The organism is Mucilaginibacter terrae, from assembly GCF_042679325.1.
Lineage (GTDB): Bacteria > Bacteroidota > Bacteroidia > Sphingobacteriales > Sphingobacteriaceae > Mucilaginibacter > Mucilaginibacter terrae.
In genome coordinates, this window is record NZ_JBHTMJ010000014.1 from 1 (window position 1) to 57,671 (window position 57,671).

A 57,671-nucleotide genomic window follows, 5' to 3' on the forward strand; every position below is an offset into this window, starting at 1 on the left:
CGCTGCCGTTCCCTTCTTCGTTTCAGCTTTTTTAGCCTCGTCCGTTTCGGGAGTGCAAAGGTAAACAACTTTTTATATTCTCCAAAACATATTTTTATTTTGTTTTGGGCGGGGACAAAGGATTTTATACCCTTATTCCATAGTTGCTTATTTGCCGCTTTTCAATGTTTTTCCATTCATTGCGATTGGGAGTGCAAAGGTAGAAATCCTTTCGGTATTTCCTAAACTATTTTTAGTTTTTTAACCCAAGCCGCTTTTTAATCCACTCACACCTCTTGCGGGTTGCAAATGTACCCTTTTCTTATACTCAATCTAATATTGTTTTGTTTATTCGTATTACTTTTGCTTAAATGCCTGTTGATCAGACAAAATTAAATAATACCGAATATGGATAGTACTGTTTGTTTTTGTTATAATTTTACAATGAGTGCAAACATCCTTTTAAAAAAAGGGTGTCAAAAGGGCTAAAAAAACTACTCAAATTATCGTTTTTTTGATATGGGCTAACTCTCATTATTACAGAGCATGCATTATTATGATTTCTGATACATCGAAGATAAGAAACTAAAACAGGCATCCTTTTAGGTATCATAAACATTGAGCAACTATGGATTATTTTGATATGGTGGAAAACAGAAAACCCTGTAAATTAGCTATTTACAGGGTTTTGATATGAGTTGACACTAGTTTTAGTGTGGTATCAGCTGGGATCGAACCAGCGACACAAGGATTTTCAGTCCTTGTTCTATTGGTCTTTAATGGTTTAAAAGTGGCTTTAATGTACTTAAAACGCATATTTTCATTCATTAGATTTGGTTACAAACCAACAAAAACCGATGTTTGTTGTACCATTGTTGTACCAATTTAGGGCTGCAAAACATTCATCTTATGTCGGTTGTAAAAGTCATTCTAAGGAAAAAGCCAAAAGCTGACGGCACATGTCCGCTTGCGCTTCGCATTACCAAAGATCGTAAATCTTCTTATGTGTATTTGGGCTATCATTTACTTGAAAGCGATTGGGATGCTGTCAAGCAACGCGTGCGTAAAAACCATGTCAATTCCGTTCGTTTAAATAACATGATTGCAAAGAAGCTGGCCGAAGCTTCCGACACCGCAATTGAGATGGACACCAACCATGCCGGAGCATCGTCAAAAGCTGTTGTAAAGAAGATTAAACCCAATAGCGGGGCAAGTTTCATTAAACAAAGCGAGGCTTATTTAGCCATCTTAAAAGAGGCTGGTAAGTATAATCAGTACAATGCCGACAAGCCACGCATTAATCACTTTAAAGACTTCCTAAAATGTTCCGATATTGTGTTTCCTGATATTACCGTTGATCTACTGGAACGCTTTAAGCATTATTTGCGCGTTACAATCAAGGTCGGTAAATCAGATAAGAAAATCAGTGAACGCACGGTAATTAACCATATGGTGGTAATACGTTCGGTTTTCAGCCAGGCAATTAAACAAGGTGCGGTTGATAAGAAATATTACCCGTTTGGGAAAGAAGGAATGACTATCAAGTTTCCTGAAACAATGAAAGTCGGCCTGTCTTACGAAGATGTGGCAAAAATTGAAACTGTACAACTGGATAATCCCAATTATAACCATGCACGTAATTTGTGGCTTGTGTCTTATTACTTTGGCGGAATGAGGGTATCTGATGTACTGCGGCTAAAATGGTCTGATTTTAAAGATGACCAACTGCATTATACGATGGGTAAGAACAAGAAGCCGGGGAAATTAAAGACCTCAGATAAAGTAGTGCTTATTCTTGACCAATACAAAGAGGCCAAACGGCACAAGGATGATTTCATCTTCCCTGAACTTAAAAAGATTGAGGATTTAAACGACCAGTTTTTAATCGAGCGCAAGATTGGCGAAAATGCCAGCCGGATCGACAAATTTCTGAATAAGCATGTCGCGCCGCTGGCGAAGGTTGAACACAAAGTAACCATGCACATTGCACGTCATACAATTGGTAACTTGGCTGGTGATAAAATCCCTATTACGATGCTGCAAAAGATTTTCAGGCATTCAAGGGTAACAACTACGATTGCTTACATGAACAGCTTTATTAATAAGGATGCCGATGATGCTTTAGCTGCTATTATCGGCTCTTAGGGTCGTATTTTTCTTTTCATGGTTAAGCAACTTGTGGCTGCCAAAACACCTTGACGTTCTTTATATCAACCTTTTTCCGAGCTTGTGCCAAATCGTAACTCTCTTGCACATGTAACCAAAATTCTGCGGTATTGTTAAACGCAGCACCAAGGCGTAATGCCATTTCAGGGGTTACACTTTGTCTGCCGTTAATAATAGCCGATAATGTTTTACGCGTTGTGCCTAATCCTGCCGCTACTTGCAGCACGGTTAGTTTTTGTCCTGTTTCTTCGTGAATACCGTCTAAGGTTTCGCGGATTAATTCGCCCGGATGGGCTGGGTCAAACATTGCCATTTTAATTCCTCCCTAATGATAATCTATATAATCAACTTCGTGCGCATCTTCGATAATAAACTGGAAGATGATACGGAAGTTCTTATCCACTTTCACCGACCAAAAACTTTTAAGATCGCCGCTTAACTGGTGCAAACCATATCCCGGCACATTCATGTCAGTAATGACCTTGGCTGCCTCAAGACGGGTCAGGATTAGCCTGATCTTGCTTATGTGCTGCGGTTGCAGCTTGGAAGCATCCCCTTTCTCGTAGTACAGCCTAAGCCCTTTATGGCGTATGCTTACAATCATGATACAAATGTAACGCGAAACGTGTCAGGTGTCAAGTTTTTTTTCACTAACACCCGTTTTCATGATTAACAAATGACCATCAAACGTCTTTCCTTAGCACAGCTCTTGTCTTGAAAAATATTGCCCATTTGATTAAATAAGTTCCATCAGACATCTCCCCTAAGCACTGCTTAACTGTGTCGATATATTTCTAATAATGGGCAATCAATTTGAGGCTTTCAGAACGCCAAACTCATAAGCCCTACTAACCGCCTCTGCAATGTTGCTGGCACCCAAACGGATTATAATCGCTTTACGGTCATGCTCAACCATGTCTTTTGTAAGGGATAGACTACTGGCGATTTGCTCATTTTTATACCCTTGCACGACCTGTTTTAAAATTTGTAATTGCCTGATGGTAAGTTCAGGAACTGGCATATCAAAATTCTTGCGCTTTATCTGTGGGTCGTATGTTTCAATAGAAACTGTTTTGCTGGCTGGATTAACCGATTTAATGGTATGTGTAATTATACTGTTGGTAACACGGTTGGTAATATCCCGTACCATGCCCACGACGATTTTTGGCAAACCGTTATCGGTGAAACTATCAAAGCGCGAAACCTGTTCAACCATTGTATAGCCATTACTGCGGTTCTTCACACGATAATTGCAGGTAAACCGTAAATCTCTATATTCTGACGGATGTAACGTATTCATAAAGGCAACGTTCGCTGGCAGGATCACTTCATCATACGTTCTGTAATCATCAGGGTGCCAAAGTTTACTGGTCATCTGTATGCCGCCGCGCATGATCTCATCAATGGGCTGACTGGCACATGCCGCAACGCCTTCATCAACTTGCAAATATTGTTGAAGGGAATAATCAAGAACATAAAGGCCTTGTTTCGATTCTTGTTGAAATTCTTCTTTAAAGCCGTCTTGTAATTGTTGGGATTTATAAACTTCGCCCTGTATATCCTCATTGGGCTGTAAAACAGATAAAAGATTGCCGTAAGAAGTTATTGTTTGCATACCCAAATATATTAAGAAAAAAAGGCCATTGATGCCGCTGGCGGCATATGCACGGAAAAGTACATGCCTATTTTTGACTGAAATATAAGGATAGAAAAACGGAAACAGGGAAATTATTTGTGGTTTGCTGGTTCTAAAAGTTCAGGCACTTCCACTTTTAAATATTCGGCAATGACGTAAAGTTCAGGAATAGAGGGTTGGCTGTAGTTGGTACACCATTTTGAAACGGTTTGCACACTGACATTCATGTACTCTGCAAGGGTTTTGTTCTTAACCTGCTTAAGTGCCAAGTGTGCCTTAATACGGTTATAAACCCTCTTTTGCTTTTCCATCGCATAAAAATAGAAAAGGAAAATTAGTGCCTTACTGGCATTAGTATCTCTATAATTTAATAAATAATCTATAAAAGATATTAATTTCTTTGATAGGTGATTTTTATCCCATATTTTTAACATTAAATTATTTTAATAAATATCCTTACGTTTTAATTTTTACACCAATGCTACAATTTTACTCCAATGCCAAAGCCTCTTCATTGACATTGCTGCTTGTTTGCTTGTTAAACATTTCTTTCTGCGTGGCGCAAAACCCTGTTGGTAAAACCATCGATCAACTTTATAGCCAGGCTAAACTGATTGATGCAACAGAATACGATGAATTTTATCAAGGCTATGCCATTATCAGAAAGGGTGAGGAATTTTCCTTGATATTTCAAGATGGGAGAACCGTTATCCCGTTTGGCAAATACAAGTTCAATAATTTACAAGGGTTCAAGATTGACGTTGAACGCTGCGGCTTTCGTAACGGGATGTGCGTTGTCCGCGATCCAGTTACTGAAAAATACGGTTATATCAACCGTAACCTTGAATTGGTAGTGCCATGCACGTTGATTGATGTAAAACCTTTTATGGCTGATGGCTATGCATGGGCAAAACGATTGGATGCCAAAGGAAAAGAACAGGAAATCTTTATTGATAAAAAGGGTATTAAATATATTGCTAAAGGCCAACCGTCATATAGCAAGTTCCAGTTAGACTGTTATCCTGTATTAACGGCAGATGGATACAATACTTTTTACGCTAAGAATGGCACCCTGCTTTTTAAGACAAAACGGCAATTCGACTATGCTAAAGGATTTTCGGATGGCCTGATTAAGGTCGATACCAACGACCGCATGAGCGGAAGTAAATCAGGCTTCATGGATAAAAAAGGCCGCTTGGTTATACCATATCAATTTAAGGGCAGAGTTTATGAATTTCACGAAGGGTTAGCATTGGTTGAGCCGCCAGTTTCCGATGCGTTCAAATACGCTTACATCAATAAAAAGGGCCAGATTGTTATTCGGTTAAATTCCAGTAGTGAATTTGAAGACTTAAATATTGACAAGGGTAATTTTGAACAAGGCTATACGATTGGAAGCAGCAGAAAAGGCAATGTGATGATTGACACGTTAGGCAACATGACCCTGATTGCCGATAAAATAAGGTATAACCAGTTCAATCAAGCATTTTTCAGTCGCTTTAATGCAGTAGAAATTCAAAAAGATAATATCAAATATAAAAATGGCCAGTTCAAATTTTATGCAACCATGTCGTTTAAAATGCCCGACACTTTAATCACAGGTGGCCTTAACGGCGGCAGAAAAATTATCCGTATGGAAACCTATACTTTCACCGGACAAGGTATTGCTTCGTCCAATGGGCAAATATCCATCCTGCCAATCTATAAGGAGATTAATTTTCCAGAGATTAACTCAACGCTGGCAAAAGCAAGCTATGTAATGAACCTTAGCAAAAATGTAAAAGTAGAGGCCAACGGCTACGCCGATTTTCATTCTGAAAATTATTACAATCAGTTCTTTCAATTCATTATTCCAAACAAAAACTAAGTATATATTTTATGAAATCATTTCTATTTATGGGCGCAATCTGCGCCGTAGTGCTATTTGGTTGCTCTAACGACGGCAGCAAGTTTGTCGGTAAATGGCAATCTACCGATGACAGGGTATTTCCTACCAATGAATTTTTATTGATTGATAAAAAGGATGATCAATATATCCTGAGAAAATCAAAAGATTTAACAGATACGGTAAAGCTCATTTACAACAAAGAAGGTAAATATTTATCAGGGAGTGTAAATGGGGCAGACATCGATATTAAATACCTTAAAGAAACCGACCATATCACCCTTGGTGCCTTAGGCGACACGCGCTTTGTTGAGTTCAAAAAAGAAGATTAACTGCTTTTAGTATTAACAACATTTATATTTTTCACTCACTTAACTAAATAATTCATGAAACGATTAATGATTTATGGTCTTTGCGCCATCGTGTCTTGTGCTGCATTTACGGGATGCAAGGAATGTAAAAAATGCCATACAGAAATGCTGGGTATGAAAAGCGCACCGCAGGAATATTGCGGTGATGATTTGAAAAAAGCCGAGCAAGTACCTGGTATGGTTTGCGATAAAGATTAATCCAGACAAACCAAGCTCTTTGCGCTAAGCAGGGAGCTTTTTTAAAAAACAACATATGAAAATTTATACTTATTTGATTGGATTAGCTTTTACAGGTTTGTTAATATCCTGCGGTAAAAGCGGCTCAACAAGCAATCCTGAACCAACAAAACCGGAACCCCAAATTACCACTTCCGGCAATACCACCACTTATCCAAGCGGCTACGTGGTAAAAACATTAGGTTTTAGCCGGATTGTGCTTGGGGTCGATGCAAACGACAAATTAACCGTGGCCGAACTTTACGGCGGCGGTAACAAGGTCGTGCTAAAGGCTGGCACGGGAAATATTGTTGAAATGATTGGCAATGGTGGGTTTAGTACGCTCCCAGCACAATTCGGACCTGACGGTTACGGCAAAGTGGTTGAAGAAACTATCGACAACGGAAAAATGCCAAGTGATACGACTGGCAACCAAGCCATAACTATTCGTATCAAAGGTTTCGATAAAACAAAAACGGGGTATAACCAACTCAATCTTGTAATGCACAAGATGGTGAGAATTCAAGCAACTGGCTTTGATACCAATATCGCTTTTTTCAAATATAATTCAGGAAAAACCTACTCGGGCGCAAGTTTTAAAAGTCTGTTCACCGGAAACATACAAGTGACCGATGTGCAGATAGCGGCACCAGTATCGGCCAAACCGTATGTTACCGAAGACCATGTTGTGTACCTCAATAACGGTGCATATAATGCGACCACGAACCAAGCCATAACGCTCGACCTAAAAAGCGATACGTATGTGACCAATACAAGCTATCAAAATCTTGGAACAATAGGCAGTAATTTCAAATATGAGTGGGTGAACGCAAACAATGGGGCGGTTACGCGCTATGACGAATACAGCTTTAACCTGATTTTCTCAAATATTAAAGCCGATGATGAAGTGGTGCTTGCAAGTGACAGCACTAAATACGCTTTCCTGCGGATCACTGGCTTTGACCCTGCCAAAGTTGGCTACAATCAATTACGGCTGTTTATTGGCAGCAAGGGAAAAACCTATGATGGTAGCATTCCATTTTTTGCCACGACAAAACAGGCAACGATGCCAACACTTGCAGCGGCTAAAAATATGCTGATTGCTGGCAAGCTTTATACCAATTATGCAGCACCAGTGGTGTATCATTATTAAACCGGGTAGCCAGTAACGAAAAAACATAACTGGTTGGGGCAAGGAAACTTACTCGCCGTCAAAGGTCGGAACACCTATCGTATTATACAAGCCTTGTCGCAACCAGTTTATTAAATGAATAACACAACAGCAGGAAAGCCTATATTTCCATCAAGTGCCAAACTAACAAATGAGAGAGGCACCTGCTGTTCAAAATAAAAACCGGCAGGAATAAACTTACTCGATGTCACAGGTAAACCCTAACAAACGATATAAGGCTTGTCGGTTTAATTGCTGAAAAAAGTTAGCAGCAAAGAAGCCTAACGGTACATCAAGATTACCTTATCAGCAGATTGAGGCCTTTGCTGTTTTAAAATACAAACCGACCGGAACAAGCTTACTCGACGTCAAAGGCGTACCCTATCGAATGATACAAGACTGGTCGGTTTTAACAATAATGAAAGCTAACAGCAGGAAAGCCTATTTTTTCATCCAGATATACTCTGTAGTCAGATAGAGGCACCTGCTGTTTTAAAACATATCGGCAAGAACAAACTTACGCTATGTCACAGGCAAACCCTAACGAATGATATAAGGCTTGCCGATAAAATATTTAAGCATAGCAGCGAAGTAGCCTATTTTTTGATCTTGGCAAAACCAATCATGAGATTGAGGTATTCGCTGCTCAATAAAATCCCGTTCTGCGATTTAGCATCGCCAGTTAATATTACCTAAACCAATGACTGAACAGAAAGAAAAACAATTCACCTATTTTATCGGCATTGACGTATCGCGCAATGAACTGGATTTTGCCTTGCAGCATGGCAACAAGCTATTATATCACAAAGAGATTGGCAACAATGTCGCTGAAATAACTGCGTTTCTTGTCGAATTTAAAAAGACGGCACGTTATGCTATCGCGAAAGCGGTGTTTGGCATGGAAAATACTGGCATTTATTCAAACCATTTATTAACTGTGCTACGGCGGCATAAAGCTAATATAGTCCATGAAAACCCGCTGCATATTAAAAACTCGTTAGGCAATATTCGTGGCAAATACGACAAAATCGACGCGATAAGAATTGCACAATATTTGTTCAAAAGCAGGGATAATTTGCGCCTGTGGTTGCCAAAGCGTCCAATCATCCAGCAACTGGCGCATCTCTCAACATTAAGGGCGCGTTTACTTACGCTGAAAGGTGCATTGGCAACACCGTTAAAAGAGGACACAACATTTGTTGACAAAAAGATATTGTCACAAAGCAAAAAGTTATGTGAGCTAAGTATAAGCGCCATGACCAGTGATCTTGTGGCAATGGACAACTATATTGCAGAATTAATTAAATCCGATACCCGGATCAACCATTTGCACAATACAATTACTTCTATTCCAAGTGTCGGTACGGTTACGGCTGTTCAAATATTAATTACAACAAACGAGTTTATCGATATAACCAACCCTAAAAAATATGCTTGCTATGCAGGGGTTGCGCCGTTCAAAAAGGAATCCGGCTTGATAACGGCCAATGCTCGTGTGTCGCATATCGCCAATAAGAAGGTTAAAGCGTTATTGCACACTTGCGCCCTTGGTTCTGTTCGTTACGTCCCTGAAATGAAAGCCTACTATGAGCGTAAAGTAGCCGAAGGCAAACCAAAAATGGCCGTGTTAAATGCCGTGAGGAACAAACTGGTGCTAAAGATATTCGCCTGTGTCAAACAAGATGTGTTTTACGATCCTGATTATAAACGGGAGCCATTAGAAGACATAGATATATTAGAAAGTACGACAACTGCAAATTAAGAAGTTTCGTATATTTAAAGACTAAGCAGGTCTAACCCTGCTTAAATTGTGATAAGGTTTAGGTTGCAAGCCCTTTTCTGCGAGAGAAAAGGGCTTTGCTTTTTTTAATCCCACTCCATGCCATTATCACGGTTTAAGTCATGGCCGCGGTCTTGCTGCTGATTACGCTCTTGCTGCAATGCTTTGCGTAATTGGTCTTCTTTAGATATAGTTATATTTTCCTTGCTTTGTGCAAATTGCTGTTTCAATTCTTCACGGCTGATTTCCGGTTGGGTGATTTCTTTTTTGGCTTGCAATATTTCCTTAAACGCGGCATCGCGTTCGGCCTGTGTCATACGCTTGGGCTGGGTTTGCGGTTCCTGCTTTGGCGTGGCTTTGGTCTGATCGCTGGCATTCATTTTGAAGTGTGCTTTTTGTTTGCCCCGTTCGTCGCGTTCTCGCTGGCGGGTTTCGGACTGATTGCGCATGTAAACAATGGCCTGCTTCTCGGTCATCAATGTTTCATTACGCAAACGTTCCCTGACATCTGTTAACCTTACGCCTTTAAGCTGGCGTACCAGGTCGAATGAGCGACCATTTTCGTCCACGACAATAAACGGATTGCGGCCTGAACCTGCGGCAATCATGTAATTATTGTTCTTACAGGCGGTCAGGAACTGCGCCCCTGTGCCTGTCTGGTTCCATAGCTGCAAGAGTGAGGCTTTAAGCTCCGGCCTGTGCGCATTGCGGCGTGGTGTTGGCTTATGCCCAAACTCCATTTCCATTGAACGGCGCGCGCGGTCTTGCGCCAAGCGGCTGAAACTGTCTGATATGACGATGCCTTTTTCATGATCGTAACGTTCCCATACCACATGCGCATGTGTGCGGCCTTTTTTCTCATGCAAGACGATCACGCGCCGTTGGTCTTCAAAGCCTAACTCTTTGCCCAAAATATCGGCGGCTTTAAACCAGTCGGTGTTTTTATCTTCATCATAGGCGGGGTTAATCTGTGCATGGTACAGGCTGTTCTTGGCTTTGGTTAAATCAGCCATTAAATCCATGCTGATAATGGTTTGGCGCAAATAATCCGCGCTGGCGTTTTCACGGCCAGCCGCTTCCAATATCTGAATGCGCTCATTGTCGCTTTTGGTCGTGAGGTAACGTGCCAACTGTAACCCGTTCCCCCGTGTGCCGCCCCTAATAACCATAGCCTAATAAATCCAAAAGTTGCTGCATGGCGTTGTCCACTTTTTCCGATGCGTTAATGATGTAATAATCGGGCACGGTCGGCTCGTTCATCAGTTTTCGGCGGTTCACTTCACGAGCCACCTGATTAAGATTGCTGCCGATCTTGCCGATATGACCCTTCAACTCAATGAGTAGTTCGCGGCTGATAGTGGTATTGCTACGCATGGCGGCTTTGCCGGTTTTCAGCAAACCGAACTCGCGCAAAAAGTCGCTCGTGTTCATGCCGCGATTACTCGCATTGGTTTTGATCGCTGCCTTTTCGTCCTGCGTAACACGAATTTCAATCGTGTGGTCACGCAAGGCTTCGGGCTTTTTTGTAAGCCGTGCCATATATGTCCGTCAGATGTTTTTTGTTTCGGGGGTCAAGCGGGGGATGCCATCCCCCCTTGCAAGACGGTTTGGTGAGGACAATAAGCGAAGCTAAATTGTCCGGACAAACCACGTCTTGCAACTGACGGACAATATACACAATGGCAAGATAAAAGTCAAGGTAATCAAGCGGTTATACAACTACAGGCAATGCTGTACAGCTACGTTTAACACCGTGCAAAAACATGGCAAAAAATAACAGGCCATGAAAAGAAAAAATTGGAATTATCAACGCTGGTTTCTAATTTAACGTTTCATGATTTCAAACAACCTGACCCGATGAACGATGACCCTAAACAAGGCCAAGAGCCATATTCAAATAAGGCCTATCCAACCCTGTATGATTTTTCACAACTGGAAACCAAAGAACCCGATTTTTGGGAAAAGTTAGGCATCAGCAAAGATGAGCTGAAATTGCTATTACGGTTTAGAACCGATTACGAAAAGCGCAGCAAGATTGCCGTATTCATGGTCGGCGTATGGCTTACGCCCATCACCCTGATTGGTGCCTTGCTCGGCTTTGTACGCGGCTATAATCGCATCTTGCGGCCATTTGATATTTTTCCGGATTTTTACCCGATGCGCCCGATTATCCGCTTTGCGATGATTGTCGGTGCGATTGGCATTTGGCTTCTCTTGTTAATAGGGTGCTTATTGCTTTGGCCGTTTATTGATAAGGAATATTTTGGGATTGTATTTGTCATTGGCTATCTGTTTGCCAATACCGTGTTTTCCTTTGTGGTTTATGCGCTGTTTCGCAGGTGGCGTATCGGTGTCAATAATGGTTTGGTGGAAGGGGAAAAATTTGGCACGGCACGGTTTGCCAACCCATGGGAAATCGCCCCATTTGGCGAATTACAAGACGGTCTGTATATCGGGGGCGGGTGCCATTACAATAAACAGGGGCATTTGCTTACGGTGGCCGGGTCGCGATCCGGCAAGTTTACCAATCTAATTGCTCCTAACCTGTTAGGCTGGGGCAAGATCGACGGGTCATATTTTATAATCGACCCGAAAGGCGAAATCGCTGCTGTGACCTATGATTACAACCGCGACAGCAAACGTCAAATCGTGATGCTCAACCCGTGGGGATTGCTGGAAAATGACGTGCTACCACCTTCCTATGCTTATAATCCAATGGATATTCTCGATGTGAACAGTGTGCATATGGTGGATGATTGCCAAATGCTGGCAGAGATGTTGGTGCCAATTGAAAAAGATAGCCGCAATCGCTTTTTCAGTGATTCCGCCCGGACGGTGGTTGCGGGATTTTTACTATACATTGCTGTTTCAGAACCAAAGGAAACACGCACTTTAACTACGCTTTGGAAGTGGGTGCGGTATTCGCAATTGCTATGGGATAGGCTGCTTTCTGAAATGGCATTAGCGGATGATTTGCCCTTTGCTGATAACTTACTTTACGCCTCGCAAGAAATAGAAAAACTAAGCAAGTCGGGACAAAACACCTGGGGAAGTATCTTATCGTCTGTTTTACAAGCCACTGATTTCTTGAAAAGCGGCTCATTGCAAAAGTCACTTCAAAGTGACTTTGACCCGTCCTTATTGGCCGAAGGTAATATTACTTTGTATGTGATCATTCCTGCGGACAAGTTGCAATCGCATAGCCGCTGGTTGCGACTGGTAACCACCAGTATGATGCGCGCCGTTATTCGCAAGCCGCAAAAACGTGTTGTATTCCTGCTCGATGAGTTTGCCGCGCTCGGTTATCTGCCAGAGATAGAAATTGCGCTGGGTGCTTACGCGGGTTTTAATGTGACTGTCTGGCCAATACTGCAATCATTGGTACAGCTTAAAAACCTTTATGGCGAAAATTGGGAAGTGTTTATTGGTAATACTGTCGTGCGGCAATATTTTGGCATACAGAACAATCATGATGCGGAATATATCAGTAAGGCAATGGGTAAAAAATCGCACGTTATTGAAACCGTCAGATGGTTCGGCAATGAAGATGCCGTTGCCAATGAACGTAACCTCATAACGCCGGATGAATTGCGGATTGAATCAGGTAAAAAGATATTTACCTTTATTGATGATCTACCTCCGGTGATGTTTGAGAAGCTGCCTTATTTTAAAGTTCAAGAATTGAATGATAGGGCGAGGGAAAATCCTTATATCAGATAAACGCACAGCATTTTATAAAATTTATAAAAATCAAATGAAGAAATTTTATTGGAAGTCTTTCTTGTCAAAAACAGCATACCGTTCGCACCATTTTTTTAAGGGTTGGGTTGGGCAGCCGGAGAGCCGTTTAAAAGATGCGCTTCTCATTGCAGGAACCATCAAGTTAGCTGACGATCTAAGGCATTGGTCAATTAAGGACCCTTGGAAACCTATACTTGCGGGTAGCGGTTTACTATTTTATTTTTCCATTGGAACATTAATACAAAGGGGAATTATAAATGTAGGGATTAGAGGCCCATATATATTTCCAAATAAGTACATTAAGAAAAGAAGAGAGGGAAATCCCTGGCTTATTACGCTTTCCGACATTGACCCTAATAACTTTGAATTTGCTAACAATGACACTGCATACGTTTCTGCCCAGCTAAATTATGAAGCATATAAAAATGGGGCATGGTCAACCTCTATAGAGGACAAGTATCAGAGAAATAAAGAACACATTGCACAAAATAGTAAGTGTTTCATGTTTATTAAATCAAGAATAATAAAACATAAATATATAGGATTTACTCATCTTTTACCGATCAACGTAGATACATGGAATCTGTATTTAGAAGGCAAAATTGGGGATAATGACTTCTCTAAAAGCAATATTGTTTCAGATGTAAATAGTATCAATGACGCCTATGGCATCATAATTTTTTCGATTGCAACAACTGGTATTCATACTGAATTTAAACTATCTAATGGCTACGCTGAAGCAATCGGCGATTTACTCGAACAAGCTATAGTATATCATGCTCAAACTTTAATGGATTTGCATTTTAGCAAAGGACACCAAGTTCCGTTTCTACTCCAAAATATGGATGATCGGTTCTTAAGTTATTTTAAAGGCTACAGTATTTTTCACGAAACAAAATCGCATGATTTTGCTAAGCTTGTAACATTTAAGGTATTGAATTCGTAAGCTCTATTGATTACACTTAATTGTATTGCATAAAATTGATAGGAGAAAGATTTGGCACATTTATTAGATTGGGAAGAAAAATATAACAAATTAGCTAAAACTTCAGCTATTAGTATCGTTGTAGGCACATTTATGGGATATATGGCAGGTTATAGTTCCTCCACCCACGATCATAAGTTTAATGATAACAGTATTGAAATCACAACATCTGTTACTACAAAACAAATAAAGAACGATTCGCTAAAAAATTGGAAACTGAGGTTATAGTCTAAATGTCCAGAAATTGGATAGATCTTTAGCACTACTATAAAACTGTTCCATCCCACCAACTTCAAAACCATGCGGCTCTAACTCACCCGCTATAAAGTGCGTTGCTTGGTATCCTGCATCATCATTATCCATAAAAAGAAAAACAGATTTAATGCTGTCTTTTAGCTTAATTAAATTATTTGTTGCCTCTCCTGCAAGTGATGTACTGTTCAAAATAAAGCTGTAATGCATTGGCGTTTTAATTTTCTTTTTTTCCAGCCACGATAGAAAGTCCCAAAATCCTTCAAATACATCGGCTGCCGTTGTTTCTTTAATTGGCTTTTCTGTTGTGATGGCTTTGGCACCAATACAGGTTTTAAAGCATTTTTCCTGCTTTGGGTTTGGGATGCTAACCTCATACCCGCCTTTGTCATTCTCAAAAAGAAAGCTGGTGTATGTTTTTCCAGTAACCGTATCGCGTATGTAACCCTGCTTTAAATATAGGTTTGCCAGTTCCAAAGATATTCTGCGGCGTTGCAGTTCTTCTTTTAAGCCAATAAACGAAATGCGGTCTGCAATCTTTAACAGTTTGAAACGTGGTGGCGCATCTTTTACAGGCTGCGTTTTGTTTGACTGGCTGATTTCGTTCTTGTTGTTTTCGTATGTGGTACCGCTATCGTTTCCGAGGGCTTGCAGAGCTTCTTTAATGCCTATGCGCCGATCTTTGCTATTAAGGTCACACCATAGGTCAATAATATCGCCGCCGCTGCCTTGCACATTCTTCCCGTTATAATTGGTGATGCCGGAATGGCCGAAGTCGTGCCAGTTATTGTATTTTGCATTTACTTTAAATGAGGCTGTTTTTTCATCCGGCCGGAACGGCGAGAAGAACCAAAAATCGCCTCTGCGGTCGGTATGCGAATAACGACCTCCCAGCCGTTCCACCCATTCCTGTAAAGGGATTTGTTTTGCTTCTTTAATATTCATGATTTTGCTCTCAATTTAGGAATTGAAAACGCCCAAGCGATTAAGCCTGGGCGTTAGGTTTCGGTCTGCCATTAAAAAGTTAAGGTTACTTACACGGTTGCTGGTCGTTGATATAATTTCTTATATCCTCCGCGCGCCAAACGGTTATTCCATCACCAAGTTTATACTTTTGAGGGTATTTACCTGATTTAACCCCTGTCCACCACGTAGAGGCACAAACAGGGATTACTTTAAGGATGGTAGATAAACGTACAAAACCCGTTTCCGGCAGTTTGATTTCATGGGACATTAATTTCTCCTTGCAAACAACAAAGCTGTAACCGCTTCAAATGAAAGCGGCTGGGCGATATTGGACTGATATGATTTAGGGCAGGGGAAATACTATCATAATCTGCCACGCTGGTCAAGGAATAAAATCCTATATTAAGAATAATTAACTTTGAATAACCATTGTTTCATTGAAATAATCTCGTTGTTGGTCTCGGAAACAAATTGTTTTTTAGTTACATATTATCAATAAAATCTGCCCATTTCTGCATCATCTTCACCCGTTGCGGCAAAAACTGCGCTCGGTCATAAGCCTGATCTATTTTGCTTTTTGGCAAATGAGCCAACTGACGATCGACAACTTCATGCCTGTAATGCAGTTTTTCTTTAATTGTACTCATGGCAAGGGCGCGGAAACCATGCCCTGTCATGATCTTGTGATAACCTAAAGCATCCAACCCTTTTAGAATGGTGTTGTTACTGATATGCTTATTAGGGTTGACAATACTTGGTAAGATAAAGCCATTGCCGCCATATAGATTTTTCAATTCATTTAATATTGCAATGACTTGCTTTGACAGCGGTACAATATGCTCGATACGCATTTTCATACGCTCTGCTGGAACAATCCATATCGCTTTTTCAAAGTTAAATTCTTCCCACTTTGCTCCGATAAGTTCATTGGTACGGACGAATGTTAAAAGCATAAGGCGAATAGCATAAATCGTTTGCGGATATAATCGCCGCTCATTCTTCTCCAATGTTCTTAGAAAATCGGGTAACTGGTCTGAATTGATAGCGGCGTGATGGCCTTTCTTATACTTCTTCAACGCGCCTTTTAGGAAGACTGATACATCACGGTCTGTCCGTCCGGTAATAACAGCATAACGCAAAACTTGGCCAATGAGGGAAAGCATCCGTTTGGCTAAATCGCTTCGGCCTCTGCCTTCGATCCTTTGCAAACAGGTAAGCAACTGGTGTGCGGTTAGTTCGGCAATGGGAATGCTGCCAATAAAAGGGTAGGCGTTCATTTTTAGCCTTTGCGTTATATGTTTTGCATATCGAGGCTCCCATGTGTCTTCAAAGTGTGTATGCCATTCCGTGGCAACAACTTCAAAGGTTTGCTCGGCTTTATGCTTTACGGCGTTTTTCTGATCTTGCTTGTCTGCGGCGGGGTCTATGCCTCCGGCAATCAGTTCTTTGGCTACATCACGTTTCTGCCTTGCCAAAACTAAGCTTATTGCAGGGTAATGTCCGATTGTTAAAAGCTTCTCTTTGCCAAGAAAGCGATACTTGTATCGCCATACTTTTGTGCCGGAAGGCATGACACTTAAATACAGGCCGTTGGTATCAAAGATTCGGTAGGCTTTTTCTTTAGGTTTGGCGTGGCGGCAATTCAGGTCGATTAAAGGCATTTTACCTCACGGGGCTGGGGTAAGTGATTTTGGGGTTAAAAACGTACCCCCAAATTTACCCTATTTTCTTAGGAACATCATCACATTCCGTTGGACAACATAAGGGTATGATAACAGAAAACCCCTTGTTTTACAAGGGGTTTTGGACTGTATTGCATTAGGATAATATTCATATTGGCGGAGACAGGGGGATTCTAACCAATTAATAAACACATGTTTTAATTGATTTTATTTTAAATAAAATTGAAGCTTACCCCAAATTGTTACCCCAAACAGCTAAAACACTATTAAATGGCATTGGTCAATTTTAAATATTGCTTCTCAAAATGCAAAGAATAGAAACTAACATTACTCACGGTCAATATACTCCATATGCTTTGTGACAATTTTAAGTTCATCATTTTTATAAACACTTTGAAAATAAAATTTTCGCTTTTCAGCAAGCAATTCACTGTCATAAATACCTAAGATTGGATCGTTAGGCTGATTGGTATTGATCAATATATAGGTTTTCATTTATTTAGGATAAATCTTGTATTTAACTAAAATGTTATTTCCTGCTTCAATCGCATTCTCAATATTTGCTTTAGCTGCATTTCTTAATTGAGCATGAGATTTTAATTCTGCTGCGTCTTCTTTTGATAAGATATGTTTGAATTTTTCTATTGCCTGATTTAACGTTATTTGAACAATGCGCCAGATTTGATTGCTGGCTATTTCAAAATCATCTTTCATGTTCTCGATGGGTTTTGTGCTAACGCGCATCTGATTGTTTTTAATATTTTCAACATCCATAAGATACATTCTTTCGGTACGCTCGTATCTTCTATAAATGTCAGCATCCGCATTTGCCACACCATGACGACCGCACTCATTTACGCGTCTGACTAAATACTCAAAATCCATTTCATCAACTATAGCCATTTCTTGCTTATATTTTTTGTTCCAAGTTATTAATATTCCATCCCCATATCCATGTTTTTGTCTAAGCCGCGATCACGTTCTTGCTGCTGGTCGCGTTCTTGCTTCATACGGCTCATAGACTGGCGTATTTTGTATTCTTTTTTTCCGGCATTCAAACCATCTGTATAATCTTTACCCATGCCCTGCGAGTTTAACATGCGCTCTAATAATTCAGGCTCATGCTGACATAGTGCCTGCGCGTTGCGGTAACCATTTTTATATGCTTGTGTAAACTCCTTTTTCGGGATGCCTCGGTGAAATTCCTGATGTTCCCGCGCCGTGTCCATGACTTTAACGAACTCGTTATTTTTATTGTTCCTGATGATTTGCTCTAATAGTTTTGGCTCGTAAGCACTTAGGACATATCCGGCGTTGTAAGCGCGGGCGATGCGTTTTTCTTCTTCGCTGATAGCCATAGGTTAAAAAGGGTTTTGTTTGTTGTTTTTAAGAAAGGCAAGGATTGAGGCACGTTCGTACAGGATTACGCGAGCAGATGCGTATGTGAAGCTTATTTTGCCCTCATCTCGGTATTTCTGTAATGTGGCTTTGCTGGTTATTCTTAATAATTGCATAGCTTCATCGCCTGCAATCCATTCATCTTCTTTCTTTAGATTACCCTGCAATCGTTCAACGGCTTTTTCCAATAGGGCATAAAAGGCGGGTTCTTCTAAACAGATAACTTCCATTGTAAGGGGATTGGTTACCTGTAAATTTACGCTTTGCGACTAAGCACGCAAATATCCAACAAAATATATTTTTCGAGAATGTTGTACCATTGTTGTACCAACAAAAGAAAAAGGCGATTAAACTTTCGTCTAATCGCCTGATTTTCAGTGTGGTATCAGCTGGGATCGAACCAGCGACACAAGGATTTTCAGTCCTTTGCTCTACCGACTGAGCTATGATACCGCCCTTTTGGGATTGCAAATGTAGACAGTTTTTTTGTTTATCGAAATTATTTCTGAAAAAATTATAGCTAATTATAGGCCTAAGCTATTGGATCAGCTTAATTGACTGATAGCAAGACATATAAAATAAAGCGTATTATTAATAAATTATTCAATGAGATTTCAGGTAAATCAAATTATTTAACAAACTGTCCAATTGTTCAGCTTCAAGCCCTTTCACTGGTATTTTAAGGCTCGTGCTCATGGAATCGACATTGCCTTTGGGGTCGTTATAGGTTTGCACTATCACATCGTAGCCTAGTGTTTTAATACGCAGGGTGCCTTTAATATTGGTACCTATGTAATCTATGTCTTTAAACCGGTGCAAATTAAACGAGTAATACTCCTGCCGCCCGCCCTGGTAAGTTTTTTTGAACCTGATAAAAGCATCGGGCGTTAAAGTTAGGTCCCATTTCTTGAGTTTGGGTTCTGCCAAGTTGTCAAATGATTGAAGCAAACATTTGCTGGCCCACAATAAAGCCTGTTGTTTATCGGCATACCAGGTAAAGCTATATGCAATAAGGCTTAAAGATAGTATAGCCATTAAAAGATACCTGGTGTTTAACATAACAAAACTTGATTTCAGCATGACAACAAAACTCACAATCCGAAGTTACAAATTTGATACCTTTGTATATGCAATTTTCTGAAAATTCAAGAGTGTGGATCTACCAGTCGAACAAAGAGTTAACGGCAAACCAAACCGCGCAGCTGCAAAACCAGCTTAGTGCCTTTGCCCAAAACTGGACGGCTCATAACAACCAGCTTAAAGCTACTGCAATAATGCAGTATAACCGTTTTATCCTATTAGTAGTTGATGAAAACCAGGCCGGTGCCAGCGGCTGCTCCATCGATAAATCGGTAAGGTTTATGAAAGACTTGGAAAATGAATATCAAATTAATTTGTTCGACAGGTTTAACCTGGCTTACCGCAATGGCGAACAGATCACGTCAGTATCGCGCAATGAGTTTGAAGATTTAATTAAAGCCGGTACTATTACCGAAAATACCATTGTATTTAACAACCTGGTACAAACCTTGGCCGAACTGCAAACCAAATGGGAAGTGCCTTTAAAAGATAGCTGGCACATACAGTTGTTCGGCAACTTGCTGGTGAACTAATTTGCAAACATTAGGTTGATATGAAATTTTATTTGAGCAGGCAGAAGACTTGTGCGCCATGCTAAATATTCGGCAGGCTACTGGTGACTTATTAATTTATTACTAATATTTTAAGGAGCTTGTAGGCTTAAACAAGCCCCTTAACATTATTAAGTAAACTCATCTTATTATAAGATAAAGGCTAATGGCATTAAAATATCAGAATTACTGCCTTAAATTGAATGTTTTTGCTTGTTTGAAAATGACATATTAAGCTTTAGGCAGCACTTGCCTTACCTCTTTGCTTGTACACTACCTCAATAGCGGGGTTAATTAGCATAAGGTGACTTATAAACGCGGCCTGGTCTTTCGGCGAAATCATTGCGTCATCAAACTTTCTGTAGCTAACATTCAGCCGGTTTAACGATGCTGCCGGTGAGCTTAAAGCATTGTTGGTTTGCCGGATTTTCTTAATCGTATCAATGTCGATTTTTAATATTAAACAAGTAACCCATTTAATAGTAAGTATTTGCTCATTTACAACATAATTGGTAGTTAATAGCGCATGAACCAAAAATGCAATTACAGGTAATAAAAAGATAACACCAAATCAGGCTTCACTAATAACCATGCTTACAGCCGCTCCACCAACAATAACACAAAGCGGTATAATTAAATCAAGCCCTATTTTAAACCGATAGCTTACCATTTGATTTCATTAGGCGATATAACTTTCCAATATTTTGAAACCGGTAGAGGTGCTCAACTCAACCTCGTTTACCACGTTAGGTACCAGCAGGCAATCTCCCATTTTAACCGGGTAGCTTTCTCCATTATATTTCAGTTCGTAACTACCCTCCAGGCAAACGTGTATCACAAACGAATCTAACCCCGAATAATCTTTGCTCAGGCTTTCCGTATAGTTGAGCAGGTTGGTGGTAAAGTAGGGGCAGCTTATCAAATGTACATCTTCGTTTTGCTGAAGAGTATAATGGGTGCGGTAATCAGGATATTTTTTATAATCTATAGCGGCTAAGGCTTCTTCAGTATGTAATTCGCGCTTGTGGCCTTTATCATCTACCCGGTCAAAATCGTAAATACGGTAGGTTATGTCTGATGTTTGCTGTATCTCGGCTATCAGCAAACCTTTACCAATAGTATGTACACGGCCGGCCGGTAAAAAAAACACATCACCCGCTTTTACATCCTCACGGTTCAGAATATCGGTAAGGTGACCGCTTTTCAATTTATCCACATAGATCTGCTCATTTACTTCTTCGCTAAAGCCGGCAATCAGGCTCGAATCCGGATCGGCTTCTATTACATACCACATTTCGGTTTTACCGAACGAGTTATGACGTTTCCTGGCCAGTTCATCATCAGGATGTACCTGTATCGATAGGTCTTCGTTGGCATCAATAAACTTTACAAGTAACGGAAAAATATTGCCAAAACGCTCGTAAACAGCTTTCCCCACCAACTCATCTTTATACTGCTCCAACAGATCGGCTAACGACTGACCTTCCAGCGTACCGCCATCAACTACCGATACATCCGACTTTACACCCGATATCTCCCAGGTTTCGCCACAATTAGGCAAATCGCCAAAATCTTTATGTAAGTACGTACTGATTTTTTGACCGCCCCAAATTTTATCTTTATAAATAGTTTTGAATTTTAGAGGATAGAGTGTTGACATGTTTGTTTATAGATTTTGATTGAGATAGTTATTAATTTAATATACAAGTATAGGTAGATAATCTTCTTTTACCGCCCATATAATTGCATAGTTAATACCTGAGTAATGATGAACGATCCGGTTTCTTAAGCCTCTTATTTTGTGCCAGTCAATCGTATTCATCTGCTCTTTATATTCTTCAGGCAACCGGTTTTTTGCTACTTCCCCTATGATTTCAAGATTGCGCATTACTGCATCCTTTGTTTTTCGGTCATTTAAAAAACTACTCGTAATCATAACTCGATATAGCTTTGGCACTGTCTATTATATCGTTGAGCAACAGTTCGGGCGCTCTTTCAGACATATAGCATCTGAGGTTCAATGTAATCCCAATAGCCGGGCTTTATTCCATTTCGTGATACGAAATCAACTTTTCTATTAAGCAAATCTTCCAATTCGTCTGCCAATGTTACAAACTCAATACCGATGGGTTTATCAAAACTCACCACAATATCAATATCGCTGTTATCAGTAAAATCATCGCGCACTTATAGAGCCGAACAGGCCCAGTGTACTAACGCCATACTTCAACATCAACTGAGGCTTCAGCTGTTTTAAAACCGATCGAACTTCGTTTAGGTAAGCCATATAACAAATATAGTTATTATACAACAAAGCCCGCTTATTGTTAAGCAGGCTTTGTTGTTTTTATAAAACATAATAGTAAAGACTTTACTATTATAGCAGGAAACAGCGACTTGAAATTGGCAGAATTATAACTTGTTCTTCAGCCTGTAATTCCTGTAGATCTTCACGGCCGACAAAATGATCATGGCGAAGGCTACCAGGCCGAGTAAACCGTAAATCCAGCTTACCGCGTTTTTGAGTACAGCCAAAAAAACGATGGCAAAGAGGAAAATAGTGGCCACCTCGTTCCACAGGCGTAGTTGAAAGGAGGTCCACTTGAAGATGCCGTTGCGCATATCGTCCATGATGCTTTGGCATTTTAAATGATAACCTATTAAACCAACTACAAAGCAAAGTTTGATAACAAGCCAACTTTGCTGCATTAAGCCGTTATCCAAACCAACCATCCAAATACCGGCTATCAGTGTCAGAATCATGGCAGGTGTAGCGATGATGTTCCATAGCTTACGCTCAATACGCTCGTACTCGGTGGTAAGAATGCGCTTATCGGGGTCGGGTTTGTCTTGCGCTTCGGTATGGTAAATAAATAAACGCACCGCATAAAATAGCCCCGCCATCCAACTGACAACAAAAATAATATGTATGGCTTTAATGTAAAAATACATACCCCCTAACCCCCTAAAGGGGGAATTTTTTGATTAAACTTTTTACTAATAATACTTTCATAATATACGTTAGGACGACTAACTCCCCCTTTAGGGGGCCGGGGGTTTAATATTTAAACTCCTTAATCACCTCCACCGCATACTTCACATTATCAAACGGAATATCGGGCATAATGCCATGACCCAGGTTAAAAATGAAGCCCGGCGTATCTTTCATCCGGTTAAACAAACGGTGGATACGTTCTTTAATCACATGCTTTTCGGCATATAATATATGCGGATCCAGGTTACCCTGTACGGCTATGTTTTGCGGTAAGCGTTGTTTAATATCCAGCAGGTCAACGTTCCAGTCTATCGAAATTATATCGGGTTTAGCCTCGGCCATCAACGGTGCAAAAACCGAACTCCCTTTACAGAAAGAGATCACCGGAATATTCTTACGGTTCAGGTTGCTAATGATCTCGGCAATGTAACGGTGCGAAAACTCTTTATAATCGTCCCATGCCAACGCTTGTGCCCAACTATCAAAAATCTGCACGGCATTTACACCGGCTTCAATTTGCAGATTCAGGTAATCGGCAGTTACTTTCGCAATTTTAGCTAATAGTTGATGAGCCATTTCGGGCTCGTTGTGCAGCATGAGCTTGGTCAGCTTAAAATCGCGTGAGGAACCTCCCTCTACCAAATAGCTCATTACAGTAAACGGGGCACCGGCAAAACCGATCAACGGAATTTTACAGTTTAAACGTTGCTGAATCACTTTAATGGCATCAGCTACATATTGCAACTTATCCAAACAATCGGTATTGAGGTTATCAATATCGACCTGGGTACGTACCGGGTTGGCAAACTTAGGACCTACACCCTGGGTAAAGCTTAAGTCACCGCCCATGGCTTCGCCAGTTACCAATATATCCGAAAATAAAATAGCGGCATCAATATCCAGTAAATCAACTGGCAGCATAGTTACATCCGCAGCAATTTCCGGGGTTTTGCACATTTCCAAAAAGGAGTACTTGTTTTTGATCTCCCAGTATTGCGGCATAAAACGACCAGCCTGCCGCATCATCCATACGGGTGGACGCTCAGTTTTTTGCGAAAATGCGGATTGTAGAAATAAATTGTTTTCCATATAAAAAAGGGAAGCTTCGCAGCCGGCCTGTATTAATTTTTGTGTGATTGTAATTCCTGCTCTAACTTGCTGATAACGGCGCGCATTTTAGCGTTGATCTGGTCGCCTTTGTTTTCGGCCAGTTGCAGGTAAGCTTGCGCTTTTTCATAATTGCCCTGCCTTATGTTCAGGTTAACAATGTGTACCAACGCCGCCACATGATCGTTAACCGAGCGCAACGGGAATTGGGTAGAGAGTTCGTAATGCTGTTCAGCAGCATCATAATCCTGCTTATGCAAACTTACGCCTCCCATCATAAACTCATAAAAGCCACGGCGTTTATTACTCAGCCATTGCGGCCTGTTAATTTGCAAAAGCAACTCCTCGGCCTTTTGGTAATTTTTAACGTGGAACTGTTTAGCCGCCAAAATAATGGTGCCCTCCTTAAAATATCCCCAAACCAGCATAGCCGTAAACACAAATGTAATGGCAGCCAACTCGTAAGTTTGCTTGTAGATGAAAAAAGCCATCAACAAGGTAAAAGCGGCTGCAACCAGCAAACGGGCTGTATTTGTAAACATTAATTAGTGCTGCGTATCGGTAAACTTGTAACCTACCCCACGTATGGAGTGAAAATATACCGGGTTTTTAGGATCGGGTTCAAAGTACTTACGGAACGTCAATATGAAGTTATCAATGGTACGGGTTGATGGATACACATCGTAGTTCCATACCGTTTCGAGGATCTGCTCGCGCGATACGGCCTCATTTCTACGCTCGATCAGCAATTTCAGCAGCATGGTTTCCTTTTTAGTTAACGGCGTAATAGAGCTATCCTCGTTAATTAACTCAAATGAGTTAAAGTGAATGGTTTTTTCCCCTATTTTATAACTGTTGAACTCTTTCAGGTCGTCGCCTTTTAAGCCGCGTTTAACCAGGTTGTTTACCCGCAAAATCAGCTCTTCCAGGTTGAAAGGCTTGGTTAGGTAATCATCGGCGCCTTTTTTAAGGCCCTGAATTTTATCTTCGTTAGTGTTTTTGGCCGTAAGGAACATGATAGGCACTTCCGAATTTTCCAAACGGATGGTCTCGGCTACTACAAAGCCATCTACCTCCGGCATCATCACATCCAGTATAACCAGGTTAAAGCGCTCTTCCTTAAACTTTTGAAGTGCTTTTTTACCGTTATTGGCGGTGGTAACCTTGTAGCCTTCCAGCTCCAGGTTTAATTTGATGGCTTCTAACAGATGTTCCTCATCCTCAGCCAGTAATATTCTTTTTTTTGATTGCATATAGCGGTTTTGTTGAATTGGATTAACCAAATATAACTTCGAAAACACTGCCCGCCGGACGATTATCTCTTACATTGATAATGGCCTGGTGTTTATCGAGCACGTGTTTCACAATATATAAACCTAAACCCGTACCTTTTGTGTTACGGGTTTCTTCGCTTCCTACGCGGTAAAACCGGTCAAAAATACGGCTTTTTTCTTCATCTGCTATACCAATGCCATGATCGGCTACTTCGAGGTGTATTTTGCCGGCCTTGGTATATAATTTTACCTCCACCGTATCGCACGGACTCGAGTACTTAATAGCATTTTCGAGCAGGTTGGTAACTACGGCAGTCAGCGCAAACTTATCGCCGGTTACTTCCACTTTCGATTCTATTTCGGCGTTGATGAGCTGCTGGGTGAGGTCGCATTTATTAATCTGCAAGCGGTTAACGATACCGTCCACCAGTATAGACAGGTCGAACTGTTGTTTGGGAAATGAGTACGACTGGTTCTCTATTTTAGCGGCCAACAGCATGTTCTCCACCATATCGTTCAAACGGTCCACATCCAGCAGGCACTTACCTACAAAATCGGTTACCTGCTCTTTAGTGAGGCTACGTTTTTGAATAGTTTCGAGGTATAGCTTAATAGCAGCCAGCGGCGATTTCAGCTCATGCGTGACCGATAGCAAGAAGTTCTTTTTTTGCTCCACCAAAAGGCGCTCCTTGTTTAACGATTTATGGAACAATACCGCCCCTACCACAATAATACCAATGAACATGGAACCTTCTCCCAAAATCATTCCCGTACGATCGGGCTGTAGCCTGATGAGCATGTAGCCCCACCATATTAACTCCGTTAAGGTGTAAATGATAAGCGCGTAAAATATGACAAATGGTCTTTTCATATACCCCTCCCAACCCTCCCCGGTAGGGAGGAGTTTTAAATATTTTTTATAAATGTAATCCTATTCCCTGTAATCTGTTTGCTCATTTAAAGCCCTCCCTCCCGGGGAGGGTTGGGAGGGGCCGAACACCACATCCAGGCTATCAAATATAGCTTGTTTTGCAGTATTTAGTATATCGGTGGTGTGAGCGGCCGATACGAAGCCAACTTCGTAGCCCGATGGGCCCATGTACACGCCGCGATTTAATAATTCCTGGTGCATGGTTTTAAAGCGGTCCATGCTGTGCGGGTCAATATCTTCGGCCTTGCGGATGGCAGCCTTGGTATCGAACGCGAACCAGAATATGGAACCTATCTGGGTTATATTAACCGGGTAGTTACGGTCTTTTACAAAATCCAGCATTTCATCAACAAATGTCGTTGTTTTTTCATCAAGGCTATTATAAAAACCGGGCTTATTTAATTCGGTGAGCTGTGCTATACCAGCCGCCATGGCTACCGGGTTGCCCGATAACGTACCAGCCTGGTAAACCGGCCCCTCGGGCGATACATTACTCATGATCTCTGCCGATGAGCCATAAGCGCCTACTGGTAATCCACCTCCAATAATCTTTCCATAGGTAATTATATCAGGCTTAATATTATATAAGCCAGCCGCGCCGGTAAAGCCAACACGGAAACCCGAAATCACTTCATCAAATATGAGCAGCGTACCATTAGCCGTACACACCTCGCGCAGGTATTGTAAAAATTCTTTACGTTGTAAAAGTAACCCATTATTGGCCGGGATAGGTTCAATAATTACGGCGGCTATCTGGTTTTTAAAATCGTTGAAAGCTTTAACTAACGCTTCTTTATCGTTCAGGGCTACCACAATGGTTTCATCAGCATAGGCCTTGGGCACACCTGCCGATGAAGTTTCGCCGAAGGTAACCAAGCCCGAACCGGCTTTTACCAGCAGGGCATCCAGGTGACCATGGTAGCAGCCTTCAAATTTCAGGATCTTATCGCGCTTGGTGTAACCGCGGGCTAACCTAATGGCCGACATTACGGCCTCGGTACCCGAACTGTTAAAACGGATTTTTTCGATGAACTTATTATTAGACAGGATCAGCTCTGCCAGTTCATTTTCCAGCGCGGTTGGCGCACCGAACGACATACCATTTTGCATTACTTCGATCACCTTTTCGCGGATGGCGGGGTGATTATGGCCCAAAATAAGCGGTCCCCATGAGCAGCAAAAATCAATGAACTGGTTATCGTCAGCATCCCATAGGTAAGCGCCATCACCCTTTTTAATGAACAACGGCGTACCGTAAACCGATTTAAACGCCCTAACCGGCGAGTTTACCCCACCCGGAAAATAGGTTTTGGCCTTGGCATATAATTCCGCCGATCTTTCGCGGCTGATGTTTTTTACTTTTAACATTTTTATTAGGTTTAAAGATAATAGCCGAACAATCAGAAACTTTAACCTTTTAACTTTACACTTTCAACTTAATTTATAGCCATTTATTCAACAACACTTCTTTAGCGTGGTAGGTTAATATGCTGGTTGCGCCTGCCCTGCGGATGCTGGTAAGTACCTCGGTAGTGGCGCGTTGTTCGTTCAGCCAGCCGTTTTGCACGGCGGCTTTGATCATGGCGTATTCGCCGCTTACATTGTAGGCTGCTATGGGCAGTTCTGTACTGTCCTTTAAAAGCTTAATTACGTCGAGGTATGGCAAGGCTGGTTTCACCATTAAAAAATCGGCACCTTCTATTTCATCCAAACGAGCCTCAATTAAGGCTTCGCGCTGGTTGGCAGGGTTCATCTGGTAACTTTTTTTATCACCGAATTTTGGGGCCGAATTTAAGGCATCTCTAAACGGACCATAAAACGCACTGGCATATTTGGCCGAGTACGACATAATGGAAACGCCGGTATAGCCATTTTCATCCAGCACTTTACGAATGTAGCCTACACGGCCATCCATCATATCCGATGGGGCAATAATATCTGCACCGGCACGGGCATGAGCCAAAGCCATTTTGCCTAAAATCTCTAAAGTTTCATCATTCAGGATCTCGCCGTTTTGTACCACCCCATCATGCCCATCGCTGCTGTAAGGATCCATAGCTACATCGGTTACTACACAGGCTTCCGGAAATTCTTTTTTAACCTGGCTTATGGCACGCAGGTATAAACTTCCTTCGCGGTGACTCTCGGTGGCGTACTGATCTTTCAGCGCATCATCTATATTAGGAAACAGGTCGAAGGCTTTCAACCCTAAGTTCATGCAGCTTTCCACCTCGCGCAATAAATTATCTACCGAATAGCGAAAAATGCCGGGCATCGAAGAAACGGCTGTCTTTTGATTTTCGCCATCTACAATAAATAGTGGGAAGATCAGGTTTGCCGCACTCACATGTGTTTCCTGCACCATTTGCCTAATCACTTCACTCTTTCTGTTTCTTCTTGGTCGTTGTAGCATTTATTCAGTCTTCAGTTTACAGTCTTCAGTCGGAATTATATAAACGCGTTTCATTGATATTGAAGAGTTTTAACTTCCGACTGAAGACTAAAAACTCTTGGACTGGCTTTACAGTCCAAACACCGCTTCTGCCAACCCTACTTCATCGGGCGAAAAAGGCAGTGTGCTGGTTATATTCATTTCGGCCAGCTTATTCCCGGTTGATTTGCCAATGGCAATAACGCGCTGGTTATTGTCTAATAAATTATCGTTAAAGTAAGCCTCGGCATTGCTGGGGCTGGTAAATACCAATATATCGGCATCCGTTCCGCTCGCACTTTCTTCCAGCATGGTTTCGTAAACCGGCAGGTCAATAATCTTGGTTTCGGCCGATAAGGCCTTATGAATGCTCCGCATCGGGCTTTCGGCACCAGGAAACAAAATGGTTTTGCCATTGGCTATTTGTGCAAAGTCGGCGGCCACCTCGGTAGTGTCTACACTTTCGCCTACAAACTCGGCAAAATGCCCGTTACGACGCAGCATATCTTCGCTGCCACTACCCATCACGCCAAACTTAACTGGTCCGCCAAATTTAGGTTTCAGTTGAAAAAAGTACTCTACCGCGTTTTTACTGGTGAAAAACACCCAATCAATATCTTGTAGTATATGCGGGTTCAATATGGTCATCACCGGTACGGTACGGATCAGTGAACGGGCCTCTATTTCTATATCGTGTTTTTCCAGCACCCGTCTGAAATAACTTGAAGCCGGTAAATCCCGGGAAATAAATACCTTATCGGCTATTTTACGATTCTTGTCGAACTTAGCTAAAATCTTATCTATTAAGTCATCGGTTGTGGGCGAAGTGATAAACATGCGGTCGGGCAGGTCGTCTTCGGTATCGGCCTTGGAGGTAAACACCTGGTAAACACCCTCGTGCTTGCGGCAATAGCAGCCTAAAGGCATGTGGCAGCCACCGCCAAATTGTTTAAGCACAGTACGTTCTATAGCCAGCGCCTCGGCTACATCGGCGTGGTGCAGTTGCTGTAGTATCTCAAAAAGGTCAGTATTGCTTTCGCGGATCTGGATAGCCAAAGCACCTTGCGCAGGGGCCGGTATAAATTCTGTGGGTGTTAATTCCTCTACATGAAATTCGCTCAAATCGATACCCAAACGCACTACACCAGCCTTGGCCAGCATAATGGCATCGTAGTTTTCGCTGCGGAGTTTACCTATACGGGTAGGCACGTTACCGCGCAGATCGTCCATTTCCAAATCGGGGCGCAGGGAGCGCAATTGCGCTTTACGCCGGTTGGATGAAGTACCCACCATACCGCCAAACTTAACCGACAGCTTTTGGTGTACATCCACGCAATCTTTCAGGATCAATAATAGTTCGGATGGGTCTTCCCGCTCAGATACTGCCGCTATTACTAAACCCGGCGGATGCTCTGTAGGCAGGTCTTTATGCGAGTGCACGGCTATATCAATGGTACCGCCCAGTAGTTCTTCTTCCAGCTCTTTGGTAAAAAACCCTTTGCCTTCAAGTTTATCCAAACTGAGGTTCAGGATGCGGTCGCCCTGCGTTTTAATGATCTTCAATGAAGCGGTAATGCCGATATTGGCCAAACTATCTTTAACAAAGTTGGCTTGCCATAAAGCTAATTCGCTGCCCCGGGTGCCTATAATAACTGTCCTATTCAATTGTAATTTTGATTTGCACAGCAAATTTAACCTTTACAGCGTTTTATAAGGAATTTTTATGAGAATGTGAGGATTAATTGACTATTAGCCCTTCCAAACCCTCCCCGGCGGGAAGGGCTTTAAGAAATTAAGTTAAACGTTAAACTTCCTGCACTTGTCTGAACCGGAATTTACTGAATTAAAGAATTAACAGAATTCCTGTCGAGTCTATTAACAGACCAATGCTTACTCAAAAGCTACGCCGGCCGGAGGCCGGATAATAGTTGCCACTCGGCTGGAGCCGAGTGGCGGCAGAGGGGGTAGCAGAGCGGTTTAATAAAATCCGTCATGCCGATGAATATCGGCATCCCATCATAAAGGTAAACAAGCTACTGGTAGTCAACAGGGCAATAGCACAAGCAGGTGGGATGCGATATCCATCGGCCTCGACAGGGGACATTATTTCCTTCTTTCAGCAGGAGCACCTTCGTCGCTTCCCAGTTTTTGGCGAAAATGGGGCAGCATAGGATGACGAAAAACGCTATTAAACAAAAAAAGACACCAAGTATGGTGTCTCTACAGATGGTATATTGTTACTGATCAGTTAGTGTTGATCATAATTTCTTTAGCCATAACCATAGGTACACTAATGTACTTTTTCTCCATGTAGTTAATTACCTTTTCGAGTATGAGGCGCGATTGCTCGTCCATGCCTTGAACTTCATCGGCAAAAACCGTATTAAGGGCGGCGTACTTAATTTCTTTAATTTTTTCGGGAACCTGGCGCATGGCTACTTCCACGCGACGCTGTTTTAGCAGAGGTAAAAACTCGTCCATGTTTTGTTCGATGATCTTTTCGGCATGAACCAGTTCCTGGTAACGTTCCTGTAAGTTTTTCTTAGCTACTTCATTTAACGAATTAACTTCAATATAGTTAAGCGAAAACTGTTCTAAAACCTCGGCGGCGGTATCGTTAGGCACGGCTAAATCTACAATGGTCTTTTTACCATCTTCGCCGTTTAATAAGGTCTTATAAATTTCGGCTGTAATAATAGGTTGCGTAGCCGATGTACAGGTAATGATGACATCGAAACCTTGATTGTATGTTTTCAAAGCTTCCAAATCGTAGGCTTGTCCGTTTAAATCGGCAGCAAGCTTTTCGGCATTAGCCAATGTGCGGTTAAACACGGCAAAGTTGGAAAACTTATGCTTTTGCAGATATTTAGCAATGTTGCGGTTGGTTTCGCCGGCTCCAATAATGATCACGCGTGAATTAGAGCATTGCTTTAAATCCTTCAACTTACGGTAAGCTAAAGACACTACCGATATAGGATGACGGGAAATATTGGTGTGGGTATAAACTTCCTTGGCCGTTTTAACTACGGTGTTCATTACCATGCGCAGGTAATCGCCGGTTAGGCCTGCCGCGCGGCAGCACTCGTAGGCTTTGCGTAACTGGGCTAAAATTTCCTTTTCGCCAACCACCAAACTTTCTAACGAACATGATGTACGCAATAGGTGATTCAGCGCTTCCTGATCTTCATAAATAGAGGCACCGTTAATAAAAGTATCCATGTGCACCGGGCACAAACCAATATTAAGTGCATTAATAAACTTTTGAGTAAAATCTTTGTTAACAGGTTCAGATGAAGCCATTACAAATTCCACGCGGTTACAGGTAGCTAAGTAAAATATTTCAGGGATTTGAAACTGTGCTTTTACCTGTTGCAGTTTATCAGTCAAATTTTCCTGACATATCACCAGCTTCCCGAGATCCTTCAGTTCAATCTGCTTGTGCGTAAAAGCTATAACCTTTAAATACTTCAAAGCCCTTTATAATTTTAGCAATATTTATCTCACAAAAGTACTATCTAAAAGCATCTTGCTATGTCAAGGCTTTGTCAAACACTTCAATTTAGAATGAATACAAATAAATAAAAAATGAGTGATTGTGTGGTGAACAATGGAATGGTTTGGGGAACAATACTACCGGCAAATCATTATAAAAGTTTATCTTTAATCTTAAAAATATTTTTCAATAACTCAACAATCCATGCTTAAAAAAATCAGCTTAATTATTTTGATAATAGGCTATATTAGTGCCGGCATCAATCATTTTGTGAACCCGCTTGGTTACATTAATATTATACCTAATTACCTGCCTTACCACCAAATACTGAATTACCTGGCCGGTATTTGCGAAATAGTTTTTGGGGCTATGCTCATTTTTCCGGCTACGCGTAACTGGGGGGCTATATTGCTCATTTTTTTACTGGCAGCATTTTTAATAGTGCATATTGAGATGCTGCAAATGGCACCCCTGCGCTTAGGAGGCTTATATGTTACGCCTCTTATAGCCTGGGTACGCCTGTTGTTGCAACCGTTTTTAATGCTGTGGCTGGCCTGGCATATACAAACAAAACGTTAAACCTGCAATTACTTTATTTTACTGCTCAAATGATCAATAATCAAACTTATACCCTGCCCGGCTCTAAAGGCCGCGAAATGTTAGCCGACATTACCTTTGATGATGCCCTGCCCTATGCGCCACTTTTAATATGGGTACACGGCTTTAAGGGATTTAAAGACTGGGGATCACATCATTTGGTGGCACGCTATTTCGCCGAAAACGGTTACCGCTTTCTGAAATTCAACTTCTCGCATAACGGCACTACGCCCGAGCAACCTAATGACCTTACCGACCTGATAGCCTTTAGTGAAAATACATTCACCATAGAACTAAACGATTTGCAATATGTAATTGATTTCGCCTGCAGCGGTTCGGTGATCCCAGCGGCTAAAACCGTAACGCTTATAGGGCATAGCATGGGCGGCGGCATCAGCATCATTAAAGCAGCAGAAGACAGGCGGGTTGAAAAACTAATTACCCTGGCATCGGTGGCTACCTTCCGCAACCTGTGGCCGGTTGAAATAGAAAAGCAATGGAAACTGGCAGGTGTGTTGTACTTTCCTAACAAACGTACCGGGCAGGATATGCCGGTGAAAGCTACCCTGCTGGATGATCTGGAGCGCCATGCCGGTCAACTCAATATACTGGCCCGCGCCGCCAGCGTAACCCAACCCTGGCTCATAATACATGGCACTACAGATACTGTTGTACCTGTTAGCCATGCCCACGATTTGAAAGCCATGCAACCCAACGCCCAACTGCTGATCGTCCCAAATACCGATCATGTTTTTGGAGCTGTACACCCCTGGCCCGGAAATGACCTGCCTGCCGACCTGCAACAGGTATGCAAACAGGCACTAAAGTTTTTACGTAGTAAGGCTTAACTCAGTGGCGGGATATTATCGTTTTTCACTTTTTTTAGGGGCGAGTAACACTCGTTTATGAAACAACAACGTAAAAATGAGGAAATTGAAGTTTGATGAAGAAATGATGATGTTTTGTAAACTTATTTACGGTTAAAAGCAGAAGCAGATTTCCAACGTATATTGGGCAACAATTTAGTACCTCACATGCAATTAAAAGGTTCCACCAAAATAGGTAATAAGTACCAAAACCCTATTCCTACCGATGAAGCCGGCTTCGACAAGATGCTGCCCATTATGTGGGAATACATGACTAAAAAGGCCGAAACTACACCGCTTAAACCATTAGGTCCTTTTACTACCGATGCCACTATTTATCAAACCCAGCCTCAAAGCGGCTTGCGCGTTACCTGGATGGGGCACTCGGGCCTGTTAATTGAAATTGACGGCAAACGTTTTCTGACCGATCCGGTTTGGAGTAAGCGTTGTTCATTTACCCAATATTTTGGACCCAAACGATTCTTTCCGGCTCCTTTAGCGTTAGGTGAGTTGCCACAGTTGGACGGCATCATCATTTCGCATGACCATTATGATCATTTTGATGAAGCCACCATTCGTACACTGGCACCTAAAAATATACCTTTTTACACCTCGCTGGGTGTAGGTCAATATCTTAAAACATGGGGTGTTAGGCCTGATCTCATTCACGAAATGGATTGGGGAGACACCGTTACCGTAGGCAACGATCTAACTATCACCACCGCTCCTACCCGCCACTTTTCGGGCCGGGGCATAACCCATCGTAACGAAACATTGTGGAGTGCTTTTGTGATTAAAGGACATACGCACAACATCTTTTTCGGTGCCGATTCGGGTTGGTTTAACGGCTTTGCAGATATTGGTGAAGCTTATGGTCCGTTTGATTTAACCATGCTGGAAATTGGCGCTTACGGCAAAAACTGGCCCGATATTCACATGGGTCCGCTAAGCGCGGTTAGTGCCCATTTAGCGCTTAAAGGCAAACAAATGATGCCCATCCATTGGGGAACTTTTAACCTGGCTTTGCATGCCTGGTATGAGCCTATTAATATTTTACTGGAATTAGCAGCTAAAGAAAACTTAACGCTTTTTGCGCCTGAGCCGGGGAAACCTACGGAAGTAACAGGTGAAAGTTATAGTTCGGGCTGGTGGGTAGCCCCTCCCAACCCTCCCCGGGAGGGAGGGCTTTAAAATATATTTTGCTATCGGTTCTTTAATGCCTCCTCCCTCTCGGGGAGGGCTGGGGAGGGGCTTATATCACCTCCTTTATATGTTTATAGTTTGATTTAATCGTATCCCAAACCTCACCCATTTGGCCGTTTAACATGAGTTTACTCATGGCTACGGTCATGCCTTTTACCTGTTCAAATTCTATTTTAGGTGGCATGGCCAGGGCGTTGGGGTCGGTCATTACATTAAGGAGAACCGGGCCGTTAAACATGAGCGCTTCCCGCAGTGCTTGTTCTACCATATCGGGTTCGCTTACGGTTACGCCTTTAATGCCCATAGCCTGGGCTACCATGGCAAAATCGGGGTTGTGCATTTCGGTTTGCCAGTCGGGCAGGCCGGCTACTTCCATTTCCAGTTTCACCATCCCTAACGAACGGTTGTTAAATACTACAATTTTTATAGGCAGTTTATATTGGGCTATAGTAGCCAAATCGCCCAGCAACATGGAGATACCGCCATCGCCAGCTAAAGCAATTACCTGCCTATCAGGACAAGCCAGCGCAGCACCAATGGCATGCGGCATAGCATTAGCCATAGATCCATGATTAAACGACCCTAACATACTGCGTTTACCTGTAGCACGAATATAACGTGCTCCCCAAACACAGCACATCCCGGTATCTACCGTAAATATGGCATCATGCGTAGCCAGTTTATCCAGCGTAGCGGCTACAAACTCAGGGTGGATCTGGTTTTTGGTGCCATGATCGTCTACATACGTTTGCAAATTATCCTTCACTTTATCGTATAGTTCCAACTGCTTCTTCAAAAAGCTATCGTCGGTTTTTTGCGGGATGAGCGGCAATAAGGCCTGCAGGGTATCTTCAATAGTACCGCATAAACCCATATCCACCTTAGCACGGCGGCCAATGCGCTCGGGTTTGGTATCCACCTGCATGATCTTACAATCCTGCGGGATAAATTGCGTGTAAGGAAAATCAGTACCCAGCAAAACGATCAGGTCCGAATCATGCATACTATGGTAGGCTGATGGTAAACCCAGCAAACCGGTCATGCCAATTTCGTTGGGATTATCATACTGAATACTCATTTTTCCGCGAAAAGAGTAGCCCACGGTAGCATGCAGGCGTTGCGCCAATTCCACCACTTCATCATGGGCATTGGCACAGCCTATACCGCAAAATATGGTGATCTTTTCGCTCTCGTTCAGTAACGCAGCCATGTTTTGCAGATCGCGGTCGGCAGGACGAATTATTGGGGTAGGCGCATAGTTAATAACAGACGTGGTGATTTCCTCGGCATCTAATTTGGTCACATCGCCCGGTAAACCAATTACCGCAACACCTTTTTTACTCAAGGCGTTTTGGATACCTGCCTGCAACATTTTAGGCAGCTGAGCGGCCGTAGTGGCTATTTGATTGTAATGGCTACAATCATCAAATAATTTAATAGTGTTGGTTTCTTGAAAATATTCGGAACCAAACTCCACGGTAGCACAAGTAGAAGCAATGGCTATAACCGGGGCACCCGCCCGGTGGGCATCGTACAAACCATTGATTAAATGCACATGGCCGGGTCCGCTGCTCCCTGCACAGCAAGCTAAACCGGTTAATTCAGCTTCCGCAGCGGCGGCATAAGCACCGGCTTCCTCATGGCGCACATGGATCCACTGAATTTTGCCGTTGGTGCGGCGCACGGCATCATTTACTTCATTTAAACTATCGCCGGTAACGGCATATATTCTTTTAACACCGGCTGCTATAAGCATTTCAACCAGTTGTTCTGCTACGTTTTGAGCCATAAGGAAAGTTGTTATAATTGCATAACCTTGTAAGTGATAAGTAGTTTTAAATTATAAGTAAAGCTTGTATCTTTATTGCAAATGAACAACAGAACAAAAAGAGTTTCCGTGATTGTTGCCGTACTGCTTTGCACCTTTACAAGGTTTGCAATGGCTCAAACCCAAACCACCAGAACTCAAGCTCCGGTATCGCCCGTGGTTACCCCACAAGCAGACAACGAGGTATTTGTTGCTGTTGAAAAGCTGCCCGAATTTCCGGGAGGTAATAGTAAATTCACCGAGTTTATAAAAAGCAAACTTAACCGTGGAAAAGCCGCACACACTGGCCGCATCATTGTAACTTTTGTGGTTGAAAAGGATGGTTCCTTAAGCGGAATAAAATCAATTGGCTCTATTTCCGACAAAGGTGCTGAGAAGGAAGCATTGCGTGTGGTTGGTTTATCGCCCAAGTGGGTACCGGGACAACAAAATGGAAATTTAGTTAAAGTACAATATACAGTAGCAGTTCCATTTGAATAAACACCTGTACCTATGTCCAACGAAATCAGCAACATTAAACTAAGATTTTCCTGCAATGAAAACTGGGATGCCATGACTGGTTCAGATGGCGGGAAATATTGCGACAAATGCCAAAAGAAGGTTTACGATTTTACTAATAGCAAGGCTGATGAGTTTATGAAGATTTTAGCCGAAAATAATTACAGTATTTGTGGTCGCTTTGCTAAACAACAAGTTTATGTAGAGCCTATGATAGCGCCCCTTTGGAAAAAGTGGCTATCGGCAGCCATGGTGTTAATTGGATTCAGCCTTTTTACCAATAATGCTGTAGCTCAAAAAGTCAAACATAAGCAAGCCAAGCACAAAGTTAATTCCCCTAAACCAACGGTAAGTATGGGCGACGTTGTTGTACCTGCTACCAATACAGACACAGCCAAAGTAGTTGCGAACCCAAACAGTAACGAAATATTTGGTGGTGTTGACGAGTTTCCTCCGGAGTTTCCAGGTGGAAACGAAAAACTGTACGCTTTCATCGCAAAAAATTTAGATCAAAGCAAGTCTTTTAAACCGGGCAGAGTTAACATAACCTTTATTGTAGAAAAAGATGGCTCCTTAAGTAATATTCAATCCGTTGGCCGTCATTTTGATGAAGGGGCCGAAAAGGAAGCGATGCGGGTAATAGCACTATCACCTAAATGGATTCCTGGAAACCAAATGGGAAAATCGGTTAGAGTACAGTACACCGTACCTATTATATTTAAATAACAGCAACCGGTTCCACCCAATTACCGTCTCCCTGTATAATACTAATCAGCTCGTTCAGCGCATTAACGGCATTCACATTTTTCTTCACCACTTCCTTACCCCGGTATAAAGTAATTTTACCCGGGCCAGAGCCTACATAACCATAATCGGCATCGGCCATTTCGCCGGGACCGTTCACAATGCAACCCATAATGCCGATTTTCAATCCTTTTAAATGACTGGTACGGCTACGGATCATTTGGGTAGTTTCCTGCAGATCGAACAAGGTACGGCCACAGCTTGGGCAGCTGATATATTCAGTTTTTGAAATACGCGAACGCGTAGCCTGCAGTATGCCGAACGCCGTTGATGTAATAACTGCGGCAGGCATATTCGGCGCGTCTATCCAAACCCCATCGCCAAAACCATCAACCAGCAGTGCGCCCGTATCGGTAGCAGCGTAAAGCTGTAAGTGAGTTGCGGGTTGCGAGTTGTCGGTTGCGGGTATAAGGATTTCTGAATTACCTAAGTTAACTATTGATTGAACATTCTCGGCCGCCACCTCATCTTGACTCTTGATTCTCGACTCTTGACTCTCTCCAAACAAGTAGCTTCTCTGAATGATAACAGGCGTAGTTATACCTGCTGCTTCCAATGCAAAAAAGAAAGAACGCTGCTCGGCCATGCCGTGTTCGGCATCAGTTTTTAAAACCCAAACCAGCCCTTTATCCTCATGAGCCAGTTGAATAAACTGGGCTGCGTCAAAGTCGGCCAAAGTTACGCTGACCAAATTCAGGTCTGATGAAAGATCTTCGGCAGCTAAGTATTCAGTAAGAGAAAATACCGGGTGACAGTTCTTTTTATTGGCCAAGGTTAGCCAGGTTGTATAATTATAAAGCTGTTTTAAGTTTCCAGGAAAAGTAAACGACGGCAGGTTACCGGCCAGGTAAACAAAGTCCACCGACTGATCGGCCATATTATATTTATCCAGCACAGGCGAATACAAGTAACCGGCATCATTCAATAGTGATGGGTCTTTAAGGTTGCGATTACTCAGATCCAGCACCACACGCGGCACCATGTGCCCGCCGATAAAGGCGTTGGCTTCATCGGTTACGCGTTTTTGATACTCGAAAGGGGACCTCATCCCAACCCTCTCCAAAGGAGAGGGAGTTGAAACTTCTTCCTGACTCTTGACTCTTGACTCTTCACTCCTTTTCGCGTACCTATTCACCAGTGCAATAGCCACCGGCGCTTCGGCTTCGGGTTCTTCGGTGAGGGAAACGCGTACGGTATCGCCCAGGCCATCTTCAAGCAGTGTACCAATACCCACGGCCGATTTAATACGACCATCCTCGCCGTCGCCGGCTTCGGTTACGCCTAGGTGCAACGGGTAATTCATGCCTTCGGCTACCATGGTTTGCACCAGTAAGCGGTAAGCCTGCACCATTACCTGCGGGTTACTGCTCTTCATGCTGATGCACAAATTATAATAATTCAGCGCCTCGCACATGCGGATGAACTCCATAGCCGATTCTACCATCCCCTGCGGAGTATCGCCGTAGCGGCTCATAATACGGTCGCTCAACGAACCATGATTAGTACCAATACGCATAGCGGTACCATATTCTTTACAAATGTTCACCAGCGGGGTGAACTTAGAAAATATGCGGTCGAGCTCGCCTTGGTATTGCAGGTCGGTATAGTCTATTTCGTCAAATTTCTTTTTATCGGCATAGTTGCCGGGGTTTACGCGCACCTTTTCTACAATACGGGCGGCCACCTCGGCAGCGTTTGGGGTAAAGTGAATATCGGCCACTAAAGGCACGGTGTAACCACGGGCACGGAGCTTTTTTTTAATTTCGGCTAAATTGTGTGCTTCCTTAATGCTGGGCGCGGTAATACGTACGTACTCGCAACCGGCATCAACCATACGTATGGTTTGCTCCACCGTACCCAGGGTGTCCATGGTATCGGTAGTGGTCATGCTTTGGATGCGGATGGGGTTATTGCCACCCATGGGCACATCACCAATGGTTACCTCACGGGTTACAAAACGCGAATATTGGGTTAACGAGTTACAATAACTTCCTTGCAGTGCTTTAACGGCTTCAGCATTCATCATATAGGCACAGAATAGCTTTCAAATATTTGAAACACAAAGTTAAGCATTATGCACTTATCCTTGTTTCAAGTGAATGTTAATTTATTGGTGAAGATTGAACGTATTTATTTTGTTCAGGATAAGGTCTATCCTTTGCTGAACTGTAGTATCGCCCCTTATTTCCAGTATCGGGCAGGCTACTTTGCTCAGCCATTCTTCATGTACCTGTAACGTACGCCCGGTTATGGCATTGGTATCATAAGCCGTAGCCCAGTTTAAAAACTTGTGATATGCTTGAATGCGGTTGGGCTTGGTATATATCACATCGCCATAACGTTCAAATTCCCTTCGCTTTAAACGCTCAATTCGTATTTGAGGCGGCACGTACAAGAAAATCACCAGGTCGAAAGCCAAAAACCATTCATCGCCCCAGCTCACTAAAGAGCCACCCACAATATAATTTTGATGAGAAGCAATTGCCTCCTTTAACATTTCAATGCGCTTCTCTCTATCGCGCTTTACAGTAAATGGAGGATCTGTTTGTTCCCAAAAGAAATGGTCGGTATCAAAGTAGAGGTAATTTAATTGTTCTGCTAACGCGTTGCCTAAGGTGGTAGAACCTGCGCAGGAAGCGCCCATGATATGGATTTTCATTTACATATCTAAGTCCAACAGGCGTGAACCATGCACCACACGAAGTACACTCACCGTTTTGTCCTTTAATTGGTAAATGATACGGTATTTATTAAACAATAGTTCTCTTATGAACGGATCGGGAATCTCGGGTACGAATTTTCCAGACTCTGGATATTTTTGTAGCTGGTCTATTCTATCGAAAATGCGGCTTATAAATTTTCGAGCTATAGCAGGCGAATCTATGGAAATGTAACTTTCAATTTCTTCTAAATCAGCAAATGCCGATTCGGTTACAACAATATTTACTTGGCCCACTTTTCAACAAAACGTGTCTTAACTTCATCCATACTCACTACTTTTCCTTCACTAACATCCTGCAACCCCTTTTCAACTTTTTCAATAAACAATAGTCTTTCTACCAATTGCTCAGTATCAAAATTATCGTCAAGTGTATTAAGCGCTTCTAATACTATTTGCTTTTTCATATCAGTAACAAGTTAGCTATAATAATTCATAAACGAAATATTGGTAGTTGGAATTGCTTACAACACGTCCTTTTTTATAACATAGGTCTTGGCGAATACATCATGAAAAGCTTGCTTATACTGGCTGAAAAATATCCCTATAAAACCTATTCCAAAAAATGCCAATGAAAGCAACTTGCCTACACTTCTTATTAAAGCATTTAAAAAAGTAAGTTTTTTGCCATCGGCATCTACCACAATTAATTTGCAGAGCGTTTGACCGAGCGTAGCACTTAAAGGGGTAAGATATAGCAGTAAATTATATAACACAAAAGATGCGGCCACAATGCCTTGCAAAACCTCCCTGTTTTGCTCCTGCTCTATATTTAGCTTTTGAAAATTGTAACCGCCAAAATTACCGGCTATTAAAAACCCGATTACAATAACCGACACCAGCACAATGTAATCTATAAAATAGGCCAGTAAACGGATGCCAAACCCGGCTAAGTTAGTTTCAGTAGGAAAGTAGAAACCTTCATACTGAAAGTACTCGGTAAAATCGGGCAGGTCGCTGGCTTTTTCCCAAACGTTAGAGTTATTACGCACCAGGTCATTGGGTTCCAACCGGCCATCGGTTAGTTCATCAAAGGTAAACGGGCCTTTTTCTTCTTCCCCGTCTTTAACAAAAAATTCTTCCATGTATATATTGCTGGTGTAAGCAGCGTAGCAAAAGTAGCTGTTTTAAGTTACCCGTTACGTACTCATGACATAAACCACAATATTTACGCCGAATTTGGTATTATCCTCCGCTAAAAAACGTTTGTTCCTAAAATCGTAGTCCCACTCGCAGCCGTAATCCTTATTACTATATAATACCGCAATGCGTCCGTTAATGGTAATGGCTTTCAGGTAATCGTGCACCAGGTCGTCGCCCCAGCCGTTGAGTTCAAAGGAGGTATTGGGCGGCCCTTTTTCAAAGGTGAAGAACGACCGATAAATTTCATGGTTGTTAGGAATCTTTTTTAATGCCTGCGAACCGAACAGCATAGCCATTTGCGCCTCGAACGACTTGGCGAACAAGCCGTCAATATCATGGTTGCAATCATCCACAAATACAAAACCGCCATTATGCACGTACTTTTTAAAGTTAGCGCGCTCCTGCGTATCAAACTGCACCAGCTTATGCCCGCTCAAATAACAAAACGGCGAATTAAACACATCGGGACTGCTCAGAGCTACTATCTTCTCCTTATTATCTATAGGAATGGTGGTGTACTCCAGCAAAGAATTTAAGATATTAACGGGCATGCGCTGATCGGTATCCCAATCGCCCGAATGGTAGCTTAAACGTGTGAAAGTAAACTTCGAATTTAATGACATTCTTATTAAAACTTTAAAAGTAGTACAAAATTTTGTTGTGATAGAAGAAAATCCTTGCTGGGTTTGTAATTTTTTGAATACCTGATTGAATATTTTGCAAAATATTAGCTCATTTAAATCAAATCGCAATATCTTGTGGAACTATTGATAAGTGCTTACGCTTTAAACATTATTTAAGCTTTGGAACTCACAGAAACACACGTTAAATCGCTGCTGGCTAAATTACCGCAGTTAAAAACCGAAATACAAAAGGTAATTGTAGGGCAGGAACATATTTTAGATGAACTGCTGGTGGCATTTTTGGCCGGTGGCCACTGTTTGCTGGAAGGCGTACCCGGACTGGCAAAAACCCTGCTGGTAAAAACCATGTCGCAGGCTTTGCACCTCTCCTTTCGCCGCATACAGTTTACGCCCGATTTAATGCCTACCGATATTGTGGGTACCGAAATTTTGGAAGAAGACCATGTAACCGGCAAGCGCTTTTTCAAATTCAACAAAGGCCCTTTGTTTGCCAATATTATACTGGCCGATGAAATTAACCGTACACCGCCCAAAACGCAATCGGCCTTATTAGAGGCTATGCAAGAATTTGAGGTAACTTACGGCGGACAAACGTACCCACTGGATAAGCCTTTCTTTATATTGGCTACCCAAAACCCTATTGAGCAGGCAGGTACCTACCCACTACCCGAGGCACAGTTAGACCGCTTTTTATTATTGGTACAAATAGGTTACCCCACTGCCGAAGAAGAATTTGCGATACTGAACCGCACCACCGGTACCGGCAAGGCTACCGTTAACCCGGTAATTACCGCCGAAGAGATACAACAAGCACAAGCCCTGGTACGCCAAGTGAGCATCAGCGAAGATTTGGTACGTTATGTAAGTGAACTCATCCGCGCTACCCGACCTGATACCACTACTCTAAGCTATGTAAAAGAATGGGTACGCTGGGGCGCTGGTCCGCGGGCAGGGCAGGCGTTAATACTAACCGCCAAAGCCCGTGCTTTACTTAAAGGCCGTTATGCAGTATTAATGGAAGACATCCATGCCATGGCTACCCCGGTATTACGTCACCGTGTGTTGATGAACTTTAAGGCAGAAGCCGAGGGTATCACATCGGACAAAGCAACTGCCGAATTGATTAAATTGATAGAAAGACCGAAAGTATAGTTGTCTGAACCGGAATTTTAAGAATTAAAAGATTAACAAAATTCTGGTTCACACTCAAAATTATTGATCAGACAAGAAATTCTGTCCATTACAAAATTCTTAAAATTCCGGTTCAGACAAATTGTAAACAGAACCCATATGCTCGACCCAAAAGTACTCATGTCCATTAAAACCCTACCATTACTGGCTAAAACGGTAATTGATGGTTTTATGAACGGCTTTAACAAAAGCACAGTTAAGGGCCCCGGTTTGGAATTTAGCCAATACCGCAGCTACCAGCCGGGTGATGACTTGCGGTGGATGGACTGGCGTATGTTTGCCCGCAGCGACAGGTATTATATCCGCGAATCGGAAATTGAGACCAGTATCTCCGTACGTTTTTTGGTGGATGCCAGTGCTTCCATGAATCATAAGGACGGTGACATTTCCAAGATAGACTATGCGCGGTTCCTGGCCGCGTCGCTGGCTTATTTAGCCAATTTACAAGGTGATGCGGTTGGCTTATATGTATTTAAAGAGGGTGGCTTGTTTTCGCTGGCTTCCCGGCCCGATCCGCAACATTTGCAGCGGTTATACCACCAGTTAGAGAATATTAAACCATCGGGCACTTTTACGCAAGAGGTTCATTACAAAGAGCTATTTGCCGGTAGTGGCCGTAAGGAACTGCTGGTTTTTATTACCGATATGTACCAGCCCGAGGGCGAGATCATGAATTTACTCGATTCGCTGGCGGCCTTAAGGCATGAGATCATTGTGTTTCAGTTAATGGGCCAAAACGAGCTGGACTTTGATTTTAAAGGTTATTCCTCGTTAGAAGATCTCGAAACCGGCGAAGTGGTACAGGTTGGACCGCAAGCCAAAAAACAATACCAGGAAGCTTTAAAAACGCATCAGGAAACTATCCGCATGCAATTACTGGGCAAACACATTGTTCACCGCATGCTCAGCACCAGCGAACCGCTGGACAAGGCGTTGAGGGACTTTTTGGTGCAGCGGAATAAATAGCCACTCCCCAGCCCTCCCCGGGAGAGAGTAAGAACAAGGATAAGATGATAAAAGAAACACTACTAAGTAAAAGGTTGCAAATCAAAAGCCCTCCCTCCCGGGGAGGGTTGGGAGGGGCTTGTTTATGTTATTTTTAAATCCCATATGGTTATTTGGTGCTGCCGCGATAGTTATTCCGGTGGTTATACACCTGTGGAATGTACGGTCGGGTAAGATATTAAAGGTAGGCAGTATCTCGCTTATTGCTGCAGCATCGCGCAAAAGCAGCCGGAGCTTTAAATTGCTGGATATTCCGTTATTTTTGTTGCGCTGCCTGCTGCTCCTGTTACTGGCTTTACTGCTGGCCTTACCCGTATGGCAAAAAAAGCTACAGGCTACTAAAGTTAAGGGTTGGGTACTAATCTCTAAGGAAAACTTTACGGCAACTTATCAAAAATTCAAGCCCCGTATAGATTCATTGACCAAGGCAGGTTACGAGTTCCATTACTTCAATAGCGGCTTCGCCAAATCTAACCTGCAACAGATTTTGCTTAACCCAAAAGACTCGCTGCAAACCCAACTCCCTACTCTTAACACTCCGCTCTTACATTATTGGAACCTCGCAAGGCAACTCAACAACAGCATAGCTTCTACCCTGCCTGTTTATGTATTCACGCCAAACCAGGCCAGCAATTTTACCGGAAGCAAACCACAGGTAGCTTTAAACCTGAACTGGCAAACCTATATTCCGGCCGATTCGGTGAGCAGCTACATACACGATGCCTGGTTTACCAACAACGGTGATATCCGCGTTGTGCAGGGCACCAGCAAACCATCGGGCACTACTTACAGCTATAATAATATAAAGGCTAACGACCGGTCGAATGCTTATTTTACATTAAGCGCCAGCAATGGCAAGGCTCAAGTTAGCTTGCCTAATAGCAAACAGGCGCCGATAACTATTGATACAGTTGCTCAAAGCATCCTCATATATGCCGATAAGAATGCCGTTGATGCCGGTTACCTAAAAGCTGCCCTACAGGCCGTGAGCCAATTTAGCCAGCGGAACATCAGTATTAAAAGTATAAGTAACCCAAACCAGATTCCGGCTCACACGGCGTGGCTGTTTTGGTTATCCAACAAAACTATAAACAACCAAGTCAAAAAAAATAGTCAAAACATTTTTACTTACGAAAAAGGCAACCCAGCTAACGTTAAAAGCTGGATAAGCAACCGCGGCAGGTTCAGTACAGCTTTGGCCAATGATGATAAGGTGGATTTGTTTAAGCTTATCAACTCCAATAATAACTATGAACCTGTTTGGCAGGATGGCTTTAGTCACCCGGTGTTGAGCATGCAGCAACAAGGTCAATCTAATATCTATCATTACTACAGTCGCTTTAACCCGGCTTGGAACAACCTGGTTTGGAGCGATGCATTCCCGGCATGGCTGTTAAAACTCATGTTAGTGCCCACAAAAACGGATGCATGGTTATATGACAGGCGCGTATTAAGTCAGCAGCAATACATGCCTGAAATTATTAACGAAAGCCATACTGTTGCCACCGAAAACCCGGTTGAGAACAAAAGCCTGACCCGCTATTTTTGGCTGGCGTTGATCATCATTTTTGCTGCCGAACGCTGGTTGGCACATCGCACCTTAAAAACCACTACTACCTAATGGAGCAGGCAGCAAACTATAAAATAGAACAATTCAGGCAACGCTACATAGGCTACCAGTTAATGGCCGATGCCTTGCTGGCAGGTGGCACCGCCCTTATTTTGGGCAGCCTGTTATATGAGTTACTCCCCGCGCAAGCAATCTGGTTAGCTATCCTCATCTTTTTATTGGTGATAGGCTTACTGGCTGCACTTCGCCGCCCGTGGAATACTACAGTGGCTACCGTTTGCAGTTTTTTGGATTTTTCATACCCTGAACTGGAAGAAAGCTCTGCCTTGGTTATTAAACCAACCGGCAACTTAAACCTGCTGGAGCGTTTACAAGTTAGCAAAGTAGAACAGGCATTAAACCACATTACTGCGCCGCCTCCGCAATTTACCCAGCGGTTAAAAAAAGCAGCCTGGTTATTTCTATTGGCACTTGCTTTAAGCGCTGCTGTTTTAAAAATTGGTGAGATGATGCATTTTGCAAACAACATCTTATCCGGTCCTTATGAAACTGGAACAAAATCTAATTTGCCTCCCGAAAAAATATTGCCGCAAATAGATGGCGTTAGTTTAAAAATCAGCCCTCCGGCCTACACCGGTAAAGCCACCCGTACACAAGATAAATTTACCATAGAAGCCGAGGAAGGTGCCGTAGTTACCTGGAACATCAGTACTAATATTGCGGTTAAAAATGTTTGGCTAATTTTTAATGAGCGCGAAAAGCTGCCTTTAAACGGCACCAATGCTACCGACTGGAAAGCCCAGCGCTTAATTAGCAGATCGGGCTTTTACCAGGTGAGTATTGATGGCAAGCTGTCTGATCTGTATCAAGTTCAGGTAGTAAAGGATGCCTTACCGGTTATCCGCATTAAAACACCTAAACAATACACCCATATAGATGCGGGAGAAGCTCCACGGGTTACCATCAGTTCTACCGTCACCGATGATTATGGTATTAACAATGCCCAAATCTTTGCCACTATTGCCAAAGGCAGCGGCGAATCGGTTAAGTTTAAGGACACCACCTTTTCTTTTAACGCCTCGTTTTCTCAGCATGGCAAGCAATACAACCTGCAACGGACCATTGACTTGCCTAAATTAAACATGGAACCGGGCGATGAATTGTATTTTTACATTCAGGCACAAGACACGCATCAGCAAAAAACCCGAACCGATGTGCTCATCGTTTCCATACAAGATACCGCCCAGCTATTAAGCATGGACGGCTTAGTGGCCGCGGCTAATATTAAGCCCGAATATTTCAGGAGTCAGCGCCAAATTATATTAGATACCGAACGACTCCTGAAAGAAAAAGATACGATTAGCGTAGCCAGCTTTAAAACGCGTAGCAATGATATTGGCACCGATCAAAAAATGCTGCGTTTACGTTACGGCAAGTTTTTGGGCGATGAAGATGAAAGCGGCACCGAAGGTGACGACAATGCAGAATTAGGAAAAGCCGAAAACTTTGGAGATGCCAAAATGGTGATGGATGCCTACACCGATAAGCACGACAACGCCGAAGATGCTACCTTTTTAGAACCCACCGTTAAAGCGCAACTGAAAGCCACCCTCAACGAAATGTGGAAAGCCGAACTGCGCCTGCGCCTGTACAAACCGCAGGAAGCTTTACCATTCGAATATAAAGCGCTGCGTTTACTGAAAGACCTCCAGCAAAAATCGCGGTCGTTTGTGGCTAAAACCAGTTATAACCCGCCGCCGCTTAAACCCGAAAAACGCTTGAGCGGCGATTTGACTAAAATTGGCAGTCCGGTTAACCAGCTAACCATGAAAGCAGCTACCGACAGGTTTGAAACGCTCAAAAAAGCAGCTGCTATTTTAGAACAATCCAAACACCAGGCACTAACCGCTGCCGATAAACGCACGTTGCAACTGGCGGGTCAGCAGCTGGCCGTTCAGGCGTCGGCACAACCGGGTGTCTACTTAAAAGCAGTTAGCGCCATCCGCAGAATTTTGGCAACAAACAAGCCGGTACAGGCTACCGATAGAATGACTGTAGAAAAGGCCATTCAAAAAAGTTTGCCAACCAGCAAGACCATACCTTCCTCTGCCGCAACCAATGCCGATATGGGTTTGGCTCAACGTTATTATAAAAACTTAAACCGATAAAGAGAATGAACTGGACACTATCGGTTATTATTATTTGTGTTGTACTCGCCCTCATGTTCAGCTGGCAGGAGTACGCCCGACCTGACCGCAGGCGTTTGCCCTGGCGCTTATTAGGTATTTGGCTGGCGCTTGCTGCTTTAGCCTGTATTGCACTGCCCATTGCATATACCGGGCAAGTGCCCCTGGCCAACCAAAGTGATGCCGTACTACTAACTGAAGGTTTTAATAAAGACAGTATTCCAAATAATGCACAGGTATTTACTACCGACAAAATTATTCAAAAGAGTTATGCAAAGGCTAAGTTAATAGGTAGTGCGGCAGAATTAGTTAACCGTAAACCTGCGCTTAAACAAGTCAAAATATTAGGATATGGGTTGTCTGATAATGAATTACAGCAGTTAAGCAATCTCTCGGTAAGCTATAATGCACCCGTTACACCAGCAGGCATCCAATCCATCAGCTGGCCGGGCAAACTTAAAACCGGCGACGCGCTCACCATACAAGCAACCTATAAAAACGACGAGGCAAAATCAATCAGACTACTACTGAAAGGATTAAACACACCTTTAGATTCGGTAATACTTCCGGCCAATAAAACAACTACTTTTCAACTTGGTACTTTACCTAAACCAACCGGACGTGTAGTTTATCAGTTATTGGCATTATCTGGCAATGATACTTTATCAGTCGAAAATATACCGGTGCAAATAGAAGCAACCAAGCCCGTAAAGGTATTAATGCTGAATACATCGCCCGATTTTGAAACCCGATTTTTAAAGAACTGGCTGGGCGAAAACAGTTATGCGGTGGCCGCCCGTGCGGTGATTAGTAAAGACAAAATCAGCGAAGAATACGTTAATATAGGCAAGATGAATCTGCAGCGCTTATCGGCCGGTGTACTTAATAAGTTCGATGTACTGGTAGGCGATCTGTCGGCACTTAAATCACTAAGCCCTGCCGAGGGAGCAACACTTCGGCTTCAGGTTACACAAAAAGGCTTAGGCGTCATCGTCAGAGCCGATAGTTCAGATAAAGCAGCGTCCTGGTTACAGCGCGATTTTCCGGTGAATACTGTAGCCGCCAAGGAACAGCTATCGGTACCGCTCATCCTCCAAAACCAAAAGAACAGGACTGCAAAATTAAACATCGATCCATCTTACATTAGCTATCGCAATAATACACAAAGTTTAGTGACCGATGCCCAAAATCACGAGTTCGCAGGTACAGCCCTGGCCGGTGCAGGCAAACTGGTTTTTACAACGCTGAACCATACTTACACCTGGCTTTTAAGCGGCAACAAGCAAGACTACGCCTCGCTGTGGTCATTATTAATTAGCCGGTCGGCACGTAAACTATTGCCTACACAAAGCTGGCAAGTAGCATCTGCCTTGCCAACGGTAAATCAACCAGTTAAATTAGTGTTGAAAAGTTCCAACTCACCTGCAAACATCAAGGTAAACGGCCAAAAACAAACACCGGTACAAAGCCCGGAAGTACCTTACGAGTGGAAAAGTACATTCTATCCTCAAAAACAAGGATGGCAAATAGCCGATTTTGGCAATAATGTAAATGAATGGTGGTATAATTACACAAAAGAGGACTGGAAAAGTCTTAAAATCATAAAAACCATTACCAACACTCAGAATTTCGTCGCCAATAAAGCCCAGAACTCATCTGTAACAAAACAAATACAGCAAACTATAAAAATTGAGGTGCCTAAAATCTGGTTTTATTTAATTTTATTGGCATCTTGTACTTTCTTATGGGTCGAGCGTAAGTTCGTCAGCTAAAAAAACTATTTAACTAACTATACTAATACTAAAGGAGGATTAAACCTTGAAACGTAGAAATTTTATTTATTTATCGGGTGTGGGTGCGGGTGCCATTATGCTACCCAACCTGCCGGCCTTTGGTACGCCCATTGATCCGTTGCAGTCGTTAGAGCAGGTGGATGCGCGCATTAAAAAAGAACTGGCCGATGTTGCCCTCAACACCGCCAAATCAAAAGGTGCATCCTACGCCGATGTACGTATTGGCCGTTACCTTAACCAGGCTGTGGTAACCCGCGAAACCCGCGTGTTAAACGTAGCCAATGCCGAATCGTACGGTGTGGGTATCCGTGTTTTAGTAAACGGTTGCTGGGGATTTGCAGCTACCAATAATGTAACTAAAGACGGTATTGCCAAAACAGCCGAACGTGCAGTAGCCGTAGCCAGAGCCAACTCTAAAATTGGCGGTACACCGGTACAACTTGCCCCTCAAAAAGGTTATGGCGAAGTAACCTGGAAAACCCCGATTGAAAAAAACGCATTCGAAATACCTATTAAAGAGAAAGTTGACCTGTTAATGTCGGTTAACGGTGCGGCTTTGGCTGGTGGAGCAAACTTTGTAAACTCTACTATATTAGCCATTAACGAGCAAAAATATTTTGCCTCAACCGATGGTTCTTACATCGATCAGGATATTCACCGTTTGTATCCTAACTTCAGCGTAACTAAAATTGACGCCGCTAAAGGCGCTTTTGAAACACGCGCTGCATTGAGCTCACCGGTGGGTATGGGTTATGAATATTTAACCCCTACCGAATCTGAAAAGATGCAGGGTATTGTTACCCGTTACCGCAACCGTTACGATATGTTGGAGGACGTAAAGAACGCCACCAGGAACGCTACCGAAAAAGTATCGGCTAAAACGGTTGAACCGGGCAAGTACGATTTGGTATTAGATCCCTCGCACCTGTGGTTAACCATTCACGAATCGGTTGCCCACCCTACCGAACTCGACCGTGTGTTAGGTTACGAAGCCAATTATGCAGGTACCAGTTTCCTTTCTTTAGAGAAGCTCAAATCGGGCACCTTCAAATTCGGCAGCAAAAACATGAACATTGTAGCCGATAAAAACCAAAAAGGTTCTTTAGGTGCTGTGGGTTATGATGATGAGGGTGTTAAACCCAAACAATGGGACCTGGTAAAAGAAGGCACATTGGTGAACTTCCAGGCCATTCGCGATCAGGCACACATGATAGGCTTAAAAGAATCGCAAGGCTGCTGCTACGCTCAAACCTGGAGCGATGTACAATTTCAGCGAATGCCTAATGTATCATTACAACCGGGAAAAACCCCGTTAAGTGTTGATGATATGATCAAAGGCGTAGAAAAAGGAATTTACATTGTAGGTAACGGCTCCTTCTCTATCGATCAGCAACGTTATAATTTCCAGTTTGGCGGTCAATTATTTTACGAGATCAAGAACGGAAAAATAGTGGGCATGCTGAACGATGTTGCTTACCAGGCCACTAATCAGGAGTTCTGGAATTCATGTGCAGCTGTTTGCGATGAGCGAGACTACCGTTTAGGCGGTGCGTTTAATGATGGTAAAGGTCAGCCCGGCCAGTCGAACGCCGTATCGCACGGATCGGCCACCACCAAGTTTACGGGAGTTAATGTAATTAATACTAAAAGAAGAATCGGATAATTACGATATGCCAATACTTAGCAAAGAAGAAGCACAGTCTTTATTAAAGAAGGTGCTCAGTTATTCAAAAGCCGACGCCTGCGAGATCAGCCTGGGTGGTACCGAAGGTGGTAATATTCGCTACGCGCTAAACGCGGTATCAACCGCCGGTGACATAGGTACGCTCGGGTTAGCTGTAAGCTCAACCTTTGGCCAAAAAACCGGCACAGCCACCATTAACGAGTTTGATGACGCATCGCTCGAAAAAGTGGTGCGTCGCTCGGAAGAACTGGCGCAACTGGCCCCGGCAAATTCGGAGTACATGCCACCGCTTGGCCCTCAAACCTTTAAAGAGTCGTTGACCTATAATGAAAAAACTGCCGCCATGACCCCCGAAAGCCGGGCAGAATTAGTGGCTAAAAGTTTGCAGGTTACCAAAGAAGCCAAACTAAGCGCAGCAGGATTTTTAGAGAATTCAACCGACTTCAGGGCGGTTATGAACTCTAAAGGCATGTTTGCTTATAACAAATCAACCGATGTTACCTTTTCGGTAACTACCCGTAATGCCGAAGGTACCGGATCGGGCTACGCTTCTCGCGGGTTTACCGATGTAAGCCAGTTAGATACGTATGCGGCTACTAAAATAGCTACGCAAAAAGCATTAAGTTCGGTAGGTGCCCGCGCCATTGAGCCGGGTAAATACACCGTTATACTGGAGCCTATCGCAGCTACTTATATGATGGAAAACATGCTTCGGTTTGATGCCCGTAGTGCCGATGAGGGTCGCAGTTATTTAAGTAAAAGAGGCGGCGGCACGCGCTTAGGTGAAAAATTACTGGATGAAAAAGTAACTATTTATTCTGATCCTTTTAACCCCGATTTACCCTCGGGCACCTGGAACGGTGACGGTTTACCGCTCGAAAAAACGTACTGGTTTGATAAAGGTGTGGTTAAAAACCTGAGCTATTCGCGCTACTGGGCCGAAAAAAAAGGTGTAAAACCACAACCCGGCCCCAGCAATATTATTATGGAAGGTGGCACCATGAGTTTGGATGAGATGATCAAAAGCACTGAGCGAGGCATTTTAATTACGCGCTTGTGGTACATACGTATGGTTGACCCGCAAGTGGTATCCTTAACCGGGCTTACCCGCGATGGCACATTCTACATTGAGAACGGCCAGATCAAGTTCCCTATCAAAAATATGCGTTTTAACGAAAGCCCGGTAATTATGCTAAACAATGTAGAAGCATTAGGCAAACCCGTACGTGCCCTTAGTGGCGAAAGCAGTCGCAGTTACCTGATACCGCCTATGAAAATACGCGACTTCACATTCTCGTCACTGTCGGACGCTGTGTAATTGATTTAAACACAAAACCCCCTCCAGTTTCGGAGGGGGTTTTGTGTTTAGCAAAAGATTATGATTATTGCGAAGCGAAACCACCACTGCGCAGCAAAATACCCTGCATCCTATGGTGCATAAACACTACAACATTTTCTAAACAAAGCAGTTTCCAATACATCTACTCTTGTAGATATATTATACTTTTGTCTTCAACATCCTATCAAACCTCAAACACAAAATATCGTGTCTCTACGAAGTCAGTTGCCAAATCATCTCCTTTACCTCGGCCTCCAAAAAGCACTTTCTAAACTCATCATTATCTTTAAATTGCAACTGTTCAACAATCCTTTTTTCAACTCTTACCTCAAACGTTTCAGTTTCAAAGGGCCAGGGCTTAACAGTGAGTTGGTTGCCCTTGCTTTGTAGATGATATGGTCTACTATCGGGTCCGTTGCTTATTTCAACCGTACGTTCCTCGGGTTGCACGCTATGCTGACATAGCAATAGCGAAAAGGCATCGCACCATTCCAGTAAATTATAAATGCGTTGAACCTCCTTCTCATCCATGTCCAGTTCCTTTAACCATTGCTTTTGCAGGCGGGCTTGTTCTTTTAAAAAAGGTTTCACCAGCGGGTTAGTCTTCTCCTCCTTTTGATACAAAAAAACCATGTGCATGGATGTCAGCAAGGCTATATAACGGCTTTTGGACAGTGCGTAATTATGTAGCAAACGACAATGTTCCGGGTCGAATAACTGCATATCAAAATTAAGCGGACCACCCTGCGGAGTTAGTAGTTGGGCCGATTCCAGTTCGGTACGGGCATCGTCGTGCTCGGCAATGGCCAGCAGGGTTTCGGTCCACCGTTGCGCACGTTCTTTTACCGCCCAATGCATAGCCACCTGCGCGGCCAATAAACCGTGTGCCCTTTGCGTAGTAATTTCCCAGCCCTGATTAGTATAGTTAACGATCATGTGTTAAGTTGTGTATAATGACAACTGTTGGGAAGGGCGGAATGTGTTAGGTAATAGCTATTTTTATTATGCTGGTGAAAACTACAGCATCTCGCTTTACGTGAGTGCGTACGCTCACCAACATGTTTGGTGGGGGGTGAACGACTGACCAGTCGGGAACACCGATAACAGCACTAAATATACTATTCTCCACTGCCTCTTACTTTGTATTTGTTACCTTAGCGGCCAGGCATGTCTGTATTAGTTATCACTTTAATAATTTTAGCCGGGTCGTATTTTGCGGGACTGTTGGGTTCTTTAACCGGTTTGGGCGGTGGTGTGGTCATCATCCCCCTGCTTACGCTACTGCTTAATGTTAATATACATTATGCCATTGGCGCGGCTTTAATATCGGTTATCGCTACTTCATCGGGATCGGCGGCGGCATACGTGAAGGAAGGTATTACCAACATCAGGTTGGGCATGTTCCTGGAAATTGCCACTACCATTGGCGCCATGACAGGGGCTATGCTGGCCCTGCACATTCAAACCAGTGTTATTGCAGTGGTATTTGGTGTAATTCTTATTTTTTCGGCGCTCATGTCGTTAAAACCAAAAAAAGAAATGGTAAGCCAGCGCAAAAGCATCTGGGCCGAAAAACTTAATTTGAACAGTACTTACCCTACCACCAACGGACTGGTTAGCTATAATGTACTGAATGTGGCAGGCGGTTTTTTCATGATGCTGTTTGCCGGCGTTATTTCGGGCTTGCTGGGTATTGGTTCGGGTGCTTTAAAAGTAGTGGCTATGGATGGCATTATGCGCATACCGTTCAAGGTATCAACCACCACCAGCAACTTTATGATAGGCGTTACCGCTGCCGCCAGCGCGGTGGTTTACTTGCAGCGTGGGTATATCGATCCGGGACTATCAATGCCGGTAGTAATCGGTGTTTTACTGGGTGCCTTAACAGGATCTAAAATATTGGTGCATATTCAATCGTCGCAATGGCTGCGCTGGGTATTTGCAGTTATTGTTACCTTTTTGGCTGTGCAAATGATCTATAACGGTTTAAATCATAAGATATAGCCCCACTCTAAATCTCCCCCGGGAGGGGAGACTTTTGTAATCAAATTATATTTTAAAGCCCTCCCTCCCGGGGAGGGTTGGGGGGGCTTTCATGAAAGATATAGAACATATAGACAATAAAGACATACAGCAAATCATAGGCTGGATATTGCGCCTGGGCGTTATCATATCTATGCTGGTGGTGCTTATTGGCGGTTGCCTGTACATCTATCGTCATAGTACCGAAACCGTGCATTACAGCCGGTTTGTGGGTGTGCCCGAGTTTGTGCATACCCCCGGTGGTATATGGCATGGCATACTAACCTTTAGAGGTAGGGCCATTATACAGGCAGGGATTATTTTGTTGATTGCTACGCCTATCGTCCGCATCATGTTTTCGGCTATTGGGTTTGTATTAGAAAAAGACTGGCTTTATACCGGTATCAGCTTGCTGGTTTTAGCTATTATTATTATCAGTGCCATAACAGGTAATGCTGGGTAAAGCCCCTCCCAATCCTCCCCAGGAATGAGGGCTTTAAATTATCATGGTCAATACAAGTGTTAGGTGGGTTTTTAGTTAGATATTTGCATTTGTAATATAATATAGATGATGAAAAAAGTACTCGTATTAATTTGTTTATTTATAAGCCTGCTGCCTGTTTTTGCACAAACCGAGCCTATGCCCTACCGTACGGTGCTGAACCGGTTTATGCTCTTTTACAACCGTAACCAGGCCGATAGCGTTTTTACCATGTTTGCGCCCGAGGTGAAAACCGATATGCCGCTGGAAAAAAACCGCCAGATGCTGGGGCAGTTGCAGGCGCAATCGGGAGGGTTACAAAGGGCTACTTTTTTAAGTATGGAAAACAACGTAGCCACTTACCGGGTCGATTTTCAAAAAGCCATACTGGCCATGAAAATAAGCCTGAACCCTACCGGGAAAATAGGCGGCTTGTTGTTCGATAATTATGCTCCTGCAAGTAAATCCACCCTTGCCGCTATTGTTGACGATGCCTATACCACCGAAACCCCTTTTGAACTTAAAACCCTGTCGGGTACTATACGCGGCACTTTGGCTACGCCTAAACAAGCTACTGGCAAGGTACCTGTGGTTTTAATTATCGCTTCAGCCGGGCAAACAGACCGCGACGGCAACAAGCCCAAACTTAATCAAAAACCTAACACCTACAGGCTGTTAGCGGCCGCATTGGCTAAAGAAGGTATCGCCTCTTTACGTTATGATAAGCGCTTGGTGGGCGAAACCATTTCTCCTACCCGCGAATCACAAATGCGTTTTGATGATTATGTTGACGATGCCGTTGCACTTATTACGCAACTGCATGATGATCCGCGTTTTTCTAAAGTTATTGTATTGGGTCATAGCGAAGGTTCCCTGGTGGGCATGCTATCGTCCAGCGGTCAGCCGGTAAACGGCTTTATATCGGTAGAAGGCGAAAGCTTGCAGGCCGATAAAATTATGTCTAATCAGATCAAAAATCAGCCCGAATTCATCACTAAAGGGTATAAAGATATTACCGATAGCCTGCGCCGTGGCAAGGTGAACGACAAGGTGGACCCTGCTTTATACAGCATAGCCCGTGTTAGCATACAACCTTATCTCATGACCTGGATGCGTTTCGACCCGGTGCGTGAGATCAAAAAGCTTAAAATTCCTGTTCTTATTCTACAAGGCTCTAATGACCTGCAGGTAAGCGTAGCAGATGCCGAAAGGTTGAAAAAAGGAAAATCAGATGCCAAACTGGTGGTTATACCTGGCATGAACTACGTACTTAAAGATGCTCCATCTGCCGCACCTGCTAATATGGCTACCTATAACCAACCCGAATTACCCGTTAAACCGGAGTTGACGGCTGCGGTGGTAGAATTTGTAAAAACTATTAAATAGAAAGATTTCTAAACCCCTCCTTGAGGAGGGGTGCGGCCGACTTGCGCGATGGAAGGGAGGGTCATGCGCTTAAACATTCGTCTGAACCCCTCCCTACCCTCCCCAAGGAGGGATAAAAACGTTATGGTTTCCATGCACCCAACAACCTTCTTAACACAATGATCTCTGCTACGTGGTAGGCCGTATGATCGGCCACTTGCAGGGCTTCGCGTAAAAGCGTTTGGCCGGTTCCGTGTGGAATAGGCGCATATAAGTCGCCGGTTTTTACCAGTTCAACCAACTCATTCAGGTCTTTTTTAATTTGTGATATAGATGCCGCCCATATTTCTTCACTGTCCGGTTCAGTTTCCTTAGGCCAATACTCATCGGGCCATTTGGGTGATTGGTGGTTACCGTCCTTACTAAACTCTAGCATATCCCATTGGGCAATACGAATGTGTTCTACTAATTGCCATATACTGTAAGGTAAACCATGAGGTTTTTCACCGCGAAGGTTAGCGGACAAATCGTTCAAAGCATCATCCAGTTTGGCGTGGGCTGTTCCGCCGTTAAGTAGTTGTAAAACTTCGGTTAAAAGAATTTGGCTATTATTGAGCATAGTAATACGTTTTAAAGTATAACA

Annotated in this window: 59 protein-coding genes and 1 tRNA gene; 24 read left to right on the top strand and 36 right to left on the bottom strand. The window is 42.9% G+C overall.

The window, feature by feature from the left end:
- Positions 1-888 precede the first annotated feature (888 nt).
- A complete protein-coding gene (locus tag ACFQ3S_RS14885) occupies positions 889-2,124 on the top strand; it encodes a phage integrase SAM-like domain-containing protein (RefSeq protein WP_377165841.1) in 1,236 nt (411 codons plus the stop codon).
- 22 nt (positions 2,125-2,146) lie between these two features.
- Here the strand turns inward: ACFQ3S_RS14885 and ACFQ3S_RS14890 are convergent, their stop codons facing one another.
- The 4 genes from ACFQ3S_RS14890 to ACFQ3S_RS14905 all read right to left on the bottom strand — a co-directional run bounded on the left by ACFQ3S_RS14890 (position 2,147) and on the right by ACFQ3S_RS14905 (position 4,215).
- Entirely contained in the window at positions 2,147-2,452 is a 306-nt protein-coding gene (locus ACFQ3S_RS14890; protein WP_377165843.1) for a HigA family addiction module antitoxin, read from the bottom strand.
- 18 nt (positions 2,453-2,470) lie between these two features.
- Entirely contained in the window at positions 2,471-2,749 is a 279-nt protein-coding gene (locus ACFQ3S_RS14895; protein WP_377165845.1) for a type II toxin-antitoxin system RelE/ParE family toxin, read from the bottom strand.
- A 204-nt stretch (positions 2,750-2,953) separates the two neighbouring features.
- Positions 2,954-3,760 carry a response regulator transcription factor gene (locus ACFQ3S_RS14900; protein WP_377165847.1) on the bottom strand — a complete coding sequence of 269 codons (807 nt, stop codon included), beginning with the start codon at positions 3,758-3,760 and terminating at the stop codon, positions 2,954-2,956.
- 113 nt (positions 3,761-3,873) lie between these two features.
- Positions 3,874-4,215, bottom strand: coding sequence for a helix-turn-helix transcriptional regulator (locus ACFQ3S_RS14905; protein WP_377165849.1), 342 nt, complete (start codon positions 4,213-4,215; stop codon positions 3,874-3,876).
- Positions 4,216-4,259: 44 nt separating this feature from the next.
- Between ACFQ3S_RS14905 and ACFQ3S_RS14910 the strand changes: the two genes are divergently transcribed.
- From ACFQ3S_RS14910 to ACFQ3S_RS14930, 5 genes are all read left to right on the top strand, one after another.
- A complete protein-coding gene (locus tag ACFQ3S_RS14910; RefSeq protein WP_377165851.1) occupies positions 4,260-5,648 on the top strand; it encodes a WG repeat-containing protein in 1,389 nt (462 codons plus the stop codon).
- A gap of 11 nt (positions 5,649-5,659) precedes the next feature.
- Positions 5,660-5,998 carry a hypothetical protein gene (locus tag ACFQ3S_RS14915; RefSeq protein ID WP_377165853.1) on the top strand — a complete coding sequence of 113 codons (339 nt, stop codon included), beginning with the start codon at positions 5,660-5,662 and terminating at the stop codon, positions 5,996-5,998.
- A gap of 54 nt (positions 5,999-6,052) precedes the next feature.
- Positions 6,053-6,235: a hypothetical protein gene (locus ACFQ3S_RS14920; RefSeq protein WP_377165855.1), complete on the top strand. Its 183-nt coding sequence runs from the start codon at positions 6,053-6,055 to the stop codon at positions 6,233-6,235.
- A gap of 55 nt (positions 6,236-6,290) precedes the next feature.
- A complete protein-coding gene (locus tag ACFQ3S_RS14925) occupies positions 6,291-7,406 on the top strand; it encodes a hypothetical protein (RefSeq protein WP_377165857.1) in 1,116 nt (371 codons plus the stop codon).
- Between the two features lie 718 nt (positions 7,407-8,124).
- Complete coding sequence (locus ACFQ3S_RS14930) at positions 8,125-9,186, top strand: IS110 family transposase (RefSeq protein WP_377165859.1); 1,062 nt, start codon at positions 8,125-8,127, stop codon at positions 9,184-9,186.
- 104 nt (positions 9,187-9,290) lie between these two features.
- On the opposite strand, the gene ACFQ3S_RS14935 is transcribed toward ACFQ3S_RS14930, so the two are convergent.
- Together ACFQ3S_RS14935 and ACFQ3S_RS14940 are read right to left on the bottom strand one after the other, a co-directional pair.
- Positions 9,291-10,373, bottom strand: coding sequence for a relaxase/mobilization nuclease domain-containing protein (locus ACFQ3S_RS14935; RefSeq protein ID WP_377165861.1), 1,083 nt, complete (start codon positions 10,371-10,373; stop codon positions 9,291-9,293).
- Complete coding sequence (locus ACFQ3S_RS14940) at positions 10,363-10,743, bottom strand: plasmid mobilization protein (RefSeq protein WP_377165863.1); 381 nt, start codon at positions 10,741-10,743, stop codon at positions 10,363-10,365. The genes ACFQ3S_RS14935 and ACFQ3S_RS14940 overlap by 11 nt, the downstream gene beginning before the upstream one ends.
- Before the next feature lie 258 nt (positions 10,744-11,001).
- Here ACFQ3S_RS14940 and ACFQ3S_RS14945 point away from each other — a divergent pair, with 258 nt between their 5' ends.
- Positions 11,002-12,924 carry a type IV secretory system conjugative DNA transfer family protein gene (locus ACFQ3S_RS14945; protein WP_377165865.1) on the top strand — a complete coding sequence of 641 codons (1,923 nt, stop codon included), beginning with the start codon at positions 11,002-11,004 and terminating at the stop codon, positions 12,922-12,924.
- 34 nt (positions 12,925-12,958) lie between these two features.
- Positions 12,959-13,891, top strand: coding sequence for a hypothetical protein (locus ACFQ3S_RS14950; RefSeq protein ID WP_377165867.1), 933 nt, complete (start codon positions 12,959-12,961; stop codon positions 13,889-13,891).
- A 261-nt stretch (positions 13,892-14,152) separates the two neighbouring features.
- Here ACFQ3S_RS14950 and ACFQ3S_RS14955 read toward each other — a convergent pair whose 3' ends face one another.
- The 8 genes from ACFQ3S_RS14955 to ACFQ3S_RS14990 form a co-directional block, all read right to left on the bottom strand.
- The gene (locus tag ACFQ3S_RS14955) at positions 14,153-15,127 is read right to left on the bottom strand and encodes a toprim domain-containing protein (protein ID WP_377165869.1); all 975 of its coding nucleotides are present in this window, start codon (positions 15,125-15,127) and stop codon (positions 14,153-14,155) included.
- A gap of 503 nt (positions 15,128-15,630) precedes the next feature.
- Positions 15,631-16,809 (bottom strand): tyrosine-type recombinase/integrase, encoded by a 1,179-nt coding sequence (locus ACFQ3S_RS14960; protein WP_377165871.1) that lies wholly within the window; start codon positions 16,807-16,809, stop codon positions 15,631-15,633.
- 348 nt (positions 16,810-17,157) lie between these two features.
- Entirely contained in the window at positions 17,158-17,325 is a 168-nt protein-coding gene (locus tag ACFQ3S_RS14965; protein WP_377165873.1) for a hypothetical protein, read from the bottom strand.
- On the bottom strand, positions 17,326-17,733 hold the full coding sequence (locus tag ACFQ3S_RS14970; protein WP_377165875.1) for a hypothetical protein: 408 nt from the start codon (positions 17,731-17,733) through the stop codon (positions 17,326-17,328). It lies immediately after the preceding gene.
- A 29-nt stretch (positions 17,734-17,762) separates the two neighbouring features.
- Entirely contained in the window at positions 17,763-18,188 is a 426-nt protein-coding gene (locus tag ACFQ3S_RS14975) for a hypothetical protein (protein ID WP_377165877.1), read from the bottom strand.
- Between the two features lie 3 nt (positions 18,189-18,191).
- A complete protein-coding gene (locus ACFQ3S_RS14980; protein ID WP_377165879.1) occupies positions 18,192-18,458 on the bottom strand; it encodes a helix-turn-helix domain-containing protein in 267 nt (88 codons plus the stop codon).
- A 150-nt stretch (positions 18,459-18,608) separates the two neighbouring features.
- A tRNA-Phe gene (locus tag ACFQ3S_RS14985) sits at positions 18,609-18,681 on the bottom strand.
- 150 nt (positions 18,682-18,831) lie between these two features.
- Positions 18,832-19,263: a hypothetical protein gene (locus ACFQ3S_RS14990; RefSeq protein ID WP_377165881.1), complete on the bottom strand. Its 432-nt coding sequence runs from the start codon at positions 19,261-19,263 to the stop codon at positions 18,832-18,834.
- Positions 19,264-19,355: 92 nt separating this feature from the next.
- Here ACFQ3S_RS14990 and ACFQ3S_RS14995 point away from each other — a divergent pair, with 92 nt between their 5' ends.
- Positions 19,356-19,841: an ABC transporter ATPase gene (locus tag ACFQ3S_RS14995; RefSeq protein WP_377165883.1), complete on the top strand. Its 486-nt coding sequence runs from the start codon at positions 19,356-19,358 to the stop codon at positions 19,839-19,841.
- Between the two features lie 256 nt (positions 19,842-20,097).
- On the opposite strand, the gene ACFQ3S_RS15000 is transcribed toward ACFQ3S_RS14995, so the two are convergent.
- The 13 genes from ACFQ3S_RS15000 to hemA all read right to left on the bottom strand — a co-directional run bounded on the left by ACFQ3S_RS15000 (position 20,098) and on the right by hemA (position 32,068).
- Positions 20,098-20,394: a PH domain-containing protein gene (locus ACFQ3S_RS15000; protein ID WP_377165885.1), complete on the bottom strand. Its 297-nt coding sequence runs from the start codon at positions 20,392-20,394 to the stop codon at positions 20,098-20,100.
- A gap of 144 nt (positions 20,395-20,538) precedes the next feature.
- Entirely contained in the window at positions 20,539-21,519 is a 981-nt protein-coding gene (locus ACFQ3S_RS15005) for a type I phosphomannose isomerase catalytic subunit (RefSeq protein ID WP_377165887.1), read from the bottom strand.
- Between the two features lie 36 nt (positions 21,520-21,555).
- On the bottom strand, positions 21,556-21,795 hold the full coding sequence (locus tag ACFQ3S_RS15010) for a HepT-like ribonuclease domain-containing protein (protein ID WP_377165889.1): 240 nt from the start codon (positions 21,793-21,795) through the stop codon (positions 21,556-21,558).
- 59 nt (positions 21,796-21,854) lie between these two features.
- A complete protein-coding gene (locus tag ACFQ3S_RS15015; RefSeq protein WP_377165891.1) occupies positions 21,855-22,046 on the bottom strand; it encodes a nucleotidyltransferase family protein in 192 nt (63 codons plus the stop codon).
- A 225-nt stretch (positions 22,047-22,271) separates the two neighbouring features.
- Entirely contained in the window at positions 22,272-22,811 is a 540-nt protein-coding gene (locus ACFQ3S_RS15020; RefSeq protein WP_377165893.1) for a CopD family protein, read from the bottom strand.
- Positions 22,812-22,917: 106 nt separating this feature from the next.
- A complete protein-coding gene (gene hemE, locus ACFQ3S_RS15025; RefSeq protein WP_377165895.1) occupies positions 22,918-23,943 on the bottom strand; it encodes a uroporphyrinogen decarboxylase in 1,026 nt (341 codons plus the stop codon).
- Between the two features lie 32 nt (positions 23,944-23,975).
- Positions 23,976-24,503, bottom strand: a complete 528-nt coding sequence (locus tag ACFQ3S_RS15030) for a hypothetical protein (protein ID WP_377165897.1) — start codon at positions 24,501-24,503, stop codon at positions 23,976-23,978.
- 3 nt (positions 24,504-24,506) lie between these two features.
- Positions 24,507-25,214 carry a response regulator transcription factor gene (locus tag ACFQ3S_RS15035; RefSeq protein ID WP_377165899.1) on the bottom strand — a complete coding sequence of 236 codons (708 nt, stop codon included), beginning with the start codon at positions 25,212-25,214 and terminating at the stop codon, positions 24,507-24,509.
- Positions 25,215-25,236: 22 nt separating this feature from the next.
- A complete protein-coding gene (locus ACFQ3S_RS15040; RefSeq protein WP_377165901.1) occupies positions 25,237-26,106 on the bottom strand; it encodes a sensor histidine kinase in 870 nt (289 codons plus the stop codon).
- Positions 26,107-26,166: 60 nt separating this feature from the next.
- Entirely contained in the window at positions 26,167-27,534 is a 1,368-nt protein-coding gene (gene hemL / locus ACFQ3S_RS15045) for a glutamate-1-semialdehyde 2,1-aminomutase (RefSeq protein WP_377165903.1), read from the bottom strand.
- 73 nt (positions 27,535-27,607) lie between these two features.
- Positions 27,608-28,579, bottom strand: a complete 972-nt coding sequence (gene hemB / locus ACFQ3S_RS15050) for a porphobilinogen synthase (RefSeq protein WP_377165905.1) — start codon at positions 28,577-28,579, stop codon at positions 27,608-27,610.
- A 108-nt stretch (positions 28,580-28,687) separates the two neighbouring features.
- The gene (gene hemC, locus ACFQ3S_RS15055; protein ID WP_377165907.1) at positions 28,688-30,262 is read right to left on the bottom strand and encodes a hydroxymethylbilane synthase; all 1,575 of its coding nucleotides are present in this window, start codon (positions 30,260-30,262) and stop codon (positions 28,688-28,690) included.
- Positions 30,263-30,841: 579 nt separating this feature from the next.
- A complete protein-coding gene (gene hemA / locus ACFQ3S_RS15060; protein WP_377165909.1) occupies positions 30,842-32,068 on the bottom strand; it encodes a glutamyl-tRNA reductase in 1,227 nt (408 codons plus the stop codon).
- 226 nt (positions 32,069-32,294) lie between these two features.
- Here hemA and ACFQ3S_RS15065 point away from each other — a divergent pair, with 226 nt between their 5' ends.
- The 3 genes from ACFQ3S_RS15065 to ACFQ3S_RS15075 all read left to right on the top strand — a co-directional run bounded on the left by ACFQ3S_RS15065 (position 32,295) and on the right by ACFQ3S_RS15075 (position 34,744).
- Positions 32,295-32,669: a DoxX family protein gene (locus ACFQ3S_RS15065; protein ID WP_377165911.1), complete on the top strand. Its 375-nt coding sequence runs from the start codon at positions 32,295-32,297 to the stop codon at positions 32,667-32,669.
- A gap of 29 nt (positions 32,670-32,698) precedes the next feature.
- Complete coding sequence (locus ACFQ3S_RS15070) at positions 32,699-33,535, top strand: alpha/beta hydrolase family protein (protein ID WP_377165913.1); 837 nt, start codon at positions 32,699-32,701, stop codon at positions 33,533-33,535.
- A 186-nt stretch (positions 33,536-33,721) separates the two neighbouring features.
- A complete protein-coding gene (locus ACFQ3S_RS15075; RefSeq protein WP_377165915.1) occupies positions 33,722-34,744 on the top strand; it encodes an MBL fold metallo-hydrolase in 1,023 nt (340 codons plus the stop codon).
- Between the two features lie 61 nt (positions 34,745-34,805).
- Here ACFQ3S_RS15075 and ACFQ3S_RS15080 read toward each other — a convergent pair whose 3' ends face one another.
- Positions 34,806-36,545: a thiamine pyrophosphate-dependent enzyme gene (locus tag ACFQ3S_RS15080; RefSeq protein WP_377165917.1), complete on the bottom strand. Its 1,740-nt coding sequence runs from the start codon at positions 36,543-36,545 to the stop codon at positions 34,806-34,808.
- A gap of 150 nt (positions 36,546-36,695) precedes the next feature.
- Between ACFQ3S_RS15080 and ACFQ3S_RS15085 the strand changes: the two genes are divergently transcribed.
- Positions 36,696-37,064 (top strand): energy transducer TonB, encoded by a 369-nt coding sequence (locus tag ACFQ3S_RS15085; RefSeq protein ID WP_377165919.1) that lies wholly within the window; start codon positions 36,696-36,698, stop codon positions 37,062-37,064.
- A gap of 12 nt (positions 37,065-37,076) precedes the next feature.
- Positions 37,077-37,808: an energy transducer TonB gene (locus ACFQ3S_RS15090; RefSeq protein ID WP_377165921.1), complete on the top strand. Its 732-nt coding sequence runs from the start codon at positions 37,077-37,079 to the stop codon at positions 37,806-37,808.
- Here ACFQ3S_RS15090 and ispG read toward each other — a convergent pair.
- The 6 genes from ispG to ACFQ3S_RS15120 form a co-directional block, all read right to left on the bottom strand.
- On the bottom strand, positions 37,801-39,909 hold the full coding sequence (gene ispG / locus ACFQ3S_RS15095; RefSeq protein ID WP_377166077.1) for a (E)-4-hydroxy-3-methylbut-2-enyl-diphosphate synthase: 2,109 nt from the start codon (positions 39,907-39,909) through the stop codon (positions 37,801-37,803). The two genes, ACFQ3S_RS15090 and ispG, sit on opposite strands and share 8 nt — an antisense overlap.
- A gap of 84 nt (positions 39,910-39,993) precedes the next feature.
- Entirely contained in the window at positions 39,994-40,545 is a 552-nt protein-coding gene (locus ACFQ3S_RS15100; protein WP_377165923.1) for an AAA family ATPase, read from the bottom strand.
- Entirely contained in the window at positions 40,546-40,842 is a 297-nt protein-coding gene (locus ACFQ3S_RS15105; RefSeq protein WP_377165925.1) for a type II toxin-antitoxin system RelE/ParE family toxin, read from the bottom strand.
- Entirely contained in the window at positions 40,830-41,012 is a 183-nt protein-coding gene (locus ACFQ3S_RS15110; protein ID WP_377165927.1) for a hypothetical protein, read from the bottom strand. The genes ACFQ3S_RS15105 and ACFQ3S_RS15110 overlap by 13 nt, the downstream gene beginning before the upstream one ends.
- A gap of 57 nt (positions 41,013-41,069) precedes the next feature.
- Positions 41,070-41,690 carry an RDD family protein gene (locus ACFQ3S_RS15115; RefSeq protein ID WP_377165929.1) on the bottom strand — a complete coding sequence of 207 codons (621 nt, stop codon included), beginning with the start codon at positions 41,688-41,690 and terminating at the stop codon, positions 41,070-41,072.
- A 54-nt stretch (positions 41,691-41,744) separates the two neighbouring features.
- The gene (locus ACFQ3S_RS15120; protein ID WP_377165931.1) at positions 41,745-42,371 is read right to left on the bottom strand and encodes a DUF4159 domain-containing protein; all 627 of its coding nucleotides are present in this window, start codon (positions 42,369-42,371) and stop codon (positions 41,745-41,747) included.
- Positions 42,372-42,551: 180 nt separating this feature from the next.
- Here ACFQ3S_RS15120 and ACFQ3S_RS15125 point away from each other — a divergent pair, with 180 nt between their 5' ends.
- From ACFQ3S_RS15125 to ACFQ3S_RS15155, 7 genes are all read left to right on the top strand, one after another.
- Positions 42,552-43,544: an AAA family ATPase gene (locus ACFQ3S_RS15125; RefSeq protein WP_377165933.1), complete on the top strand. Its 993-nt coding sequence runs from the start codon at positions 42,552-42,554 to the stop codon at positions 43,542-43,544.
- A gap of 138 nt (positions 43,545-43,682) precedes the next feature.
- A complete protein-coding gene (locus ACFQ3S_RS15130; protein ID WP_377165935.1) occupies positions 43,683-44,549 on the top strand; it encodes a DUF58 domain-containing protein in 867 nt (288 codons plus the stop codon).
- A gap of 124 nt (positions 44,550-44,673) precedes the next feature.
- The gene (locus ACFQ3S_RS15135) at positions 44,674-46,209 is read left to right on the top strand and encodes a BatA domain-containing protein (protein ID WP_377165937.1); all 1,536 of its coding nucleotides are present in this window, start codon (positions 44,674-44,676) and stop codon (positions 46,207-46,209) included.
- Positions 46,209-48,326 (top strand): hypothetical protein, encoded by a 2,118-nt coding sequence (locus ACFQ3S_RS15140; RefSeq protein ID WP_377165939.1) that lies wholly within the window; start codon positions 46,209-46,211, stop codon positions 48,324-48,326. The genes ACFQ3S_RS15135 and ACFQ3S_RS15140 overlap by 1 nt, the downstream gene beginning before the upstream one ends.
- A 5-nt stretch (positions 48,327-48,331) precedes the next feature.
- Positions 48,332-50,116, top strand: coding sequence for a hypothetical protein (locus tag ACFQ3S_RS15145; protein ID WP_377165941.1), 1,785 nt, complete (start codon positions 48,332-48,334; stop codon positions 50,114-50,116).
- Between the two features lie 46 nt (positions 50,117-50,162).
- Positions 50,163-51,800: a TldD/PmbA family protein gene (locus ACFQ3S_RS15150; protein ID WP_377165943.1), complete on the top strand. Its 1,638-nt coding sequence runs from the start codon at positions 50,163-50,165 to the stop codon at positions 51,798-51,800.
- Positions 51,801-51,807: 7 nt separating this feature from the next.
- On the top strand, positions 51,808-53,139 hold the full coding sequence (locus ACFQ3S_RS15155; RefSeq protein WP_377165944.1) for a TldD/PmbA family protein: 1,332 nt from the start codon (positions 51,808-51,810) through the stop codon (positions 53,137-53,139).
- A 234-nt stretch (positions 53,140-53,373) separates the two neighbouring features.
- Here ACFQ3S_RS15155 and ACFQ3S_RS15160 read toward each other — a convergent pair whose 3' ends face one another.
- Positions 53,374-54,096, bottom strand: a complete 723-nt coding sequence (locus ACFQ3S_RS15160) for a DUF3891 family protein (RefSeq protein ID WP_377165946.1) — start codon at positions 54,094-54,096, stop codon at positions 53,374-53,376.
- Positions 54,097-54,327: 231 nt separating this feature from the next.
- Here ACFQ3S_RS15160 and ACFQ3S_RS15165 point away from each other — a divergent pair, with 231 nt between their 5' ends.
- The 3 genes from ACFQ3S_RS15165 (at position 54,328) to ACFQ3S_RS15175 (ending at position 57,049) form a co-directional block, all read left to right on the top strand.
- Positions 54,328-55,164, top strand: a complete 837-nt coding sequence (locus tag ACFQ3S_RS15165; RefSeq protein WP_377165948.1) for a sulfite exporter TauE/SafE family protein — start codon at positions 54,328-54,330, stop codon at positions 55,162-55,164.
- 91 nt (positions 55,165-55,255) lie between these two features.
- On the top strand, positions 55,256-55,645 hold the full coding sequence (locus ACFQ3S_RS15170; protein ID WP_377165950.1) for a DUF1634 domain-containing protein: 390 nt from the start codon (positions 55,256-55,258) through the stop codon (positions 55,643-55,645).
- 105 nt (positions 55,646-55,750) lie between these two features.
- The gene (locus ACFQ3S_RS15175; protein ID WP_377165952.1) at positions 55,751-57,049 is read left to right on the top strand and encodes an alpha/beta hydrolase; all 1,299 of its coding nucleotides are present in this window, start codon (positions 55,751-55,753) and stop codon (positions 57,047-57,049) included.
- A 121-nt stretch (positions 57,050-57,170) separates the two neighbouring features.
- Here ACFQ3S_RS15175 and ACFQ3S_RS15180 read toward each other — a convergent pair whose 3' ends face one another.
- A complete protein-coding gene (locus ACFQ3S_RS15180; RefSeq protein WP_377165954.1) occupies positions 57,171-57,647 on the bottom strand; it encodes a DinB family protein in 477 nt (158 codons plus the stop codon).
- Positions 57,648-57,671 lie beyond the last annotated feature (24 nt).

Bases quoted from the DNA above. Each gene is read 5' to 3' on its own strand.
- ACFQ3S_RS14980 (WP_377165879.1), bottom strand. From the start codon at position 18,458: ATGGAAGTTATCTGTTTAGAAGAACCCGCCTTTTATGCCCTATTGGAA.
- ACFQ3S_RS14940 (WP_377165863.1), bottom strand. From the start codon at position 10,743: ATGGCACGGCTTACAAAAAAGCCCGAAGCCTTGCGTGACCACACGATT.
- ACFQ3S_RS15170 (WP_377165950.1), top strand. From the start codon at position 55,256: ATGAAAGATATAGAACATATAGACAATAAAGACATACAGCAAATCATA.
- ACFQ3S_RS15160 (WP_377165946.1), bottom strand. From the start codon at position 54,096: ATGATCGTTAACTATACTAATCAGGGCTGGGAAATTACTACGCAAAGG.
- ACFQ3S_RS14950 (WP_377165867.1), top strand. From the start codon at position 12,959: ATGAAGAAATTTTATTGGAAGTCTTTCTTGTCAAAAACAGCATACCGT.
- ACFQ3S_RS14905 (WP_377165849.1), bottom strand. From the start codon at position 4,215: ATGTTAAAAATATGGGATAAAAATCACCTATCAAAGAAATTAATATCT.
- ACFQ3S_RS14935 (WP_377165861.1), bottom strand. From the start codon at position 10,373: ATGGTTATTAGGGGCGGCACACGGGGGAACGGGTTACAGTTGGCACGT.
- ACFQ3S_RS15090 (WP_377165921.1), top strand. From the start codon at position 37,077: ATGTCCAACGAAATCAGCAACATTAAACTAAGATTTTCCTGCAATGAA.
- ACFQ3S_RS15120 (WP_377165931.1), bottom strand. From the start codon at position 42,371: ATGTCATTAAATTCGAAGTTTACTTTCACACGTTTAAGCTACCATTCG.
- ACFQ3S_RS14990 (WP_377165881.1), bottom strand. From the start codon at position 19,263: ATGGCTATACTATCTTTAAGCCTTATTGCATATAGCTTTACCTGGTAT.
- ACFQ3S_RS14885 (WP_377165841.1), top strand. From the start codon at position 889: ATGTCGGTTGTAAAAGTCATTCTAAGGAAAAAGCCAAAAGCTGACGGC.
- ACFQ3S_RS14920 (WP_377165855.1), top strand. From the start codon at position 6,053: ATGAAACGATTAATGATTTATGGTCTTTGCGCCATCGTGTCTTGTGCT.
- ACFQ3S_RS14925 (WP_377165857.1), top strand. From the start codon at position 6,291: ATGAAAATTTATACTTATTTGATTGGATTAGCTTTTACAGGTTTGTTA.
- ACFQ3S_RS15035 (WP_377165899.1), bottom strand. From the start codon at position 25,214: ATGCAATCAAAAAAAAGAATATTACTGGCTGAGGATGAGGAACATCTG.
- ACFQ3S_RS15075 (WP_377165915.1), top strand. From the start codon at position 33,722: ATGCAATTAAAAGGTTCCACCAAAATAGGTAATAAGTACCAAAACCCT.
- ACFQ3S_RS14970 (WP_377165875.1), bottom strand. From the start codon at position 17,733: ATGGCTATAGTTGATGAAATGGATTTTGAGTATTTAGTCAGACGCGTA.
- ACFQ3S_RS15180 (WP_377165954.1), bottom strand. From the start codon at position 57,647: ATGCTCAATAATAGCCAAATTCTTTTAACCGAAGTTTTACAACTACTT.
- ACFQ3S_RS15065 (WP_377165911.1), top strand. From the start codon at position 32,295: ATGCTTAAAAAAATCAGCTTAATTATTTTGATAATAGGCTATATTAGT.
- ACFQ3S_RS14895 (WP_377165845.1), bottom strand. From the start codon at position 2,749: ATGATTGTAAGCATACGCCATAAAGGGCTTAGGCTGTACTACGAGAAA.
- ACFQ3S_RS15020 (WP_377165893.1), bottom strand. From the start codon at position 22,811: ATGTATTTTTACATTAAAGCCATACATATTATTTTTGTTGTCAGTTGG.
- ACFQ3S_RS14995 (WP_377165883.1), top strand. From the start codon at position 19,356: ATGCAATTTTCTGAAAATTCAAGAGTGTGGATCTACCAGTCGAACAAA.
- ACFQ3S_RS15175 (WP_377165952.1), top strand. From the start codon at position 55,751: ATGATGAAAAAAGTACTCGTATTAATTTGTTTATTTATAAGCCTGCTG.
- ACFQ3S_RS15140 (WP_377165939.1), top strand. From the start codon at position 46,209: ATGGAGCAGGCAGCAAACTATAAAATAGAACAATTCAGGCAACGCTAC.
- ACFQ3S_RS14900 (WP_377165847.1), bottom strand. From the start codon at position 3,760: ATGCAAACAATAACTTCTTACGGCAATCTTTTATCTGTTTTACAGCCC.
- ACFQ3S_RS15005 (WP_377165887.1), bottom strand. From the start codon at position 21,519: ATGTCAACACTCTATCCTCTAAAATTCAAAACTATTTATAAAGATAAA.
- ACFQ3S_RS15030 (WP_377165897.1), bottom strand. From the start codon at position 24,503: ATGTTTACAAATACAGCCCGTTTGCTGGTTGCAGCCGCTTTTACCTTG.
- ACFQ3S_RS15110 (WP_377165927.1), bottom strand. From the start codon at position 41,012: ATGAAAAAGCAAATAGTATTAGAAGCGCTTAATACACTTGACGATAAT.
- ACFQ3S_RS15080 (WP_377165917.1), bottom strand. From the start codon at position 36,545: ATGGCTCAAAACGTAGCAGAACAACTGGTTGAAATGCTTATAGCAGCC.
- ACFQ3S_RS15145 (WP_377165941.1), top strand. From the start codon at position 48,332: ATGAACTGGACACTATCGGTTATTATTATTTGTGTTGTACTCGCCCTC.
- ACFQ3S_RS15130 (WP_377165935.1), top strand. From the start codon at position 43,683: ATGCTCGACCCAAAAGTACTCATGTCCATTAAAACCCTACCATTACTG.
- ACFQ3S_RS14960 (WP_377165871.1), bottom strand. From the start codon at position 16,809: ATGCCTTTAATCGACCTGAATTGCCGCCACGCCAAACCTAAAGAAAAA.
- ACFQ3S_RS15010 (WP_377165889.1), bottom strand. From the start codon at position 21,795: ATGATTACGAGTAGTTTTTTAAATGACCGAAAAACAAAGGATGCAGTA.
- ispG (WP_377166077.1), bottom strand. From the start codon at position 39,909: ATGAATGCTGAAGCCGTTAAAGCACTGCAAGGAAGTTATTGTAACTCG.
- ACFQ3S_RS14910 (WP_377165851.1), top strand. From the start codon at position 4,260: ATGCTACAATTTTACTCCAATGCCAAAGCCTCTTCATTGACATTGCTG.
- ACFQ3S_RS15155 (WP_377165944.1), top strand. From the start codon at position 51,808: ATGCCAATACTTAGCAAAGAAGAAGCACAGTCTTTATTAAAGAAGGTG.
- ACFQ3S_RS14915 (WP_377165853.1), top strand. From the start codon at position 5,660: ATGAAATCATTTCTATTTATGGGCGCAATCTGCGCCGTAGTGCTATTT.
- hemL (WP_377165903.1), bottom strand. From the start codon at position 27,534: ATGTTAAAAGTAAAAAACATCAGCCGCGAAAGATCGGCGGAATTATAT.
- ACFQ3S_RS15100 (WP_377165923.1), bottom strand. From the start codon at position 40,545: ATGAAAATCCATATCATGGGCGCTTCCTGCGCAGGTTCTACCACCTTA.
- ACFQ3S_RS15135 (WP_377165937.1), top strand. From the start codon at position 44,674: ATGTTATTTTTAAATCCCATATGGTTATTTGGTGCTGCCGCGATAGTT.
- hemB (WP_377165905.1), bottom strand. From the start codon at position 28,579: ATGCTACAACGACCAAGAAGAAACAGAAAGAGTGAAGTGATTAGGCAA.
- hemE (WP_377165895.1), bottom strand. From the start codon at position 23,943: ATGGAAAACAATTTATTTCTACAATCCGCATTTTCGCAAAAAACTGAG.
- ACFQ3S_RS14975 (WP_377165877.1), bottom strand. From the start codon at position 18,188: ATGGCTATCAGCGAAGAAGAAAAACGCATCGCCCGCGCTTACAACGCC.
- ACFQ3S_RS15085 (WP_377165919.1), top strand. From the start codon at position 36,696: ATGGCTCAAACCCAAACCACCAGAACTCAAGCTCCGGTATCGCCCGTG.
- ACFQ3S_RS14890 (WP_377165843.1), bottom strand. From the start codon at position 2,452: ATGTTTGACCCAGCCCATCCGGGCGAATTAATCCGCGAAACCTTAGAC.
- ACFQ3S_RS15115 (WP_377165929.1), bottom strand. From the start codon at position 41,690: ATGGAAGAATTTTTTGTTAAAGACGGGGAAGAAGAAAAAGGCCCGTTT.
- ACFQ3S_RS14955 (WP_377165869.1), bottom strand. From the start codon at position 15,127: ATGAATATTAAAGAAGCAAAACAAATCCCTTTACAGGAATGGGTGGAA.
- ACFQ3S_RS15040 (WP_377165901.1), bottom strand. From the start codon at position 26,106: ATGAAAAGACCATTTGTCATATTTTACGCGCTTATCATTTACACCTTA.
- ACFQ3S_RS15165 (WP_377165948.1), top strand. From the start codon at position 54,328: ATGTCTGTATTAGTTATCACTTTAATAATTTTAGCCGGGTCGTATTTT.
- ACFQ3S_RS14930 (WP_377165859.1), top strand. From the start codon at position 8,125: ATGACTGAACAGAAAGAAAAACAATTCACCTATTTTATCGGCATTGAC.
- ACFQ3S_RS14965 (WP_377165873.1), bottom strand. From the start codon at position 17,325: ATGAAAACCTATATATTGATCAATACCAATCAGCCTAACGATCCAATC.
- ACFQ3S_RS15070 (WP_377165913.1), top strand. From the start codon at position 32,699: ATGATCAATAATCAAACTTATACCCTGCCCGGCTCTAAAGGCCGCGAA.